This is a genomic window from Candidatus Villigracilis affinis (assembly GCF_016705895.1).
GTDB lineage: Bacteria > Chloroflexota > Anaerolineae > Anaerolineales > Villigracilaceae > Villigracilis > Villigracilis affinis.
Genome location: NZ_JADJKT010000005.1, coordinates 115,344 through 172,226, shown reverse-complemented (window position 1 = coordinate 172,226; position 56,883 = coordinate 115,344). Strand labels below are relative to the sequence as shown.

The window sequence follows — 56,883 nt, the reverse complement described above, 5'->3', positions numbered from 1 at the left end:
TCAGGTGGAAGCGGAAGGCGGCGCGAGCAAGAACCAGTTGTACATCGCCGTCGGCGTTGTCGTTTTGCTGGTGCTGTTCGCAGCGTTCATGCTCCGCAATATTTTGGGCGGATAACTATTCGCAATGACATTCAAAAGAGACCGGGCGAAAGGCTCGGTCTCTTTTTGTTTTAGGGATTCACGGAAGGTTTGTTGGCAGTGGTGTTGCCCAAAGAACAATCGACGGCAGTCTCTCCAGATACGATAATCTCTGATTTAGATGTGCTGCCAATTCTTTGCGAATTAATTTCGTTGCTTCGCTGTAAATTATCTTTTGCACTTCTGCTGGGAATAAACGCTGGATATTTACATCACGCATTGAGTCGTATTGGACAATCTCCACGTTTTGGATGGATTTATTTTCGTCCAGATGCATCACCGCTGGTGCCGTTGCATACACACTAGAATTGCCGCACACTGCCATTACATATAAATCCTGTCCGTCTCCCCCTAAAATAACCCATTCGCACAAAACAAATTCCTGTGGCAATTCTGGCAGAAGGCTCTGCGCCAGGGCAATTTCATACTCTTTCCATCTCTCCAGTTGAATTGGATCTGGTGTGGTGACGGGAAAACGTATTTGTGTCGGATAGGGCGATGGGGTTGGGTACACAATGGTTGCTGTTGGTGTGTAGGTGACCGTCGGCGTGATGGTTGGTGTGGCAGTAGGCATGGCTTCCATTGTAAGGTAAGTGCGTGTCTGAACTACGGCAGCCGTACTTTGTACTTTTACGATGTGTTCACGCTCAGGCATGCTCAATTTGAGAATGGGGTGTTCGACTGGAAACCCCCGTCTGCTTTCAGGGAAAAAAGCAGGTTCTAAATAAGCGGCTTCTTCTTGAATTATCACCCCGCTTTCATCATAATACCAACCTATGAAATACGAGGTCGAGGTGCGAAGTATCAGCGCATCTGTTCCAGAAAGGTAAATGTTATTGTCATGACCACTGGCAATATACTTACCTGTGGAGATGGGACATCTGGATTTGTGTAAGAACCCGCGAAATCCACAACTTGATAGCTTACCCCCAGATCTTTCATCAGTTGTTCCAGTAATTTGCCGTTGTCGCTCATTGTTGTGGTATCACCAATCGCAAATTCGGAAAGGATTACATTCCCTTCAGGGTGGTGGCGGAAATCAGGGGCCAAAGCAATTGCGCTATATTCATCGTGATCTATAAAAACCTGTTCTGCAGATTGAAAATATGCGTAATATTTCGGGTCAAACTTGCCTTGTTCCAACCGTGGAAACCATGTCAAATCGAGTAACTCGTAACGCTGTCCATCGATCAGATCCAAAACATAGTGAGGTCTGTAATTTGGATCTTCTGGTCCTACCAGACTGCCTTGCATCCAAATCAATTCGGAGCTTAGAAATATTCCGCGATCAAGAATAAGCCGATCAATGGGGATATCTTTCTTTTCTCCAGTGCTTAAATCCAGTAGGTAAATTTTCCCTGTCTTTTCTTCACGCACAAATAATATCTTTCCATCAGACACGCCAATTGCATGGGGACTCGTACAGGCGGAAACAAGAAGTTCGGTGTTGGGCGGCAGGTTGCGGTCAAATTCCTCACATGTTTCCAGAAACAGTGTCTCTTTTTGTTGCTCACATTGACCCCAAAATATCAGTTCTTCCAATGGGCCACGATCTGGCTCATTGCATACCTTCCAAAGAAATGCTTCTTTCGACAAGGCGCAGCACATGAACACAAGGAAAACAGCCGTCAGTAATTTTATGAGCAAGAGTTTTTTGTCTTTGAGAATTTGCATTGGATTGAAATCTCCCTTCGGTTCATTTTCATTATAAGGGGAATCACTTTACGGTGAAGTGACATGTGTCACGCGGCGGCCATTTATCTAAAACGTCGCCCTGAGCGAAGGGTCTCTCCCCCAATATTACAAGACTCTTCGGTCGCAGAGAACGCTCCCTCAGAGTGACATGGGGTTTTGTCGTTTACTCAGCACCAGAATGGGTATAATCCACGCCTATGCATGAGAGACTTTCCTTCCACATCAAAAGGGACAGCGTCATTCACAGTTTGAATCCGCTGACGAAACTGACCTTGATCCTTGCGTTGATCCTGATCTCGTTCACCAGTCCCTGGTATTGGACTCCGCATGTGGTGTTGCTCTTGGCCGTCATTCCGCTAAGCGGATTGGGCAGGGTCTTCCCTGAATTTTTCAAAGCCGCCACGCGCCTGATCCTTCCCGCGGCTGGCTTTCTTTTTTTGATGCAGGCCTTCTTTCAACCCATCGGTGAAGAAGTCATCTTTAAATTCTATTTCCTCGATATCACACAGGAAAGCCTGATGTTTGCGTTTCGGAACGCCATGCGGGTCTTTGTGATGATCTCGGCATTCACCTTGTTTTTGCTGACCACGCATCCGAGCGAGTTGATGTCTGATCTCACGCGGCGCGGATTGCCGGGGCAATTTGCCTACGTCATCATTTCCACGCTGCAAATCCTTCCGCAAATGCAGGCCAAAGCGCAGACCATCATCGCCGCCCAGCGCTCACGCGGGTTGGATACCGAAAGCACCTTCCTCAAACGCGCTGGCTCGGTTCTGCCGCTCGTGGGTCCGCTGGTGTTTGGGTCATTGGTTGAAGTGGAAGAACGCGCCATCGCCATCGAAGCGCGCGGCTTTACCTCCAAAAACAGCAAGACCTCCCTGCACGAAATCCCCGACCCATCGTTCGAGAAAACGATTCGGTGGGCGCTTCTCATGCTCGTCATTCTTTCCATTGCGGCAAACCTATGGCCTTCGTAAACCTTCAAAACGTCACCTATCAATATCCGCTCACGAAAACGCCCGCGCTGCAAAATGTCAACTTGCAGGTGAACGAAGGCGAATTCGTCGCGATCGTCGGGCCGAACGGCGCGGGCAAGTCCACGCTTTGTTATACGCTGGCGGGTTTCGCGCCGCATTTTTTCAAAGGCGAAATGAGCGGCACCGTGGAAGTGGCTGGCAAAGAATCCAGCAAGTCCACGCTTGATGAGTGGGTCTTGAACGTGGGCCTCGCGTTTCAAAATCCCTTCAACCAAATTTCGGGCGCGAAATATACAGTCTTCGAAGAGATCGCATTCGGGCTGGAAAATATCGGCGTGCCGCGCGAAGAAATGAAAAGCCGCGTGGAGGATGCCATGGCCCTGACAGGAATCCGCGATTTGGCAGATCGCTCACCTTATTCACTCTCTGGCGGACAACAACAACGCGTCGCTCTGACCTCGATCCTGGTCATGCGACCCAAGCTGCTCGTCCTCGACGAACCGACCTCGCAAATGGACCCCATCGGCACACGCGAAGTCTTCGGCACGATCCGCAAGATGGCCGAAGAAGGCATGACCGTCGTCCTCGTGGAACACAAAGTGGAATGGATCGCAGAATTCGCAGACCGAGTCATCGCGCTCAAAGACGGCAGTGTGCTGCTCGAAGGCAAACCGAACGAAGTGCTCACCTCTGAATTGCTCGCTGAAAATGGATTCGGGCTTTCGCGCTACACGTCCACGGCGCGTGAGGCAAAGAAACGCGGAATTTGGAAAAAAGAAAATCTGCCCGTCACATTGGATGAGGCTGTGGAAGGGTTTTCGTAAGGGCACAGCGCCGCTGTGCCCCAACGGGATAATCAATGAAAATCGAAATCAAAGACCTTCGTTTTATCTATCCCACAGGCCTCGAAGCCTTGAAAGGGATTTCACTCACCATCGAAGCGGGCGAGCAGGTTGCCATTGTCGGTCAGAATGGCGCGGGGAAGACCACTCTCGTGAGACACTTCAATGGGTTGTTGCAACCAGCTTCCGGGTCCGTTTTGATCGGGGATTGGGATGTGAAAAAATATTCGGTGGCGAAACTCGCGTCGCGAGTCGGGTATGTGTTTCAAAATCCCGATGAGCAATTGTTTTCACGCGATGTCCTCACCGAGGTCACGTTTGGGCCGAAGAATTTGAAATATGCAAAAGAGAAGATCGATGAATTGGTGAAGCGGGCGCTGTCGTTGACCGAGTTGAATGACAAGACCGAAACCAATCCTTATGACCTTTCGCCGACGTGGCGCAAGATGGTGGCGCTGGCTTCGATCATCGCGATGGATACGCCCATTGTCATTTTCGATGAACCGACGACAGGACAGGATGCCGTCAACGTGGCGCGGATCGCGAATGTGATTGCCGAGTTGAAAAAGGAAGGCAAGACCGTCATCACCATTACGCACGATATTGATTTTTGCGCCGAGAATTTTGAGCGTGTCATCGCGCTTTCAAAGGGACAGGTGCTGCTTGATGGCCCCGCGCGTGAGGTATTGGGGCAGGAAGAAATTCTCGCGCAGACTTATGTCGATCCGCCGCAGTTGACGAGGTTGGGGAAACGGCTGGGGTTGAAAGAGACCGTGAGAAATCAGGAAGAGTTTTTGAATTCATTGTAAGCGTTGTAAACCACCAATTCTTCATACCCCGAATCGTTTTGCAATAATTCCCGCTTGTAAATCACATCTTCAAATTCAGCGATGACGATCTCAGCCGTGGTGTAAATTTTGCACCCGCTGACGAGATGCCCGCCGATGGTCACGCCATCGCCATCGGAGATCGCCACGTGGATGTGTGACCCGTGAATCGAAACTGTGCCTGGTCATCGAGACGATCTCGAAATGGCCATCGTACTCGTTGTAATCGCTGCGATTCGCGAGACGCAAGGTGGCATGTGTGAGGCTGCCTACAGAAGAAAGTACACAGCCTGCTTGAATATTCTTTTGTTTGGCGAACTCTTCGATCGAGTCAAATAAATCCTGAGCGGGTTTGAGGCGGAAGGTGTGAGCTTTCATTGGTACTCCTTTTGGCAGGCTTCAAAGGTAAAATCGCGGATATGAAATCTTATCGTTACTTCGACATCATTCTCGGTGTGTTCATCGCTGTGCTGTTGACCAGCAATGTCGCATCTTCGGCCAAGATCGTGGATTTTGGTTTTGGCATCTTCGGCATTCCAATGGCTTTCGACGCTGGCACGATTCTATTCCCGATCGGTTATGTCTTCGGCGATATTCTAACCGAGGTCTATGGCTATCAACGCTCACGGCGTGTGATCTGGACGGGGTTCTTTTCGTTGGCGCTGGCGGCGTTTGTGTTTTGGGTTGTGGGGCGTCTGCCGGGTGAAGTCACCTGGCAGGGATACGCAGGCGATGCGGCGTATCAATCCATTCTCGGTGGGATGAGCAGCGGAGGAATCCTGTTCGCCAGCCTTGCGGGATTTTGGCTGGGTGAATTCAGCAATTCCTTCATCCTCGCAAAGATGAAGGTGTGGACGAATGGCCGCTGGTTATGGATGCGCACCATCGGAAGCACATTGGTGGGCGAGATGATGGACACCGTTATTTTCGTCGTGGTGGCAACCGCTTTTGGCGTTTTCCCGTGGAGTCTTTTCCTCACGCTGACGGTGACAAATTATCTTTTCAAAGTGTTGGTCGAAGTGTTGATGACCCCGCTGACCTATATCGTTGTCCGCGCTTTGAAGCGGGCGGAGAATGAAGATTATTACGACCGCGATACGAACTTCAATCCGTTTGCGGCGTAAAATGTGACTCGTCAAAATTTATTAAAACATTAACGCAAAGGCGCGGAGGCGCAAAGGAGAATAACAAACCTTGGCGCCCTGACGGCTTTGCGTTAAAAAACCTTGGTTAAGTTGCTTCTGTTTTCAATACGAAAAAATTACCAGAGCGGGAAATGCGTAAGCGAGACCAACCAATCCACCATAGGCTGGTAGATCTGCATGCCGATCAATGCAACGATCACACCCAATATTGCGCCTGCGATGACATCGGAGAGATAATGCACGCCCATGGCCACGCGTGCCAAAGCCACCAGCGGCGCCCAAACCCAAAGAACAGCAGCAAGCCAGGGCGGGGCAAGAAACGAGGCGAGGACGGCGATCAAAAACGAACGGGCGGCATGTCCCGATGGGAAGGAATGCGGGTCGGTGTTGCGATAGATCCCGCCCCATTCGCCTTCAGGTCGTTTGCGGCGGACGAGGAATTTAATTCCGAGCACTACGCCAGCCAATCCCAGAATGCCGAAGAATTCAACGACTTCCCATTGTTTCCAAAATGAATTGCTGAAGAACCAAAAGATGAAGAGCGCCGCGAACCAAAACCACGAGTCGCCGGAGTGGGCGAGGAAGGCGGCTACATTCCGCAAAAAACCCGGCTTTTCAGCCACACGCATTTGGCCGGAGAGTCGGGCATCGAGTTCGAGAAGAGACCGAAAACTCATTTGTTGTTGGCCTTTGCCTTTGGTTTGGGTTTTGCAGCGGCAGGCTTGGCGGTGACCTTCTTTGCAGCGGTGGCTGCTTTCTTCTCTGCTTTGGCGGCCTTTTGCAGTTGACTGGCGATATCCTCGCGCATCAGTTCAAGCTGGTGCGGCTTGTCCACATCCATGCATGGTTCGGCCTTGTCCCACACGATGGCGCGGCCTTTGATGCCGATGCGCTGAGAGGCGCGTTCGACGAGACCTTGCAGGGTGAATTGGCGCGTGGCTAATTGAAAGAGTGTATCCCAGCCGATGACGGCTGCCTGACGCAGGGGACTCTTGCGATTGCCGATGAGTTGCTCCCAGGTATCGAGGTGATCGGTGGTCATGCTGACGTGGATCACGTTGATATCCGCGCCGCACAATTCCATTTCTTTTAGTTTGGTATAGGTGCGTTTCGAGGTGGGATAACGTGTTTCCATCACCTCACGCGGACAGACGCCGTAATACAGGTCATCTTTGGTTTCCATGCTGGTATTTATCAGCCAGTCCACCATGTCACCCTTAATGGCGGGGATGTCGGAGGAAACGATCAGCACGTATTCATTCTTTTTGTTCAATTCAAGCGACTTGTTCACGCCTGCGACGATATTGGCGAGCATGCGGCCCTGGTTGGAAATGTAGTGCAGGGGCTTCTTGCAGGTCAGTCCACTTTTGGGCGAAAGGCCGATGACGATGACATTGTCCACTTTTTTGGATTCGCCCAGCGCGTCCAAAACCCACTGGACCATGGGCTTGCCCGAAATATCAATCAGCGCCTTTGAATTGCCGTTGGAATACACATATAAAGGATCACCGGGCAGGGGTACTCCGCCGGCAGTTACGATTGCATCCATAATTTAATTCAACTCCTGCAATTGAGGTTCGAAACCGAGCTTGTCGAGCAGTTCGGTCAGTTCAGGCCATGTGAGCGGACGTCCCTTGCCAGCCACAGCCACGAGCGCAGCTTCCATCATGTTCGTGCCGAAGGAGCGGCCTTCCAGCACTGGGGTGGTTGTAACCAAATATTTTACGCCCGCCTTGCGGAAGGCTTCTACATCTTCCGGGGTGGTGGTGTTGGTGACGATCACTTTGCCAGTCAGGTCATCAGGCATGAAACGCTTGATGTAGTGACAATCACCCGCGATGACGGTGGCCCAGGCGTAATACTTTCCCCATTTGGGTGTGCGTTTTTCCTGCTTTTCGCCTGTGGGATAGATCCAGGAGAAGGGCAGACGGGAGGCGATGGGCATCATCAAGGCCGCCACGATCTTTAGCTGGCTGAGCTTGTGAATAGCCATCGGAATATCCAGGCCGAACATGAGGTCGCCATAAATGGTTTCGTATCCAGCATCGGAAAAGGCCTGGGAGAGGCCCCAGCGGTCCACGCCGAGGGTGACCAGCACTTTGCGGCCTCGGGAATTGATATATTCGCCGATCTTTTTATCCAGAAATGCGGGGGCTTTATTTTCGAGTGTGTTCTTTAATCCGCCGCCATCCACCAGCGGGGTCTTTTTTACATAGCGTACCATGGGGGTCACGGAATGCAGGGTGTACCATTTTCCGTCGACGATGGCTCCCAGATCGGCTCCACCGACACCAAATGCATCCACAGTGCCATCCATCTCTTTGTATTTCAGGGCGGCGGCTTCCATATCCCCATCGGTTCCGATGCGTTCAATGCTGACCTTTTCACCGAGCAACGTCACTTCGACAGCCTTGTTACGCTTTGATGAACCAATACTGATGCTCACGGCTCGTTTCATTTAGTTTTTCTCCTCAATAGATGGGTTGTCGAGAGTATACCCCGAAGTCAGATGCATGAGAATGACATTAATACAGGATCAGGATTCAGGTCCGTTGGGAAGCGTGAAGAAGAAGGTGGCCCCATGTCCTGGTTCGCTTTCCACCCAGATCCTGCCTCTGTGAACTTCAATGATCCTCTTAACCAGCGCCAGCCCAATACCGGTGCCTTCCGAACTGGCATCTAATTTGTTAAACAGCCCAAAGATGCGGTCGTGGTGGATTGGGTCGATGCCGATGCCGTTATCGCGGATATAAATGATCGGCTGTTCATTTTCAAACCCATTTTGGCCGATCTCAATGACTGGGTTGGGCTGGTCTTCCAGGAACTTGGCGGCATTATCGATCAGGTTTTGAAATACCTCGAGCAGGCGTTGACGGTCGCCGTAGATCGTTGGCAGGTCATCATGTATTTCAACTTTGATGTCTTTTTTATGAAGCCGTCCATGCAGAGCTTCAGCTGCCTCATTTACGAGTTCTTCAACCTTGATGAACTGATACGGGCTGGTCAGCCGACCGATGCGGGAAAGCTCGAGCAGTTCACTAAGCAGCAACTGCATTTTGTCGGTGGCGTCGCCGATGCGGCGAATATCCAGTTTCAGCCGTGCCGTGTTCCCGCTGACGGAATCCTGTTCGAGAAAGCCGAGGAAACCCTTGATTGTGATCAGAGGCGATTTCAAGTCGTGTGAAACGGTGTAAGTGAAGCGTTCCAACTCGCTGTTCTTATCTTCCAGTTCGTTGATGAGCTTTTCGCGCTCGACCTGCACATATTTTTGCTGGCTGATATCACGCACCATGATGATCGCGGATTCGGATGTGATGGCGGTGATGCGCGCTTCGAAGAACTGCACTTCTTCGCCGGGCGGCATCCCATATTCGAAGGCGTGCAATTGACCTGTTGCCAGTGTGCGCTCAAGCGCGAACAGGGTTTGCTGGGCGATGACAGGGGGGAACAGTTCCAGCACGGTTCTGCCCAGAAATTGTGAAGGCGGCATAAGGGGGGTGATCTCAGAGGATGCCATGAAATCGAGGAATATCCCGTCCTTCGAGATCTCGAAGATCATATCAGGGATGGATGCCAGAATGGCACGCGTGCGCGCCTCGCTGTTTTGCAGAGATTCCCGCGCATTCTTTTGCTCGGTAATATCATGGAACATGGACAGAATGCAGTCGGCCCCTTCGAGTGTCACCAACTCATAGAAAGCCAACACCGTGTAAAACGCCCCAGATTCATTGGTGAACTGATACTCCGGAACATAAATGGAACGCTCGGTTATTAATCTCTCGACAAAACCCTGCCGCTCTTCTTCATCTTCCCACAATCCGAGTTCAATAGCCATGCGTCCTACAGTTCCATGCGGTTCAAGACCGGACAATTGCCAGTAGGCTTCATTGGCTTCGATGATAATGCCTTTATCCAATGATGTGATGACGATCGCCACCGGACTGGCATGAAAGATCTTGCGGAAGCGTTCCTCACTGGAGCGCAGGGCGGCTTCGGCAAGGGTCCGCTCGGCGATCTCCTTTTGTGTCTGCTCAAAGAGACGGGCATTATCAATGGCGATGGAGGCCAGCGCCGCGAAGCGCTCCATCAAATTGACATGCTCTTGCGTGAAACCCCGTTCCTGTTCGACGAATGAAATGGCCAGCACACCGATGACCTTGTTCCCCACTGTGAGAGGTACACCCATGACCGCATTGAAACCGGCATCGACGAATTCAGGCAGGTTGTTATCCCATTCTGCATAATTTTGAACGACAAGGGTCTTTCCACTGCCCCATACCCCCCCGGTAACACCTTCATCTTTGTACGTCAGGCTTCCATCGTAGCGGGAAAGAACGCCATGCCCCAGTTCCTGTCGCAGTGCGGATTCATCCGGCAAGACAAGGTCAATCAGCCCGTGCTGGGTATTAAGCAGGGCGCAGGCTCGCGAAAGGATCGATTCAAGCAGCGGCCTCAACTCGGAACGATTGAGCAGGCCCAGGGCGGTCTCATTCAACGCGGTGAGATAATCGGCCTGTACCTGTAATTTCCGCTCCGCGCGCAAACGTTCCTGTAATTCCAACCGTGCATCATACAGACTGCGGTTTAAACTGTTGATCAAAAGATAAATGAGTGTGCCCGCAAATAGAAAAATGACCGTGAGGTCGCGGGCAATGTTTAGCGGTGTATCCACATGCTGGATACGGAGTCCCCACTCTTCTTCGAATGCAAAAAACCAAAGCGCAGACAGGCTGATGACCCCGAAGAACAATCCTTCACGCCATCCCAACAGCAGGCCTGCCAAAAGAATGATCACAAGATAGGCAACGATGGCGACGTCGCGAATTCCATCCGCCTCCCATGACTGGAAGGTCATGGCCGCCCATAATGATCCTGCGAGGAACATACTCGCGCCGCGAATGTAACCGCGTCGGATCGTAACCTGAACAATTCCCAGGGCAAGCACGATCCCTGTTAATAACAACAAGGGTACGCTGCCGTTCTCTCTCCCCATGATCAGCCGAATGATGATGATCATTAAAAGGATACTGATTGCACTCCACACAAAACTGTTGAGTATCTGTGCGGTGCGCGTTTTCTCCGCATTTTCGAAAATGGGCGCTGAAAACAAACGGCGAAACCGATTTGGCATTATTGATATTATATATCATGTCCATTACGCGCAAACAAATCTTGATGCGCGAACTTTATAACTTGCGAATCCATCTTCTCTCGGTTATCCTTGCAAACGGGAGTGGTTAGGTCCCGGTGGGCTTCCTGGTCTTCAACACCTGTGGCGGGCCGCGTTGCGGGCCGCGGTGGGTTCGACTCCCATCCACTCCCGCCTATAAATTGGACGATGGGCGACAGACGATCTTGTTGTCCATCGTCCACTGTCCATTGTATGTTGGTTAAAAAGGTATTCAATGTCCATTCCTGAAACTGAAGTTCTTACAAACCTTGTCGCTCGTGTGTTTCGTATCGAAGATGTGACCAGCGAAGACCCACGCAAGGGATTCTTTCTGCGTTATCGCGGCGAATTGTTGAATGAAGATTCCGCTTCGCTTTATGACACACTGGCTGAATCGCTTTCTCCGCACGGCATCACCCCGCTTTTTCGAATGGAGGAAACGCGCCAGATTATTTACCTCGCGCCGAAATTACCGGAGCCCAAACAGGATAACATTTCCACGAACATCATCCTTTTTGTGTTGACCGTGTTAAGCGTAATGCTGGCCGGAGCGCAGCCCGAAGGCCCGGTGCCAGATGACTTTATGGGGCAATTGCTCTTGCTTGCCAAAAGCATCTTCACAGGCTGGCCTTTTGCGCTGAGCCTGCTCGGAATTTTGTTGACGCATGAACTGGGGCATTACTTCATGAGCCGTTATCACAAGACTCCCGCCACCCTGCCGTATTTCATTCCGCTTCCGCTCAGCCTTTTGGGGACGATGGGCGCGGCCATTATCATGCGCGGTATTCCGAAAAACAAACGCGTGCTTTTCGACATTGGCGTGGCAGGCCCGATCGCAGGCTTGATCGTGGCGCTTCCCGTTCTATTTTACGGCTTGTCGCTTTCCACGCTCAGCACCATTGATCCCAATCCGAACGGGTTCATCGAAGGTAACTCCCTGATGTACCTGCTGGCAAAATACATCACCTTCGGCCAATTGCTCCCATCCCCAGTAGCGCCGCAGGGAATTTTGTATTGGCTGCAGTATTTCTTTACAGGCCGTCCCGTCCCCTTTGGCGGGTTGGATGTCTTCATTCATCCCGTTGCATTTGCAGGCTGGGCGGGTTTGCTGGTGACTGGTTTGAATCTCATCCCTGCGGGCACGCTGGACGGCGGGCATGTGATCTATGGTCTTTTTGGTGAAAAGGCGCGCAAGGGATTCCCTTTTATCATTGGTATTCTTGCGGTGCTTGGCATCTTCTGGAGCGGATGGTGGATTTGGGCCATGTTGCTTTTCTGGCTCGGAAGGGTCAACGCGGAACCGTTGGACCAGATCACCACGCTCGACCCGCCCCGACGCCTGCTCGGCTTTGCAATGATCATTGTTTTCCTTTTAGTGTTTATGCCCGTTCCATTTATGACCCTGGCTCAATAATCCATCCATGAAAAAGATCATCCTGCCACTTATTATTTTCGTAATCATTCTCTCTGCATGCGGCGCACAGGAGGTCACTCCGACTAAGGAGGTATCTGTCACGCAGGCCGCTACAAAAACGCCGCAGCCTGCACCCACTGTCGAAGCACCGAGCAGCCTTGGGGTCAAGAAAGAAGCGCTGAACGGGTTGGAGATCAAAGTCTGGCATCCGTGGTACGGGGTTGAGTCAGGCCGATTCGATACCTTCGTCGAAGATTTCAATCAAAGCAATGAATGGGGCATCAAGGTCGTTGCCGAGAGTCAGGTCAATTTTACGAACCTGTATGAAAACGTGTCTGCATCGCAGCCGACAGCGGACCGCCCCGATCTGGTGATCGCGCTGCCCGAGCACGCGCTGGAGTGGGATACCAATGGCATGGTGACAGACCTGACGCAATATGTGAATGACCCCGCTTATGGAATCGATGCGAGCAACATCCCTGTGGTGTTTTGGAATCAGGATCGCTACGGTGAAGAACGAGTCGGACTCCCCGCGCAGCGCACTGCGCGCTTTTTGCTGTGGAATGAAACCTGGGCCGATGAGATCGGGTTTGCCTCTCCGCCCGATGCGCCCGATGATTTTCGCCAGCAGGCCTGCCGCGCCCAGCAATTTATGTTGAAGGATGAATCGCCTCAGAATGATTTCATGGGCGGCTGGTATGCAGACACAGATTACATGACGGCGTATGCATGGCTGCTTGCATTCGAAGGCGGCGTTTTGGAAGGTAGTGATTATCGCTTTCTCACACCGAACAATATCGAAGCCTTTAAATTCCTGCGCGAACTTTCTGAATCGACCTGTGCCTGGCAAACCGCGGACTCCGATCCGATCACTGCATTTGCCAATCGTGAAGCGCTATTCATTGCCGCCAGCCTTGAAGACCTGCCCGATGTAGCCCGTGCATTCGCGGGCGCCAGCAACACGGATGCATGGAAGGTCATTTCCTTCCCCGGTGAAAATGAAGATGCGCTGGTGGTTTATGGCTCTTCCTACGTTGTATTGAAATCGACCAGGGAGGAACAGCTTGCATCATGGTTGTTCGCGCGTTGGTTGTTGGATGACGAACAGGATGCACGCTGGGTGGAGGCGACTCATCTCTTTCCGCTTCGCACCACGACCCTGGACCTGCTCGGCGACTACATGAAAACTCATCCACAATGGGAGCAGGCGGTTAAATTACTGCCGCAGGGTGAGGTCCAACCGCAGCTGGCTTCATGGCGAAAAGTGAAGATCATGCTCGGCGATGGGTTTACTCACATGTATCGCGTCAACGTCCCCAGCGGACAAGTGGCCGCCATTCTCGCGCAAATGGAAGCCCTTTCGCGTGAGTTGAGCAAATAAATTAATTCAGTACGGAGTGCGTCGTGCAGACGGGTGAGAGAAACCCATTTACTGGCAGAAATCTATTCGATGAGCTTCTCATCGAATCTGGTGCGATGCACCCTTTTTATAAAGGAGACTCACATGCCTGAATCAGAATATCGCGCAAGACAAGTACGGGCAAAGACCCACGAAGTTTTTGAATATGACCATGATGATGAAAAGCCTGGCAAGCCGCTGCACATCCTGATCCCCGGCGGGTTGATCGCTCTCGCAACTCTGGCATTGATCATTTTTGTCGCGTATCAAACCTGGTTTGAGGGAAATCTCGCAGAGAATATCGGCACGATTTTGGTCATCATCCTGTCGCCATTCTATGTCGGTGGGGTGTTCCTTTTTAGTTATGGGTATGAGCTTTACAACATTCCGCGTGCGTTGCGGCTGACGGCGATCATTGTGTTCGTAACCCTGGCGGCGGTTGTGATCGTGGCGGTGCTGTTCTTCCTGATGGGGAATATGAAGGGCGGAAAGAGTTCGTCCTCCAAAAGCGGAAAATCTTCCTCGAAATCCTCGTCGTCCTCCAAACCATCTGCTTCACCAAAACCTTCTGCAAAGAGCGGAAGTAATCTTGGCGGCATTATCGGAGCGGCAGGCGCAGCGGCGAATAAATCATCTTCTTCCAATTCATCTTCTGGCGATGGCTTTTCTCGTAGCGGTGGTCATGTTTTCATCGGCGGTGGCGGAACCCGTGTCGAAACCCGTGAGGTGACAAAGGAAGTGGTGAAGGAAGTGCCCAAAGAGCCGATGCCGATCACCTGTCCGTTTTGCTCGCGGTCTTACATTCCGGTGGAACATAAATTTATCTGTCCAAGCTGTGGCGCGGCTACGCCGAGGGAATTGATCGAAGAGTCTCAGGAACCGAAAGAATAATCAAGTGACAGTCGCCTTTAAGGTGACTGTCACTTTTTAACTTTACATTATGGAGGCAATCATGCGCCAGATGCTCATCAACGGAAAATTCACGAACGGAAATGCAAAAGAGGAAATCGAAGTCCAAAACCCTGCGACGGAAGAGATCATCGATTCTGTGCCGCGCGGAACAGTGGAAGATATCGAAGCGGCAGTGCAGGCGGCCCAATCCGCATTTGACCCGTGGCGCAAGTTGGGCTCGAACGAACGCGCCAGCCTGCTTCATGAAGTGGCGAACAAGGTCCACGAGCATCGTGAGAAGATTGTCCACCTGCTTACATTGGAAGAAGGCAAGCCGCTATCTGAGAATGAAGAGGAGGTGGAATGGGTCATCAACACATTTCACTATTACGCCGAACTGGGACGCCACCATCGCGGCAGCGTATTGGCTTCGGGCGAGTCGTCGCAATTCAATTTCATCATCAAGGAGCCCTATGGCGTGGTCGGCTGTATCGTTCCGTGGAATTATCCGTTGCTCTTGCTGGCATGGAAGGTTGCGCCTGCGCTTGCGGCTGGCAACACCATCGTCATCAAGCCGTCAGAGATGACTCCGCTTACTGCGTTGTATTTAGCTGAACATTGTTTTGACGGTCTGCCTGCGGGCGTGATCAATGTAGTGACAGGCTACGGACTCGAAACAGGCGAACCGCTCGTCAAACACCCCGATGTGCCGGTCATCGCGTTTACGGGCAGTCTTGCAACGGGTCAACGAATCGCTTCACTCGCTGCACCGATGATGAAGAAACTCCATCTCGAATTGGGCGGCAAGGATGCCACTGTCATCGCCGAGGATGCCGACCCGGAGATCGCCGCCAAAGCAGTGGCATACGCGGCTCTCATCAACGCCGGGCAGGTTTGCACGTCAACGGAAAGAGTCTACCTGCCGAAGAATCGCGCCGCGAAATTCACCGAAGCCATTGTCGAGCAGGTCAAGTCGCTCAGGCTGGGTTCGGGGCTTGAATCCACAACCGATATGGGGCCGATGATCGGCGATACCTTCCGCACCAAATTTGAAAAACAGATCGCGGATGCGCGTGCCAGCGGCGCGAAGATCCTCACCGGCGGCGGGCGGCCAAAACATTTGGAAAAGGGATTCTTCCACGAACCCACCGTGTTGACCGGCGTTGACCATACCATGGTCATCATGCGAGAAGAAACCTTTGGCCCCGCCGTGCCGATCATGGAATACACCTCCTTCGATGAAGCCATTCAATTGACCAATGATTGTCAATATGGTCTGGGTGCGGTCTTGATTTCCAACGATACCAAAAAGATCAAGCAATTCTTCGATGATGTCAAAGCAGGCACGATCTGGATCAACGACCCATTGACCGATAATTACGCCGGTCCGTTCGGCGGCATGAAATACTCTGGCGGTGCGCGTGAACTCGGCGAAGAAGGTCTCGAAGAATTCCGCGAGACCAAGCATGTGCATTGGGATTTCAATATGGAAGATAAAGGGTATTGGTTTCCATACGGTAGGTAGCGTTTGAAGAAGGCTGTAATATATAGCAACAAACATAGTCAGTAGTCAGTCCAGTTTATAATCTGAGCCATGAGAAAACAATCATGGCTCTTTCCTTTTGTGCTGCTTGCGGCGGTGATCCTTTATTTTCAATTCTCGCGTGTGCAGTTGCCCGGTGACGGATTTACCACCTTCGGCTCGGATACGGTTCGGGCGGAGGTGCTTCAAATTATCGAAGAAGGCCAGGTTGACCTCGGTGGTCACACCCAGAAATATCAAATTGCGCGGGTGAATATTCTGGAAGGGGAGTATGCGGGTATCCCCATGGAAATTGACTATGGCAAGCGCCAGCTTCGCTCAGACGATTATGACCTCACGGTGGGCAGCAGGGTGATGGTCTCCATCAGCAAGACGCCTGATAATGTGATCAATGCCTATTTTGTAGACTTTGTCCGCACCACGCCGCTGTTTTGGCTGACTATTATCTTTGCAGTGGCGATCATCGTCATCAGCCGCTGGAAGGGGGTGCGCGCATTATTGAGCATGGCTTTCAGCCTGTATCTCATCATCGACCAGATCATTCCGCACATTCTCAATGGCGACGACCCGCTTTGGGTGAGTATCATCGGCTCGATCATCTTGTTGGGTGTAACGCTTTACTTAACATACGGGTGGAATTTGAAAACGCATTCCTCGGTCATCAGCATGGTGCTTGTTTTGCTGCTTACAGGTGCGCTTTCGGGATTGTTCGTCATTTTTACAAAATTGAACGGCACGGGGGATGAAAACGTCATGTTCCTGATGCAGATGATGGAAAAGCCGCTCAACTTGCGCGGGCTGCTGCTCGGCGGTATGATCATTGGCGCACTCGGCGTGCTGGATGATCTCGTGACCACTCAATCGGCGGCGGTCTTCGAGCTTCATCATGCCAACCCGAATTTCGGTTTCCGCGCTTTGTACAACTCTGCCATGCGCATCGGGCAGGATCATGTGGCGGCGACTGTCAATACGCTGGTGTTGGCTTACGCGGGTGCTTCCCTGCCCATGCTGTTGATGTTCTCGCTGGGGCATGGAAATTACGGATACATTATCAATTTTTCATTCATCGCCGAGGAAGTGGTACGGACGTTGGTCGGCTCGCTGGGGCTGATTGCGGCTGTGCCTCTCACCACGGCCATCGCCATCCTGTTTGCCCAAAGGGCTGAGTCGCTTGGGAGGTGGGAGCAGTTTCTCGGTCCAGAAGGAGACGGGCATTCTCATTGAGTGCGTCATTCCAGGTGAAAGGATTTGTCTGGTCAAATAGGCGGGTTAGTTGGCAAATCCAGCGCACTCTCAGGTGCAACTTTCTGCCATCCTCTGCGTAAGATAGGTAGAAAGTCTACAAGGAGCACGCGTGAACGAAGAACTGGCCTGGGTACTCCAGGCTCAACAAGGCAGTGACGAGGCTTTCACGCATCTCGTCGAAACCTATCAAACCCCTGTTTTCAACTTGTGCTATCGCATGTTGGGCGAGCCCGATCTGGCAGAGGATGCCGCGCAAGAGACCTTTTTGCGCGCCTTCCAGCACCTGCATCGTTATGATCAGAAACGGTCGTTCGCAACATGGTTGCTTTCCATTGCGGCTCATTACTGTATCGATAGACTACGCCGCCGGAAATTCTCCATTTTTTCGATGGATACAGAGGACGAGGACGGCAACACCTTTGAATTGCCCGACCTCGATTCACCCAACCCGGAATCTGAATCCATCAAAGGGCAGACTCGCGACCGAATCCATGCCATGCTCAAAGACCTGGATGCCACCGATCGCGCTGCCATTGTCATGCGTTATTGGTACGACTATTCCGAAGTTGAGATCGCAGAATCTTTACGATTGACGGTGAGCGCGGTGAAGAGCCGTTTACACCGCGCACGCAAGGAACTTGCTGGTCTATGGCAGGAAGAAGAAACTCGTGCCGAGACCGAAAGGAGACCCTATGAATCACCAGCCTTTTGAAGAATGGCTATTGAACGATAAAAATCTAACATCCTCCGAGAAGCGGGAACTCGATCTTCACCTGCGCACGTGCACGCACTGCACGGCGTTATCTGCCACCGGTTTGGCTCTGCGCTCTGCCAATGTGGTGGCGCCTGCCCCGGGTTTTGCCTTGCGCTTCCAACAGCGCCTTGCTGCTCAGAAGATCGCAGAACGCCGCCGCAAGTTGTGGGGCACACTCGTGCTGGTGGTGAGCGGGACGGCCCTGCTGGCATGGATTGCGGCTCCCTTCATCTACGCCTTCATCACCTCCCCAGTGGAATGGATCACGGCTGCGGTCGGTTATTTTCTATTCTTTGCAAGCTCAGTTCAGGCCCTGACCGAAGCCGCCGCCGTGTTATTCCGTATTCTGCCCGACTTCATCCCGCCTTATATGTGGATGGTATTCGTTTCTGCGTTGGCCGGCCTTGGTCTTTTGTGGACAATTTCAATCTGGCAATTTAGCCGCGCCCCGCAAGGAGTTTCAGCATGAGAACAAAAATTACGACCCTTTTTCTATTACTAGCTTTACTGTTTTTACCCACCAGTGGAGTCCACGCGCAAAGCCCAAACGGCGGCGACGTGTTCCTGCTTGGGCAAAACTACACACTTGAAAGTGACGAAACGCTGGATGGCAGCCTGGCCGTGATCGGTGGGAATGTGGACATCGAGAAGGATGCCGTCATTAACGGCGATAGTGTGCTGATCGGAGGGAACCTTCAAATTGACGGGACTGCCAATGGCAGTGTGGTTTTAATTGGCGGCAATCTCGAGATCACAGGTGAGATCAATGGCGATGTCGTTCTGATCGGTGGTCAGGCTTTGTTGACCGAAACCGCCGTCGTGGACGGTGATATCGTCACAATGGGCGGCCAGGTGGATAAGGAACCCGGCGCCGAGGTGACTGGCCAGATCGTGAACAATGCTCCTCCGCTTGATGTGCCGAACGTTCCCAATGTCCCCAACGTTCCCAATGTGCCTAATGTCCCTGATGTACCCGGTGTGCCTCAAGTCAATGTAGATTTCAACCCGTTATGGGGAGTGGTCAATGTTTTCACCCGTGCACTGGCGATCGCTGCGATCGGTATGCTGCTCACCCTGTTCCTCCAACCGCAATTGGATCGTGTCGCGGATACCATCATACGCCAGCCGGTCATGGCGGGCAGTTTCGGTTTGCTGACGGTTATCGTCGCCCCGGTGACCCTGCTTATCATGGTCGTTACCATTCTGCTTATTCCAGTCGCCGCCATTGTGGCCTTCATTCTGCTTCCAATGGCTTGGTTATTCGGTATGGTGTCCATCGGTCAGGAGATCGGTGACCGCTTTACAAAAGCCATTAACCAGAGTTGGGCTCCCGTCCTTTCAACAGGCTTTGGTACATTCCTGCTTCTGCTCATCGGCGGTTTTGTTGAATTAATCCCTTGTATCGGGTGGCTGATCTCCATCGTCGTCTCGCTCATAGCCCTCGGCGGCGTGGTGATGACGTGGTTTGGTACACGGGCAGCTCCCGGCTCGACACCCCCGGTCGTGGAGCAGATCCCGCCTGCTTCGTAAACGAGTGTTTTCAAAGTTGTATGGAAGGGTAAAATCGAAAATACAACCTGCATGATATAATGCGCCCGCCCCGGGGAAATTCCCTCCGGGGCGGTTTTCATTATGGAGGAAAACATGTTTACAAAGAACGATATTCCAAACACACCCGCCCACAACACCCCGCCGCCTCTGATCGAGGTTTCAGGCACACATCGCGAAATGGGCCGCCAGATCGGCGAGGCCGCCCGCGAACAGGTCCAGCATAGCGTTGCCAATGCACGCGTTTTGATCGATGCCGCTTATGATAATCTTGAGCTTACCTGGCAGGGCGCGCAGATTCAGTCTCGCAAATATCTGCCTTTTGCCGAAGAACGTTACCCTCAATATGTGGATGAAATGCGCGGCATCGCCGAGGGCGCAAACGTCGCTTTCGATGACATCGTCACACTCAATGCGATGGAAGCCGTCACAATGGATGCGCTTCATCTCACTCGCTGTACCAGCATGGCGGTCAACGATGACCGTACGGCGGATGGTCACGTGCTCGCCGCCCACAATGAGGATTGGATTCCCGAAGACGAGAACGATGTATTTGTCATCTCAGCCAGGCCTGATAAGGAACCCCCGTTTCTCGCCATGACCTACGGCGGGCTGCTGCCCAATGTGGGATTCAACGCCTTTGGCATTGCCCAACTTATCGATTCCGTTTATCCGAGTGACTCGCGTATCGGCATTCCGCGACTTGTTGTGGCTCGCGCCGTTTTATCGTCTCACCGTATTTCAGGCGCCATTGGCCGTACGCTTGTTCAACATCGCGCGGCGGGGTACAACCATCTGCTCGTCCACGAAAGCGGAGAAATGTATTCCATCGAGGTCTCTGCGCGCAAGTTCGAGATCCTGTATGCGCATGACGGTTACATGGTCCACACCAATCATTACCTCGATCCGCAAATGAAACTGGTGGAAAAAGACCCTGAAGAATTGCTTTCTTCACGCGTGCGTTATTTCCGTGCTTCGCGCCTGTTGAAGCAAAACAGCCAGCACTCGATCAAGTCTTTGCAGTCTATTCAAAAAGACCATGTCAATATCCCGAACTCGATCTGCAATCACAACATCGCGGGCCTCGACCCGCTTGACCGCGAAAAGACCATCTCCGCTCTCGTTATTGATCTGACTGCGCGTGAGATGCACATCACCTGGGGGAATCCCTGCCAGAATGCGTATCACACCTATCATTTGAATGCGTAGGTGAAAGAAAGAGAAAAGAAGAAAGAGTCCATGCTCTGTGCGTGGACTCTGAATTTTTAAATGGCAATTTCATGCCTTCGGGATTATCATAGGCACTTCTATTGGAGGCCCCATGCGAGATTTGACAAATGAAATCCTTGAATTGATTCGCCGCACATCATCCAGCCTGCCGCCGGATGTGGAGAAGCGCCTGCGCGAATCCATTGAAAAAGAAGAGCCCGGCTCCGCTGCACGCGGGGCATTGGAGACCATTCTCAAGAATATTGACCTCTCCCGCGCAAATTCCACGCCGATTTGCCAGGATACAGGTACGCCCATTTTTTATGTGCATTACCCGTTGGGCTGGTCCACGATCAAGCTCAAGGCGCAGATTCGTGCCGCGATGGCCGAAGCCACTAAACGGTCCTATATGCGACCGAATGCTGTTGATGCCATCTATGACAAGAACACCGGAAACAACCTCGGCGGCGATGACTTCCCCTATGTCCATTTTGAAGAGACGGAAAGCGACGACCTCACCATCGAGTTGATGCTCAAAGGCGGCGGATGCGAAAACGTCGGCCGTCAATATTCCCTGCCCGATAATTCCGTCGGCGCAGGGCGTGATCTGGCCGGTGTGCGTAAGGTCGTTTTGGATGCGGTGCAAAAAGCGCAGGGGCAGGGATGTGCGCCTGGCATTCTGGGCGTCGCCATTGGCGGTGACCGCGGCTCGTCGTATATCAAATCAAAGGAAGTATTGTTCAGCGAAATGGGCACGCGCAACGAAGACCCGAAATTGGCTGAGTTGGAAGAACGCCTGACCAGTGAAGCCAATCAAATGGGCATCGGCCCGATGGGCTTCGGCGGTAAGACCACGGTGCTGGACACAAAAATTACAGGGTTGAGCCGTTTGCCTGCTTCTTATTTTGTGTCCGTTTCGTACATGTGCTGGGCCTATCGCCGCCGCAAGATGACGGTGAAGGGCGGAGAAGTCACTTACGATTAACGATTTACGATTGTGCGATTCGTAAAAGGAGAATGGGATGAAACAAATAACTACTCCAATCACCGATGAGATCATCCGCGATTTAAAGGTCGGTGATGCGGTCAGCCTGTCTGGCATGATGGTGACCGGGCGCGATGCAGCCCACAAATGGATGATCGAGACCTTCATCAAAAAGACTCGTCCGCCTCAAGGTGATGACCTGCAAGTGTATGAGGAATTGAAGAAATTGCTGGCTGGCTCGGTCATTTATCACTGCGGCCCCGTGGTGACCGGGCTGGATACTAAAGAATACAAGATCATCGCGGCAGGCCCCACCACGTCCATCCGCGAAGAGCCGTATCAGGCGGATGTGATGAAGCACTTCAATGTCAAAGGTGTGATCGGCAAGGGCGGCATGGGCGCGAAAACGTTGAAGGGATGTGAGGAAACGCCTGGCGTGTATTTCCATGCCATCGGCGGCGCGGCATCCTTCCTTGCGCAGACCGTGAAAAAAGTACATGGCGTTTTCAAACTTGATTTTGGCGTGCCCGAGGCCATGTGGGTGATCGAGGTCAAGGATTTCCCGGTGGTCGTCACAATGGATTCGCATGGCGGAAGTCAGCACTTAGTGATCGATGACTCATCCAAAAAGGTGCTCGACGATCTCCTGGCACAACCTTACTAATTGTTTCGCGCTGGCGCAGCTTCATTAAAATAAAAGAACCCGCCTAAGAAATACCAGGGCGGGTTTTGTGTTTATATTTGTGGGTCTTGTATAAAGGACGGTAGGGGAATTATATCTGGCGAATAAATGAAGATCGAGATGATTGCGATCAACATGCACAGCACACAGACAAAAACAAAACCACCGATAATGATTCCCGTCCATGCCATGGGATGTCCTGATTCGTTTCGCTGGCGGATCTGCCTTAATGAAACTGTCCCATAGGTCAGTGCGAGGATGCCAAGCAAAAAGCTCGATGGGAAACAAATGACCCCGGTCAACGGGATGGGAAGCCAGCCTGTGCAAAACGTCAGCAGGGTCAATACTGCAAAGACAAGGCTGAGAATGGATTTTGGATTGAGAGGGGATGTGGGAAGTGCTTCGTTTGAGTCCATTGGATAAGAAGGTAACAGTACAGTTAAAATAAAACCGCCCCATAAGGGCGGTTCATCTTGTGCTGTCGGGGCGAGAGGATTTGAACCTCCGACCTCTTGCACCCCATGCAAGCGCGCTAGCCGGGCTGCGCCACGCCCCGATTGAGCGAAGCGGATTATAGCCGTATTTGTATGATCTGGCAAATCGAATTTTCGAATTTCCAGAAATCGCTCCCTTTTGCTCATTCGCCCGGAATCACAGGTTTGTACACCGCCTTTATGCTAAAATAAGCGCATTGGAGTTGCCTTATGTCAGATATGATAGAAGTTGTAATTGATAGCATCCGCGTGCATTTAATGACGCCGCAGCGCGTTGTTGTTCTCAAGCAAACAAGCGCCGAACGTTACCTTACCATTTGGGTGGGACCCTATGAAGCCGAAGCTATTACCGTGGCCTTGCAGGAAGTTGAAATGTCCCGCCCGCTTACCCACGACCTGCTTAAAAATATTTTCACCGCCTTCAATGCGCGCATCCTGCGAATCGAGATCACCGAGCTTCAAGGTGAGGTCTTCTTCGGGAACATCATCGCCGAAGTGGATGGACGGGAAATGCGTATCGATTCGCGCCCATCCGATGCGATCGCCATTGCTGTCCGTGCACATGTTCCGATCCTTGTGCATGCAAGTGTCATGGAATCTGCAGGCAGAGCGCCCGATCAGGAAATGCCCGATACAACTCCGCTCTCACGCAAAGAAGCGCCCGCGCCTCTTTCGGATGATGCCATCAACCGCCTGTCTGTTTTCAAGGATTTCATTGACAAACTCGATATCGATAACCCTGACAAAGACAAACCCGATTCATCCTCACCCTTGGATTGAACCTCCTCAATGACAGAAACTCTCCCCGAATCATTCCCCTACGGGGATGATTCATCATCCGCCGCCCCCGCCAGTTCGACACCTTCGTCAATCCCGCACAGCCGCGAAGCCGAAGAAGCCGTTGTAGGGGCGGTGCTGATTAACCCCGAAGCCTATTATGACGTGGCTCAGTTCCTGAGCCCGGATGATTTCTATATCCACCGCAATAAATTTGTGTGGGAGGCTTTCACACGCCTGCACGAACAACGCATCCCCGTGGACCTGCTCACCCTTTCCGAGGAACTGGACCGCGTAGGCCAGCTTGCTGAGATCGGCGGCTCGGCCTATCTCACATCGCTCATCAATCAAGTTCCATCTTCATTAAACGCGGAATCGTATGGCCGTATCGTGGAAGGACATTCCATCCGCCGCAAGATGATCACCGCTGCGAACAAGATCGCTTCCATTGCTTACAACGAATCGTCGACGGTGGATGATGTGATGAACGAAGCGGAGAAGGCTGTCTTCAACGTCAGCGAACGCCGCCTCAAACATGACCTGCAGCCGATCTCCGCAGTATTAAGCGATTACTACGACCGCATCGATGATCTCGCCAAACGCCCTGAGGAAATTCACGGCGTGCCGACAGGGTTCATTGACCTCGACAGAATGCTGACAGGTTTGCAGCCTTCAGATTTGCTGATCATTGCGGGTCGTCCTGGCCAGGGTAAGACGGGCTTTCTGCTTTCGATCGCAAAGAATGCCGCGTTGACCCACAAAAAGCACGTTGCCATCTTTTCGTTGGAAATGTCCAATGAGCAGGTGGTACAGCGTTTGATCGCGCAGGAGACAGGTATTGATTCACAGCGCCTGCGAAACGGAAAGCTTCAGGAAAACGAGTGGCCGCTTTTCACGCACGCCATTGAAGTTTTTTCAGACACGCATATTTACCTCGACGATACGCCCGCCATCACCCCTCTGCAACTGCGGACGAAATGCCGCCGTCTGCACATGGAATATGGAATCGACCTTGTCATCATTGACTACCTCCAGCTCATGGGCGGTGACTCGCGCAACGATAACCGTGTGCAGGAAGTTTCGCACATCTCGCGCAGTTTGAAAGTGCTCGCGCGTGAGTTGAATGTCCCTGTGTTGACTGCGGCACAGTTGAGCCGTGCGGTGGAACAGCGTACTGACAAAAAGCCAGTGCTTTCAGATCTCCGCGAATCAGGCTCACTGGAACAGGATGCCGATATCGTCATGTTCATCTACCGCCCCGATCAATATGAAAAGGATAGCGAGAAGCAAAACGTGGCTGAGATCATCGTTGCCAAGCATCGCAATGGCCCTGTGGGCAGCGTGGAAATGATCTTCCGCGGCGCACTGGCAAAATTTGAGAATGCGGCCACGCGGGTGTTTAGACCGAACGAGTAAAAGAAAGGGATGAAAGCAGCCTTCGTCCTTTTTGATGAAATTCAAAATCATGTCCGCTTTTTCTGGTTTTACCTCCTCTGAAACATTTACCCAGATTCCTGATTCGTTCTTGCGATTGATCGGCGAGATCGAAGATGCCGCGGAGTTGAAGGTGGCGCTTCATGCCATCTGGCGGATCGAGCACATCGAGGGGAATTTTCGAGCGTTGCGTGAAGCGGATTTTGAGGCTGAGTCGCTTGGGTTGGGGATTAAGGAGATCAAGCGCGGGCTGAAGAAATGCCTGGAGCGTGGAATCCTGCTCAAGGCGGAGAATGAAGCGGATGTTCTTTATTTCCTCAATTCCCCGCGCGGACGTCTCGCTGTTGATTCTTTTATAAAGGGAAAATTATCCAGGGTTGGCTCTGCAACGCGTGAGAGATCGAATGTGTTCAAACGATATGAAGAAAACATTGGTCCGCTGACACCGTTGATCGCCGACATGTTGAAGGATGCGGAAGATGTTTATACGGCCGAGTGGATCTCGGATGCGATTGGTTTGGCGGTTGAAAACAATAAACGAAACTGGAAATATATTGAAGCGATTTTAAAACGCTGGAAGGAAGAAGGCCGTGCCGAAAAGCAGAATAGACGAAACGATAAAAAAGATGGCCAGCAGGGCGTCAGCCGAAAGATCGAGCAGCTCCGCAAACGTTCCAATCAAAAATGATCTGCCCGGCGATCTGAATTGCCCGCACTGTCACGGTGTGGGGTATTTGCGTTCGGATGTTCCTGTGGGACATGCAGAGTTCGGCAAGCTTGAAATTTGCACCTGCCGTCATTCGAAAGTGGCGGGGAATATCCGCGATCGTTTGTTTGCGATGAGTCATCTCGATGAATTGAAGGAGTTGACCTTTGAATCATTCAAGCCGCGCGGCCGCAAGGGACTCGGCGAAATGCAGGCGCGTTCCATTGAAATGGCTTTCAATCATGCGCAGCATTACGCCAAAAGCTTAAATGGCTGGCTTCTCCTGCAGGGCGGATACGGCAGCGGAAAGACACACCTTGCCGCCGCCGTTGCAAATTTTGTCGTTGGTATGGGTGTGCCCACATTATTTCTCACTGTGCCCGATCTGCTTGATGCACTTCGGTTTGCCTATGGCTCGGAAGATACAACTTTCGAGGAACGCTTTGAACAGATCCGCTCTGCGAAATTGCTGGTATTGGACGATTTTGGAACGCAAAATGCCACAGGCTGGGCGCAGGAAAAACTATTCCAGATCATCAATTATCGCTACATCAATAAACTCTCCACAGTGGTGACGACGAACCTTTCACTGGATGAGATCGAACCGCGCATTCGCTCGCGTCTTTCGGACCCGGAACTGGTCAGCTCAGTGAAAATGTCGGCCCCGGATTTTCGCCGCCCGATGGAAGATACGAGCCACCCCGAACTTTCGTCGCTTGATCTGCTTTCGAGCCGAACATTTGGTTCATTCGAAGATCGCGCCGCTGAAAAATTGACGCCCGAGGAACATAAATCTTTACAGAAGGCGTTGAAGATCGCCCATTCCTTTTCTGAAAAACCAAAAGGCTGGCTTGTCTTCGAAGGCACGTACGGATGCGGCAAGACGCACATCGCCGCCGCCATTGCAAATTACCGTGCCGGGCTTGGTGACCCGCCATTATTCGTGATGGTTCCTGACCTGCTTGATCATCTCCGCGCGGCCTTCAGCCCCAATTCAGGCACAAGCTATGACCGTCGCTTCGACGAAGTGCGCACGGCAGGTTTGCTCGTTTTGGATGATCTCGGTGCACAATCGGCCACACCTTGGGCGCGTGAGAAACTGCATCAACTTTTGAATTATCGCTACAATGCCGAATTGCCGACCGTTATTACGGTGGCAAAGGAAAACCTTGACCACGGGCAGATTGATGAGCGCATCATCACCCGTATGCTGGATGAGCGCCTGTGCGAATATATCGAGATCAAAGCCCCCGCCTATCAGGGGAAGGGGAAGCGCAAGATCGGCAGGAAATAGCCTTACCCGCAGAATAATAGAATTTGAAAAAGGACAGCCTATTTTCAGGCTGTCCTTTTATTTTCAATCCGATCCCGCTGTCCCATCAAAATTTTCAACATGGTTGAAGATTCGGTTCAAGTGCCCACCTAGATTCTCACCATGGTCTCGTTTATAAATAAGGCAAATAAGACCAAAAAACACACAAAGGAAACGAAACAAATGCTCCCTTCCTATTTGCTCTCCCTGCGCGAAGGCCTTGAAGCCGCCCTCATTATTGGAATTGTGCTTGGCGCACTCCAGAAGATACGCCGTACTGACCTGGCCCCCATGCTTTGGTATGGAACACTGGCCGCTGTCGGTGTCAGCATCTTTACCGCCATTTTGCTCACCGTCTTTGGTTTGAGCCTCGAAGGCAGTGCCGAACAGATCTACGAAGGCATCACCATGTTCATCGCCGCAGGCTTGCTTACCTGGATGATCTTCTGGATGAGTCAGCAGGCGCGCACGCTCAAGACCGAACTCGAGGCCGATGTGAACAAAGCCGCTGCGTCACGCAACGGCCGCGCCCTGTTCTGGATGGCTTTCATCGCTGTTGTGCGCGAAGGCGTGGAATTGGCTTTCTTTATCACCGCCGCATTCTTTGCGGGAAGCACTGAAAACGTAGGCGCGAACACGATCCAGACTCTGGCGGGTGTAGTGCTTGGTTTGAGTACATCCATTTTGCTGGGCTGGTCACTTTTTGCAACCGCTGTCCGCCTCGACCTGCGCCGCTTCTTTCAAGTCACTGGTTTCATTCTCATCCTGTTCGCAGGTGGGTTGGTGGCGCATGGCATTCATGAATTCAACGAAGTCGGCTGGATTCCCAACATCATCGAACACGTTTGGGATGTGAACGCGATCGTCGACGAAAAATCCGTTTTGGGCGAGTTGCTCAAGACTCTCTTTGGTTACAATGGCAACCCATCCCTCACGGAAATGATTGGCTACTTTGTTTATCTCGCTGTTGTGGCTGTTTTCTTCCAGCGCAGCAATACCAAAAAGATTGTGACAGTGGCCCAGCCCTCGGCTTAGTGGCAGTACAAGAAAGAGAAGCGGGTTTCGTGTCCATCGCGGCGCGATATCCGCTTTTTTTGTTAATAAAGCTCTTGACAAAGACAAAAAAACAAATATACTAAGTGTACAATGAACACTAAGTATGAGGCTTATGAACAACCCGGTGTGACAGTTGACCTCGCCATATTCACCGTCAACGATAATAAACTCAAGGTGATGCTGGCAAAGAGAGCCGATGACCCTTTTAAAGATTTCTGGTCACTACCCGGCGGATTCATCAAGCAGGGTGAATCGCTCGAAGAAGCGGCGAACAGGGTCTTGAATGAAAAGACCGGCGTAAAGAATGTTTACATGGAACAGCTTTACACTTTCGGTGATCCCGCGCGCGACCCGCGATCTAGGGTGATCACTGTGGCATACTTTGCCCTCATTCCCTGGGCAAACCTTTCGCAGCCCGAATCAGAAAAAGTTGTTGACCTGGTCTGGTCTCATGTGGATAAATTCCCCAAGCTGGCTTTCGACCACAAGGTGATCCTGAATTATGCCGTCAAACGATTGCGCGCAAAAGCGAGCTACAGCAACATCGTCTACGGGTTGATGCCTGCGCAATTCAGGCTCTCAGAACTTCAAACCATGTATGAGATCATTATCAATGATAAGCTCGATAAAAGAAATTTCAGAAAGCGAATGCTCTCCACTGACCTCCTGCAGGAGACTGGCGAAAAAGACCTCACTGGCGCACATCGACCCGCCATGTTGTATCAATTCAAAAAAAAGGAAATAGCCTTCCTCGATTAGGTGAAATCATGAGCAAACAAACCCTGCCTCTTCCCGACTTTTTCGAATCAGCCCGCGTTGGCCAGATCTGGAAAGTGGACTATGCCAGCCGTGCCGAACAAGCCCGCCAGTACGCGCTTCAACACGACCTGAAGCCTGCCTCTGTTTCGAATGACAGAATCTCCCTTTTGGTGATCGACGCGCAAAACACTTTCTGCATGCCCGACTTTGAATTGTTCGTCGGCGGCCGCAGCGGACATGGCGCAGTGGACGATACCACCCGCCTGTGCGAATTCATCTACCGCAACCTCGGCAGCATCACCCACATCATCGCCACGATGGATACGCATATGGCCCAGCAGATCTTCCATCCCATCTTCTTTGTGGATGCGGATGGCAATCACCCCGCGCCGTACAGCGACATTCATCTCGCCGACCTGACATCGGGCAGGTGGAAATTCAACGCCGCGCTTGCACCGCGCTTTAATATTGCCCCCGAATACGGCCAGCAAATGATGATCCATTATGCCGAATCGCTGGAAAAGAAAGGCAAGTATGCACTCACCATCTGGCCCTATCATGCCATGCTCGGCGGCATTGGCCACGCGCTTGTGCCTGCGTTGGAAGAAGCCATCTTCTTCCATTCGATCGCAAGACTCGACCAGCCCAGTTTCGAGATCAAAGGCGACAAGCCGTTTACAGAGCATTATTCCGTCATCGGCCCCGAAGTGTTGACAGGCCCCATGGGCGAAGACCTCGGCTCGCACGATACAAAATTCATCCAGCATTTGCAGGAAGTGGATCGTCTGTATATTGCAGGGCAGGCCAAGAGTCACTGTGTGGCATGGACGGTCTCCGACCTGCTTGATGATATCAATGCCACAGACCCAGACCTTGCGAAGAAGGTATATCTGCTTGAAGACTGTTCCTCCCCTGTGGTCGTGCCCGGGGTGGTGGACCATACCGAAGCGGCGAATGAAGCGTACATCCGCTTTGCGCAGGCTGGGATGAAGGTTGTCAAATCCACGGATGGGATCGGCTCAATATAAATATCTGGGTGTATAAACAGGAAAATGTGGAGCATTATGCCAAACCTGACCCGCCTCTCAAAGTTCGTATCTGTCATTTTGCGTCATCGTGCGAATGATTTTGACATTCATCTGGATGCGCAGGGGTTTACCGATTTTGCAGAATTGAAGCGTATTGTCGTTGAAAAATCCACCGATGTTTACAGCGAGGAAGACTGGCAAAAAGTTTTGAATGGCGAACTCGATGGAAAGAAGCGTTTCGAAATAAAAGATGGACGCATCCGCGCGCTGTACGGCCACAGCAAGGTGGACCCGGTCAGCTATCCCAAGGTTGAACCGCCTGAAATTTTGTATCACGGTACAACTCCGCAGGCTGAAAAGAGCATTCGCAGGGAAGGCTTGCGTTCCATGAAACGTCAGTATGTTCACCTGTCCTCAGATCTGGAACGCGCCAATTCGGTTGGCAGCCGCCGTACCGAGCATGTAACACTTTTGATCGTGCGCGCCAGAGAGGCGGCCCTTGCGGGTGTGGAGTTTTATGCGCCCGAGCCCGAACATTTTTTGGCAAAATCCATTCCGCCGAATTTTATTGATTTTCCACAGAATTGAGAACCCCCATGTCCATTTTTGACGGTAAAAGACTGACGAACGAAACATTCAAACTCGATATCGAACGCATGCGCCGCGGCTGGTACTCGGATAAGTATTTCGAGAATATCAATCGCATGTTGACCGCGCTCTCGAGGGAGAATTACAACTATTCGGGGAATTTTCCCATTCTGCCGCATGGTATTTCGCCCGAGCAGATCGCCGTGGGTGATATCGAAGTAGAGATGCAGTGGTTCACGCGGCGCATGGGGAAGACCACCGTGGTGGGTGTGGACAAGTCTCTTGAAATGCTCAGGCATTGCACGGGATATTTTGACGGCGATAAATTCGTAGATACATCCAAGAGCCTCGAAGTGTGGGCTGTGCAGGATGGCAGTATCGTTAAATATGAAGGTGACCCAACGAAGATCCAGCCTGTCATCAAGGTTCGCGGACGATACCGCGACTTTGCCCTGCTCGAAACGCCCACGCTGGGAATCCTCACGCGCTCCAGTCGTGTGGCGACGAACGTATATGAAACGCTGGTGGCTTCACGCGGCAAACCTGTGCTGTTCTTCCCTGCAAGGTTCGACGTTCACGAAGTGCAGGCCGCGGATGGATATGCCTACAACATCGCTCTGCTGCGATTTAACAAAGACCACGCCCAGGAATTGGGCGCGTTCGTCTCAACCGATGCACAGGGTGACTGGTGGGGCGGCGCTGGCGGCGGGACAGTGGCCCATGCCGCGATCGCATCCTTCCTTGGGGATACGGCTGAGGCAATGATGCAGTTCTCACATATTTTGCCAGCCAGAATTCCGCGCATTGCGCTGGTGGATTTTAACAATGACTCTGTCCGCGATTCGCTGCGGGTATTGGATGCGATGTTCGCGAAATACCGCGAGTTGATGGATGCGGGCTATCACGAAGAAGCGGAGAAGTACAAACTTTATGGTGTGCGGCTGGATACAAGCGGAAGTTTGCGCGATGTGTCGGTACAGCCTTTGGGTGATCCCGCTCTTGACTTGGGAGTTAATCCGCGATTGGTGTTCAACGTCCGCCAGGGGTTGGATAATGCCTGGGAAAGCTGGAACGTCCCCACGTCGTGGAAAGATGCGGCGCGGGAGTATTGTCACAGTGTGAAGATCGTTGTGTCGGGTGGTTTCAATCCTGATAAGATCCGAAAATTCGAAAGGCTTGAAGTGCCCGTGGATATTTACGCGGTCGGTTCATATCTTTTTAACAACAGCAACGGCACATCCACCGATTACACAGCGGACGTGGTGCGTGTGAAGATCCATGGGGAATGGATCGAAATGGCGAAGATGGGACGCAAGGTGGGAGATAACGAGAATCTCGAACGGGTTTGGTAGTTTGTGATTGGAATCAATAATTTGTAAATGTAAGATAGAATGAATGCAGCTTACTCGGTCTTTGCCGACAGTTTAAGTCAGACCCCTGTTTTTGCCTCGCCGCTGGACAGGGGTCGCTTTTTTAATAAAGACCATCCCTGTATGCAGGGACTTTCGAGTGGTTTCGGATATATAATAAGACAGGATTTGTCTTATACCCACATTGAAAGGAAACGATCATGGAAATCTTCATTTCACAACAGCAGTCCGCAGCTTCTCCCGTCAGTATTATGCAATTAAAGGGTTCTTTGGATGGCAGCAGTTATGAGTATTTCATCACGGAAGCCCAGAAGCTTTACGATTCTGGTGCACGCAATTTGTTGGTGGATATGACCGACCTGGTCTTTTTGAGCAGTGCAGGGCTTGGCGCCTTGCATCGCGTCGCGCGCGTGTTTCGAGGTGAAGACCGCGCCAACATGGAGGAAGGCTGGGCGGCACTACGAGCCATGGGCAGGGAGGGCAATGTCATTCAGGAACATATCAAATTGCTCAATCCCAGTGCCAGCATTCAAAATGTGCTGGATACGGTTGGCTTCAAGAGTTTCTTCGCGATCTTTTTAGATACATCCGAAGCCATTGCTTCATTTGGCTAGTCTCTTATCGATCCTTTAAGCGGATGAACCCTTGTGGTTTGTCCGCTTCTTTTTTTATTGTTGCTCAACCTTCCCTTCACCTTCTATAGTTATTGACGTCTTCTTTCTTAGGCGTAGTGGCACTCTTCTGTTTTTAACGATATTCACCGCTGGTTCCCTGCCAAGGCGGGTAATTAAAAAAGGCTCATAAAAACCGTCGCATCATCGTGCAGTGGACGTAGGGGATGCGCCCAGCATATTTTTGCGGCAGGTGATACAGTTGAGTTCTCTTCTCCTCCTTAGATAGAGCCGGGCTCACACCCCGGCTCTATCGATTTAAAGGGGAACTGGTAATTTATTTTGCCCCATCACCCTTTAAACTTCATAATTCCCCAATATTTCACGCTAACCAATCTCTAGTAAAATTCTACATAAATCTACATTGCGTATTTTCCCCCAAAAAGTACAATTCGAACGTCAGAGGCGAGGGCGTTCCCAAAAACGCCCTTGCTCGTTTTTATTAAACGATCAAAGGAAATCATGCTCATCAAACGCCTTCAACTCGCTCTCATTCATACAGCCGTCGCCATTACGCTTGTGCCTTTCAACAGCACACTCAATCGGGTCATGATCTTTGATCTCGGCATCTCCAAAACCATTTTCACGCTTCTCGCCATTTTCCCTTATGTGCTTTCCCCCATTCAAGTTGCCATCGGCTCATTCTCAGACCGTCATCCCATTTTCGGGTATCGACGCGTTCCATACATCCTCGCAGGATTAATTCTTTGTGTGCTTGGCGTGGCGATCGCACCCCAAATCGCCGTGTTGATCAGCAAAAACTTCACGCTTGGGATCATCGTAGGTGTCATTGCCTTCGGCATGTGGGGCATGGGGTACAACCTCTCCGCCGTTTCCTATCTCTCTCTCGCCTCGGAGCTCTCCGGCGAAAAGGGACGCGGCAAAACAATCGCAACCATGTTCATCGCCATGGTGTTCGGTTTGATCGTGACGGGAATCAGCCTGAGTAACATGGTAACGACATACGACCCCGAAACGCTTTCGCGCGCATTTCTCATTGTCGCCGTTTCAGCCCTGACCTTGGGCCTGCTCGGCCTCATCAAACTGGAACCGCCCTTCAAGAGTGAAGACTCAATTCCGCGCTCCGAAGCATACACTGTCAAAGAGATGACCGCAGCCATCACCGCCAACCCGGTCGCGCGGATCTTCTTCGCCTATCTTTTATTGCTCCTCGCTGCCATTCTCGGCCAGGATGTACTGCTCGAACCCTTTGGCGCGCAAGCCTTCGGCATGACTCTGGAGCAAACCTCGCGCATCGTGTCCATCAGTAGTTTCTTCACGCTGATCGCTTTTGTTGTGGCGGCTATTCTTGAGGGGCGTGTGAAAAAGAAATACATTGCCCAATCTGGCAACCTCGGCGCGTTGATCGGTTTTCTGATCATTGTTCTCAGCGGCTTAACGGCAAGCCTGACCACTTTTTACATTGGCATCACCCTGCTCGGATTCGGCACGGGCATTTCCACAGTTGCCAATCTTTCCCTGATGTTTGATCTGACAGTTCCGGAAAAAGTCGGTTTGTATATAGGTGCATGGGGCTTCTCGAACGGACTCTCACGTTTGTTGGGCTTGTTAATGGCTGGGCTTGTCGCTGACCTCGCCACACAACTGACAGGCAATGCCCTGAGCGGATATCTCGTTGTGTTCGGCCTTGAAGCCTTTATGCTGTTCCTTGCCGCGATCATGCTCTATCGCATTGATGTCGGCGCATTTCAAAAACAGGCGCATGAGCCTTCCTTTGTAGAGAAAGTGGCTCTGGCCGCGGAGTAAAACATGACTGACGAATGGCTTTCCCTCAGTGATGCGGCAAAAATACTGGGCGTACATCCCAGCACGGTGAGGCTGTGGTCTGATAAAGGCGTGTTGCCCACGCACAAGACGCAGGGCGGTCATCGCCGCTATAAGCGCAGCGAAATTTCCCTTTGGGCAGAATCAACTCACAAGTCCAGCATGATCGAACCTGAAGGCATGATGAATGAAGTCGTCAGGAATGTCCGCATGCAGATCTCGGAGGGACGGTTACAGGCCGAATCCTGGTATCAAAAATTGGATGAAGATGCGCGGACGCAATACCGCATGAGCGCGCGGTCGTTGTTCCACGGCTTGATGAATTATGTTGCCACCGGCGGCGCGGAAGCCGAGAGCGAATCGTATGCACTCGGTTACGAATATGCCTCACGGGCGCATCGATACAGTCTGGATTATGTGGATGCGGCAAAAGCTTTTTTGTTTTTCAGAAATACATTGATCGAATCGGTGATAAAAGTTTACGGTGAAGCCAATGTGCCGTCGGGACAAACCGCAGAAATGTTCCAAAAGATGCATACTTTTACAGATGAAATTTTGATCAGTCTTCTGCAAACCTATCAGTTATTGAATGCCAATCGTTGATCGATTGGCATTTTTATTTTATCCATCTGTCATTACATGACGGCGCTTGCTCTCGCCATGACATAAAATCAAAAGGAGTTTCAAATGCAAAACATCACTCACTACATTCCCATCGTCACCACCATCATTTCATTTTCGTTCACGCTTGCTCTGTACAAACACTGGCAGCGCAAGCCTGAGGCAAAATATCTCATGTGGTGGACCATCGGCGCGTTCTGCTTCGGCATCGGCACATTGACCGAATCCATTAATACCCTCGTTGGCTGGAGCGTATGGAACATGAAAGCCTGGTACATCAGCGGCGCATTGCTCGGCGCGTTCCCGCTTGCTCAGGGGACAGTTTATCTTTTATTGAAGAAAAAGGCTGCGGATTTCCTCGCCTGGTTCTTTATTGTTTACATTGCGATTGCCGCTGTAGCCATCATCCTTGCGCCCGTGGATATGTCTCTTGTTGACCCAGCCCGCCTGACCGGTAAGGTCATGACCTGGACCTGGGCACGTATGTTCTCGATCCTGCCCAATACGTATGCCATGATCTTTCTTGTGGGTGGTGCGGCGTGGTCTGCGATCCAATATGCCCGCAAGCTGGATTCAGGCAGCCGTGTGCTTGGCAATTGGCTTATCGCGATCGGTGCGCTTTTGCCGGGCATCGGTGGTTCCTTCACCCGCTTTGGGTACGTGGAAGTACTCTTCGTGACCGAATTCATCGGCATCTCTTTGATCTGGGCGGGATACCGCGCCATGACCCAGACGCAGACCGTGTCGATTCACACCGCGCAGGCCGCAGCGGATTAATGAATCGCAGAATCATCCGCAGATTCCACTGATCGGGGAAAATCGGTGTCGTCTGCGGATGGATTTGCTAAAAACCACATCTTTGCTTGCATCATCATATTGATGTGGTTATACTTGGGCTCATGCCTATCCCCTCAAAAATCGGACGCTATGAAGTTAAATCAGAACTGGGACGCGGCGGTATGGCTACTGTATACCGTGCATACGACCCCAGCTTTGACCGCGAAGTCGCCATCAAGGTCCTGCCCCGGGAGATGCTGCATGATCCGCAATTCCGCGGGCGTTTTGATCGGGAGTTGAAGATCGTTGCCGGGTTGGAGCATCCTGCCATTGTGCCGGTATACGATGTCGGTGAAGAGGATGGCCAGCCATATTTCGTCATGCGTTTCATGACGGGCGGCTCTCTTTCAGACCTCATCGCGCAGGGGAAGGTCACTGTTCAGGATACGGCCCGCATCATCGAAAGGATCGCGCAGGGGCTCAACTATGCCCACAAAAAAGGCATTGTTCATCGCGACCTGAAACCCGATAATATTCTCTTTGATAATAATGGCGACCCGTTCATTTCAGATTTCGGCATCGCCAAATTGACAGAATCCTCCAGCGGCAGCCTGACCGGCAGCGGGGTGATCGGCACGCCTGCCTACATGAGCCCGGAGCAGGCTCAGGGGAATCCCATTGACGGCCGTAGTGACATCTACGGGCTGGGCGTGATCGTTTATCAAATGTTGAGCGGTCAGCAGCCCTATAATGCCGATACTCCCATGGGAGTCGTCGTCAAACACATCACCGAACCTGTTCCCGAAATTCTCAGCATGATCCCCAGCCTGCCCATTGAAGTGGACGACATTATCAAAATGTCGATGGCCAAGAATAAAGATAAGCGTTATGCCACTGCGTTGGAAATGGCAAAGGCGTTGAATCTGGTTGCATTTGGACATGAGGGAAACCTTGGTCTATCCCATACAGGTTTTAACACTGTCGTTCGAAGCAATACCACCCTGCAATCGCCCCGCGCAAAAGCGGGACTTGCCGTGGCTGGAGTTGTTCTGCTAGTTGCGGTCGTTGGTGTGTTCCTGTTGCGCAATCAATTGTTTGTCCAGCCAGAAGCTACGTCAACGCCCACGTTGACCGCTGTTGTTTTTACTTCCACACCAAAAGAAATCCCCACAGAAAAACCGACATTGACCTCAGTGCCGCCGACAGAATCGATCGCGTCACCGTTGCCCTTTGCAGCGGCTTGCGCCGAAGGGATTTCTATTCCCGTTCCCGATGTCCGTGAGACGAACAAAGCCTGCGTTACGAAGATTCCATACACTTCTGTTTCCATCCCCGAAGGCGCGAAATTCGAATCGCTCAGCTCCGATATGACCTGCGCAATCGAGACCACCTCCGATGGAAAGAGCATTATCGCATGCACAGGCAGGCAGCTTTATTCATACGAGCTCAAAGTCTGTGTGCCACCTGTGGTCGCAAATGATGACCTCAATAAATGCGAATCAGGTTCGATCTTTGAATCAACCAATCAATGCTGCGCGCCTGTCCCTGCGGATGGCGCGGGCTGTACCATTTTCAAGATAGACCTGCGTTCCTGCCAGTAACCGAATCGGGCGCGATGAGCGCCCGATTTTTTCTTAAAGCGGGATGATAAAATAAACAAATGGGCACCCTTTTTCTTATAGCAACCCCGATCGGCAACCTCGAAGATATTTCACCGCGCGCCCTGCGCATTCTCAAGGAAGTCCAACTCATCGCGGCGGAAGATACCCGTCACAGCGGCGTGCTGCTCAAACACTTTGGGGTCGAGACCAAACTCACCAGCTATTTCGAACACAACAAAATCCATAAACTGGATCAGATCCTCGCCGCCCTTGCGGAAGGGGATGTGGCCTTGATCTCCGATGCTGGGACTCCCGCGATTAACGACCCCGGCTATGAACTGGTCAAGGCCGCTCTCGCTTCAAACTTCGACGTTGTGCCTGTTCCCGGACCTTCAGCACCCATCGCCGCCTTGACAGTCTCCGGCCTGCCCACGGATTCATTTCTCTACCTCGGCTACCTTCCGCACAAGGGCTCCGAACGCCGCAAAGCTGTGGAGCAAGTTTCCAACTTGCCTTACACCCTGATCTTTCTTGAATCACCCCACCGCATCGTGGACTCGCTTGAAGACCTCCTCTTCACACTTGGCGACCGCCGCATCTGCGTTGCCCGCGAAATGACCAAACTCTATGAAGAATACTGGCGCGGATCGATCAGCGGCGCGTTGGAATATTTCAAATCCAAAGACCCGCGGGGCGAGTTTACTTTGGTGGTTGAAGGAAAGGGGAAAGAAGAAAATGGAAAGTGGGAAGAATCTGAGTTGATGGATGCCATTCGGAAAGAATTGCAAAAGGGGAAGTCTGCAAAGGAAATTTCCGTTGACTTGGCCGCGCAAAGCGGCTGGAATAAAAAAGACGTGTACGCGCTGATCAATTCAGTGAAATAGTGAGACGCTTTTCTTGTAGACTTTAGCCTGCGCATTAATTGGACAGAGACAATCTCCACATCCGTAGATTTAGCTGATTATGCAGAAATAGAAAAACCTGCGCCATCTGTGGATGAATCCACTATAAACGAGAGAACCCAGATTTCTTTACAGGATAAAAAATGGAATACCTTACCGCCATCTTCTCCAGCATTCTCCCGCAACTCCCATCCCTGTTCCTCCACGCCGTCGGGCTTGGATTCTCCATCTCGCGACGGAAGGAATATCCACGGACAGCGCTTGCCGCAGGCATTTACTTTGGGCTGTCCCTGCTGATCGGGCTTGCCACTCAGGTGTACGTTGTTTTGCCCATGTACATGGTGGAACAGGGTGGGTCCACTCAGGATATCGGCAGCATCTTCACTACGTTGACCTTCATCTGCGTTCCATTCCGAGTTGCAATGGATGTTGCTCTTCTTTATGCTATATTTGCCCCACGCAGCAGTAACACCAACGACCCCAACCAACCTATTTTTGTAGGAGATAAAAATGGCTGAAAAGAAACCCGAAGAAAAGAAAGATGAAAAAAAGGAAGAAAAGCCTTCCCCAAAAGATAACCTGGTTGAAACCAAACACTCGGTAAAAATCGGCGGGAAGACGATCAAATACACCGTCACCACAGGTACGATGGTCGTTAAAGAGGAAGTATGGGACAAGGAAAAAGACGCCGAGGTGGATAAACCCCGTGCCCAGATGTTCTTCGTGGCTTATACACTCGATGGCGTAAAAGACAGAGCCAAACGTCCGATCACCTTCTCCTTCAACGGCGGCCCCGGCTCCTCGTCTGTGTGGCTGCACATGGGCGTATTGGGACCGCGTCGCGTCGTCCTCACCGACGAAGGCGAAATGCCCCCACCGCCGTTCAAACTCATCGATAATGCCTTTTCCATTCTCGATGAAACCGACCTTGTTTTTATCGACCCGATGAGTACAGGCTACAGCCGCCCCGTCGAAGGCGAGAAATCGCGCGAGTGGCATACCTTTTCGAGAGATATTGCATCGGTCGGCGATTTCATCCGCCTGTATTCCACGCGCTATCACCGCTGGCTTTCGCCGAAATTCCTCGCGGGCGAATCCTATGGCACTACCCGCGCCTCGGGTCTTTCAGGTTATTTACAGGAACGTCACGGCATGTTCCTCAACGGATTGATCCTCATTTCCGCCGTGCTTGATTTCACCACTATTGATTTCAACCTCAACAACGACCTGCCGTACATTCTCTTCCTGCCTGCTTACGCAGCCACCGCTTGGTATCATGGCAAGTTGAGCTTCAAAGCGCCGTTGAAGGAAGTTGTCAGGGAAGCCGAAGAATTTGCAAAAGGCGAATATGCGACCGCTCTGCTCAAAGGTGCGGCGCTCACGCCCGAGGAACGCGCCAGCGTCGTCGAAAAACTTTCACGTTACACGGGTATTTCGAAGGATTTCATCGAACGCACCAACCTGCGCATCTACGACCAGCACTTCTTCAAGGAACTCCTGCGCGAGCGTGGAAAAACTGTCGGTCGTTTGGACAGCCGCTTCACAGGCATTGACCGCAACGGCGTCACCGCCATGCCCGATTACGACCCGTTGTTTGCTCAGGTCAATGGTCCGTACACTGCCACGCTCAACGATTATCTGCGCGCCGAGCTCAAATTCGAAACCGACCTGCCCTACGAGATCCTCAGCGACAAAGTCTTCCTGAATTGGTCGTATGAGTATTTCCAAAATCAATATGTCAATGTTGCCGAAACCCTGCGTGCCTCGATGACCTTCAATAAATACCTCAAGGTCTTTGTTGCCAACGGCTATTACGACCTCGGCACGCCTTACTTCGCCACCGAATACACCTTCGACCACCTCGGCCTTGACGAATCCCTGCGCAAGAATATCAGCATGGGCTATTACGAAGCAGGTCATATGATGTATATCCACATTCCTTCGCTCAAGCAGTTGAAGAAAGATATTGCCAAATTTATCAAGGACGCAAGTTAATACCCTGAACACAAAGGACACAACGGTCACGAAGGAAATCAAAATTAAACCCTTTGTGTACTTTGTGTCCTTCGTGTTTAACAAAAATGGAAAACCATGAATCTAGATGATCTCGACCTTTTCAAAAAAATAGATACCCGCAACATGCTTGCCCAAATTGATGGCCTGCCGAATCAATTGCAAACCGCATGGGAACTTGGACAAACGCAGCCGTTGCCTGCCTTCAAGGATATTCAATCTATTGTCATTTCTGCGATGGGCGACTCAGCGGTCGCTGCCGAACTGGTAACTGCTTCTGTTTCCTCGAGCATTCGCCTCCCCGTGACATTGCACCGCGGCTATAGCCTCCCCGCCTTTGCCAGCGGACCTCAGACTCTCGTCGTCTGCATTTCACATTCAGGAAATTCCGAAGAAGTGCTTGATGTTTTCGACGCTGCACAAAAAAACAACTGCACTGTGATGGTCATCTCCACAGGTGGAGAGATCGCCAAACGCGCCACTGATAAAAATATTCCCGCCTGGAAGTTCGATTCCAACGGCGTGGTGGATACAGCCGCTGTTGCCTATCCTTTTGGCCTATTGCTCGCCTTGTTCTCCCGCCTGGGATTTATCCCTGACCCTGCCAATGATGTTGCCGAAGCCATTGCCATGATGAAACGTTCTCAGCAGCACATCACCGCCGATGTGATCGCCGCGAAGAACCCAGCCAAGCGTTACGCGGGTCAACTGGTGGGGCGCTGGGTCACTTTTGTTGGCACGGAAAATCTCGCGCCCGTTGCCCGCCGCTGGAAGATGCAGATCAATCAACTTGCCAAGGCAGGCGCGAATTTCGAGATTATTCCCGAAGCCACACACAACACCCTCATCGCTACCATCAATCCAACACCCACGCTCAACGCTCACACGATGACCCTATTCCTGCGCGCGCCCAGTGACCATCCACGCAACCGCCTGCGCTCCGACCTGATGCGTCAGACTTTCATGCTCGAAGCCTTGAACACCGACGTGATTGATGCCCGCGGTGAATCGGTCATTGCTCATTTGTGGACTCTGATGATCTTTGGCGATTACATGGCCTATTATCTCGCCATGGCCTACGGCGCTGACCCCTCTGAAGAAGATGCTTTTGTGAATTTCAAACGTTCGTTAGGGTAAAGGGCACGCCGCCGCCGTGCCCCTACAGTTACGCAAACTGTTCCAAATTGACCGCCACAAGCGGAAACGCTTCGTCCACGAATTTTTCGAGGGCGGGGCGTTTTTTCATGTGGCTATAGTGAGAGGCCAATCCGTAGATTGCCCAAGTGGCAACAGTGGCAGGGATTTCGGTGGGGGCTTTGGACTTTCGCAGCCAATACGAAAGCAGATCGAATATTTCCTTTTTGATCGTCCCTTCAATGAGAGACTCGAATTGCTGATGTGATTGGGCGCAGCCTGTATGTATGTGTGAAATGAATTCCACCACGGCAAGGATCAAGTTTCGCAGGTTATCGGGGGAATAACTGCACACGTTCAATGTCCGTTTTTCGATTTCAGACATGAACATCTTTTGAATGGAATAATCGAGCAGGGCGTATTTATCGGGGAAGTGGGCATAGAAGGTGGCGCGATTGATCTGCGCCTTATCGGTCACATCCTGCACGGAGATGGTTTCGAATCCTTTTTCGGCGAGGAGAATCTCAAAGGATTGCAGGATCAGGCCTCGGGTCCGCCTGACGCGGGGGTCCAGTTTTTCATCGGGGTTGGGCAACATTTTCTCTCCTTTGTCGCTTAGTCAACAGAACCAAGTCTTTGTTGGTTGACTTTCATTGGGGGAGTTGGTAAAGTAGGCAACATCTGTTGTTTACACAACGGATGTATATTATCAAACAACTCAAGGAGAGTCAAGATGAACATAACAATTATCGGATCAGGAAACATGGGACGCGGTATCGGAACCCGCGCAGTTGCTGGCGGTCACTCGGTCACTTTTGTGGATGCGAATCCCGAAGTGGCAGAAAAGACAGCCGCTGATGTAAAAGCCTCTGCCAAAAACGGCGCGAAGGTCTCCACTGCCAGCCTGGGCGATGCAGAACTTGGTGATGTGGTTGTGCTTGCGGTTTGGTACGGCACCAACATCGAGATCGCAAAGCAGCTTGGTACAAAACTTGCTGGCAAGGTCGTCGTGGATATTGCCAACCCGCTGAACTCCACGTACGATGGTCTCGCTACCGCCGCCGATTCCTCCTCTGCGGAAGACCTTGCCAAAGCGATTGCCTCTGGCGCGAAAGTGGTCAAGGCCTTCAATACCACCTACGCAGGCACACTGATTGCCGGTGAAGTGGCTGGCCAAAAATTGGATGTCTTCATCGCTGGCGATGATGCCGATGCCAAAGCAAAGGTTGCCCAGCTTGTGACCGATGGCGGCCTGCGCGCCGTGGATGCAGGTCCGCTGAGCCGTGCCCGCCAGATCGAAGGCATGCAATTGTTGCACATCGTTCTGCAGGGTACACTTGGTACCAATTGGGGCAGCGCACTGAAAATTTTGGGATAATGTAAAATGGAGTGCGGGGCACAAAACCCCGCACTCCATTTATTGTTTGTCTCGTCGGCTGGTAATGAATTTTGGAATGATGAGACATTTATAGAGGTAAAGAATGAACGCACAAACAAATGCTGCCAAAACGGAATTCTCGATTCATCCCGCCACGAAACTTGGTCTGGTCTCGTTGACAGTGGCCAACCTTGAGAATCAGATCCAGTTCTACACCCAGGCGCTCGGATTCAAACTCCACTGGCGCGAAGGCAACAGGGCGGGGCTCGGCGCAGGTGGTGCAGACTTACTGCTTCTGACCGAAGAAGCCAACCTGAAGCGTTATCGCGGCGTGACGGGGTTGTATCACTTTGCGGTGTTGTTCCCCAACCGCCGTGAATTGGCGCGGGCTGTGGCGCGTTTGTCTGTGTTGAAATACCGCAACTATCCCACCGACCACATTATGACGAAGACCACCTACCTCGATGACCCCGAAGGCAACGGCATTGAACTGTATTGTGAATCGCCCGAAGATGGCACATTCATCATCGAAAACGATGACTTCGTCACCCGCCGCGCGGATGGTTCCTGGAGCGATGGCCGCGAGCCCCTGGATGTGGAAGCCTTGTTCTCCCATCTGAAGGAAGAAGACCGCCTCGATGACCCATTGCCCGCTGAAACACGCGTAGGACATGTCCATTTGCATGTGCGCAACGTGCAGGAGGCCGTGGATTTCTATCATGGCATCATCGGCTTCGATGTGATGGGGAATTCATCCAGTTTCAAAGCCGCATTCATTTCCGCAGGTGGGTATCACCACCACCTTGGTTTGAATGCCTGGAAAGGCGAAGGCGCTCCCCCTCCCCCCGCTGATGCAGTCGGGCTGCGTCACTTCACCGTGGAATTGCCGAATCAACAAGCGTTGGATGAAGTTGTAAAACGCATTGACGATGCAGGAATCCCGTCTAATAAAACAGATAACGGGTTGTTGTTATACGATCCGTCGCAAAACGGCGTTGTGCTGAAAGTTGGATAAACCAAGGACACAGAGATGCAGGGACATATATGTAGGGACACAGCGCCGCTGTGTCCCTACTGTGTTTTTATTTCCTAAGGCAGATTAAATGTTTTTACCAAAAAGACCGCCATTTGCGCGCGTGTAACACTTTGGTCGGGGCAGTAAGCGCCGCTGCCGCATCCGCTTGTGATGCCTTCGGCGGCCAGTTGTTCGATCCATGCGGCGGCCCAGTAATCAGCAGGGACATCGGTAAAGACCCCGCTTGCAGCGGGCGGGATATAGGTTGAGCCATGTTTGGCGCGTAGCAGGAATACGGACATTTGTGCGCGTGTGACGGGCGACTCCGGACAGTAGACTCCCGTTCCGCATCCACTGGTGATGCCTTCACTTGCCAACTGCTCGATCCAGTTTGCGGCCCAATATGTGGATGGAACATCGCTGAAAACAGTTCCGCTGGCATTGGGCGGAGTATAGGTTGAGCCATGTTCGCCCCGCAACAGAAAGACCGCCATCTGCGCGCGCGTGACTGTGTTTTCCGGGCAATAAGTCAGCGGCGATGAACCGCATCCGCCAGTAATGCCAGCGTTGTACAGCCGCTCAATGTAATTCCATGCCCAATATGTAGCGGGGACGTCGGCAAAAATGGTGGAGGGCCCGTTTTGAGTTGAGTACAGATCCACACCATCGTACCAGTAACTATCTGAAAAAGTTTTTCCATCCATGGTGAATGGTTTGGTGGCCATTAAGACATGCAAATGCATACCCGATGATGCGATACCGCAGGAATCCGCTCCGCTGAATGCACCAGCCATGACGCCGAGTTTCTGCCCTTGCGCTACATAATCACCCAACTGCAGCCCTTCCGCACGGACAGATTCCCCTGTTAGGTGCGTATAGCCTAGATATTCGCTGGTGTTTTCTGTCGTGATGTTTAGGATGTAATGATCCGATGGGCTGCATTGAGCAAGGGCGGTAATGTAGCCTGGTGCCGCGGCTAAAACATCTGCGTTGGTATTGTCGGCTGGCCTGAAATCCAATGCGCGGTTGTTGGAGCCATGCCATGTTCCGCGGACGATCCATGCTTTTCCCGATGCCCATGGAAATTTATAATTGTTATAGGCTTGATTACTGGATATGGAAGGATCAAAAAATAAGGCGCTCTTTGCTTCGGCGCTCAATTCACTTTCGGGAATCAAATTCAATAAAGTTTGTATATCCCTGTCCCCTTTTACGGCAGCCTTCCATTTGCCATTGTCAAAAACAAGTACAAGAGGAACGAGCCTGCCGTTAGACACGGATGCCTCCTGGTCGACAGGCTTGTGAGTTATTAAATCTGCGGAGGCGATGGTTGCCAGCGCCCAGTTTGTTCCCTGCCGCAGGGACAGCACCGAGAACCTGCCATTTTGGGGAGCCTCATATTGCCAGTTGGTGAGCGATAATGCAATGGCATCCTTTGCTTCCAATGACAACAGGTCAGCTTCAGGGATCAAATAATCCACACCATCCGATGAACCCTCTTGAGCCTGAGCGGTCGATAAATTCCCAACGCCGAGAATGGAGATGAACAAGCTGAACAACATAATTCCGTAGGCGATCTTGCGAAACACAGTTGAATTATTTCTTTTCATTTTGTCATCCTATTTTCTAATGAGAATCATCAATTGATTTCATTTTACAGGTAAAACAAGAGACGCAAATATTAATTGTCTCCCCTAACAGAATTGTAGATAACGCTGACTGCCATGGCAAGTATGAATGTTGATTTTTACTGATACTTGCATCAAATGCAAACGCGATGTAAGAGCAAATAATCAGCGTTTATCAGCGTCCTAAAATACATGCAGGGCTATTACGGTGCCAGACAGGCAGGGATGGAATCGCTTGCGCCGTCGGGAATCTGTGTAGACCCGTTCTCGTCGTAGATCTTCACGAATTGGATTCGGCTGTTGAATTGCTTCAAATTCACCATCAGAATATCGGCGAGGTTGTATTCCCTGCCAGCGGAATTGCAGGTGCCTTTGAGGTAGATATGCGCCACACCATCTTTGACCTCGAATTTGGAATAACCCGTGAATCCGCTGAAGACGGCGATCCAGCCGTAGTCGTTTTTTTCGGTCAGGCCGGGACCTTTGAAATATTCATCCAGAACGAACTTTGCAAAGTCGGCGGATGAACTGACGTAGCGTTTTCCCTCCACTTCGAAGGGCGGAGTGTTGGCGTTGTATTTGGCCTTGTTCACAAAGTAAACGGTCACTTTGGTGTAGGCTGGCGTTGCCGATGGGAGCTTTGTATTCGTCGGCGTGGGTGTGCGTGACGGGGTGCGGGTGTTGGTGGGTGTCTTTGTAATGGTCGGCGTGCGTGTGACCGTGGGAGTCTTTGTCGGTGTGGGGGTGCGCGATGCAGTGGGGGTAATGCTGGCAGTCGCCGTGGCCGTGAAGGATGGGTCGATGCAGATCGGCTCCGAATCCCCCGTGCCTGATGGATTCTGAGTTTGATCGAACTGGTCGTAGATCTTCACGGATTGAATGGTGCCGAACTGTTTCAAATTCAATGTGATCAGGTCGGCGATGTTGAAATCTTTCCCGCTTGAAACACAGGCACCCTTGAGGTGGACATGTGCCACATCGCCGATGATCTCCAATTTGGTGAACCCTGTAAAACCGTTATAGATGGCGGTATATCCCCAGCCGTATTCCGTTGCGCCGGGGCCCTTGAAATATTCTTTCAAAACGCCTTCGGGTAAGTTGGATGAGGAAGAAAGATAGCGCGTGCCAAATACTTCGTAGGGCGGCGTGTTGGCTTTGAGCCTGAAACGATCCACGAAATATAGTTTCAACTTTGTGTAAAGCGGAGTGGCCGTGGCGGGTTTGGTGTTTGTTGCTGTGGGAGTCTTCGAGGGTGTACGAGTGATCGTTGGCGTCCGTGTGATGGTGGGAGTGCGCGTGATCGTTGCCGTGCGAGTAGCAGTCGGTGTGCGCGTGATCGTGGGGGTGAAGGTCTTGGTCGGAGTCCCTGTCAGCGTACGAGTCGGTGTGGGGGTATCAGTAACAATTGACGGCGGAGTCGGAGTCGCGTCGCCTTGATAGATGAATTGAACGGAATCAGCACCCAATTCCATATCCCCGATCGCAGCGGACTCATCCTGAGTCTGGTTCGTGAGTCGGATGAATTCACTCCCCGTGCCGGTGAAATTATATTTGCCCATGTAGATCCAGCCGTCGGCGGCATAGAAGCGGTTTGGATACACAGCCTGATTGATGAGCACACGCGCCGTTTTTCCTGCGTGTTGAATATCGTAGAATGCGCCTTCGACCGTGGCGTGATTCGATGGTACGCGGATGTACACCGCATACACGCCCGCCGTGGTGCCTTGCGGAAAAGCCCATTGTGCCGAGCAGGATGGCGCCGATGTGCGCGGTTTGACATAACGCATCGCGCCGTTGGTTGCGTTGGTGGAGGTGCCTGTCTTCCAGCAGGCCGCGGGTGATTCGCTGAAGCCTGCGCCGCCATCATCTACAACGATGCCGTTGACAGGAGCAGGTGGATAGCCCAACGCACTTCCCGAAGGGAAGATGGCCGCGCCGTAATAAATGAGCGATGGATATTGAACCCATAGCGATTCTTTTTGATTATTGGGCCACGGGTCTGCGCCGGAACCTGTCCAGCCGTAGGGGTCCACGGCTTTGCCGCTGGGGTTGACCACGCGCAAATGCAAATGCGGACCCGATGAGTTGCCCGTGCTGCCGCTGAAACCGATCCATTCACCGTGCGGAATGAAAACACAACCCGGCGTGGAGCAGGCTGAGACCGCCACCGCGCTCATGTGACCGTAGGAAGTTGAATATCCATTTGGATGATGCAGGCGGACATACAAGCCAAGGCTGACTTTGTGATTCTGTGGGTCCCACCAGCCAGAATAGATGACCTGATCGGCGTCGGCGGCGGCATACAACGGACGATAGCTCATGCCATAGTCAATGCCATCGTGACCATCGTAGAAAAGCCAGTCGCCGAGTTTATAAGACCAGTAACCGCCGTAGCCAATATCACATACGCCTGCTTCAGGCGGGGGCGTGCCCGCAGGCGGCGGGTTGGGACAAGCCTTTCTGCCTTCGGCGCCGTTGAAGGTGACGACGCGGTTATCAGCGACATAATTCGGGGAAGTGTGATCAAAAACCGATTCCTGCGAAGCTGTGCCAGGATACGGCGGATATAAAAATGCAGTCACCGCTTGGGCGGGCGCGGCCTGTGCGCGCTGGGCCAGAGATCCGCGCAAGCCGAATAAAAACAGGACGAGAAGAATTGCGATGAGAATATTTTTTGTGCGATGATGAGTCACAATGATTTCCCCAAATGGATTATGGAACCGGTGTGGCTTGAGTCACTTTGACCGATGTGAACGTGGCAAAAACCACTTCGGCTTCCTGCAAACACAGGTCGGCGTTTTCGGCGAAGGTCACTTCGAAGCCTGTGTAAATATTCGTGTCGCCGCCAAGGTAGGTGACGGATTGCCGAACGCCGCCGCGAAAGACGGTGTTGACCTCAAATTCGACGACACCGAATTTGCGAATGTCATGTTCCACGGTCGTGTTCGAAGGCAGTCCGCGGCCGAAGGCGGGAGCGATGACGCAATACTCGATGCCGCGGTGAGCGATGGCGGGGTAGCCGTAGCTATCGGTGGTGAGCGCCCAAATTTCGGGGTCGTATCTCACGCGGAATAAATAATCGGGTTTCGAATCGCCGAGATAGGTCGGAGTGCCGTCCCAGGCGAGCAGGGCGGGCGGGTTTGCCACAGGCGAGGGCAATTCGAGCGGCGGCAGTGGCGTTTCGGTTGGGGTCATTGCGGGGGGAACGAACGTGGCGGTGGCTGTTTCGGTCTCCAGTAAAACCGTCGCGGTGGGCGAGGCGATTTCCTGTTTTATGGGCACAGCCAGTTCACGCCGCGTGGATGTGCTCTGCGCCGCGCAGGCTGCGATGAAAAGGATAGAGAGGATTGTGGTGAGTTTTCGCATCGGATTTATTTTCGCATCCAACTTAAACAGCAGGCTGGTTCTGCGAGAAGGGCTTTGATCTCGTCTGTGAGCAGATCTCTCACTTGCAATTCCATTTTACCATTCAGGACTCGCAGAAAAAAAAGTGCCTCTCCATCAGGTGACCAGTGCGCGGTTTCGACTCGGCCTTCATTAAAGCTTGTGATTTGCGCCAAATCGCCTGTCGCAACATCCACAACGTAAAGATTGCTGACCAATGCCTCGGCAGAGACATTGGCAGACTCATCCCCCCCATTCTCGCGGACAATGAACGCGATGCGTTTTCCATCGGGTGACCAGTTTGCCGCGTAGCCGTGACCTGCATCTGCATCGGCGAGTTTGCGCGGATTGCTTCCATCGGCATCCATCACCCATAATTCGCCGACCGTAAATGGGATTTGCGAATCGGGAATTTTGATGAAGGCGATTTGTTTTCCATCGGGTGACCAGCGCGCAAAGGAGATGTAATGGAGCGGGTCAGCATACAGAAGCTGGATGATGCGTCCATCATCTTTGGCGAGTTGAATCTCACTGCCGAATCCGAATCCGCGTGAGAAGGTGAAGGTGAAATCAAAACCCTCGGGTTTGGGTGCGAGGTCGTAGGTGAATTCGTTGATGGGGATGATCTCAGCGGCGAGCGTTTCCATATTCACGCGCATGATGGTCGGGTTGGAGGCATTGTCCACGCGCAGAAAAACGGACTTGCTGTTGGATGCCCACGCAAGGAAGTGACTGTCACCCTGAGGGAATGCCTGGGTGACCGCACCAGTTTCCGTGTCCAGAAAAAGAACCGATTGCCCAAACGAGCAGGAGATTTCCACAGCGAGGGTGGATCCACGTGACGGGGAGAAAATGTCATAGACGCCGCAATCCGCTGGAAGAGAAAGTGGAAGTTCGCTGAGGGGCGCGAGGTCTTCGGAAAATTGGATCAGTGCGGGCGGGTTGAGCCGAATGGCGGCGAGGATGTTTTTTGCGGGAGGTTGGGGAGTGGGGGAGCAGGAAATTAAGGATGAAAGATAAAGGATCAAGGATGAAAGATGGGAAAGGCGATACTTGTTGGATTTTTTCATGTGGGGATTATAATCATCAGGAAATCTAAAATCATAAATCGGAAATCGACTCATGCACATACTTGTAACCAACGATGACGGCGTGCAGGCGCCCGGACTCCTCGCTCTGGCGAAGGAAATGCGTAAACTTGGCAAAGTGACTGTCTTTGCGCCCGATAAGAACTGGTCGGCTTCGGGGCATGTGAAAACGATGGAACGTCCGCTGCGTGTGCGTGAAGTGCTGCTTGCGGATGGAACCTCTGCTTTCGCTTCGGACGGCGCGCCTTCAGATTGTGTGGCTTTGCCGCTGCTTGGCTTGATCGAAAAGCAGGTGGACCTGGTCGTTTCGGGCATTAACCCGAATGCCAATCTTGGCCATGATGTGACCTATTCTGGAACCGTCACCGCGGCAATGGAAGGCGTGATCGCGGGCGTGAAAGGCATTGCGGTTTCGCTTGATTCGCCCGAGGGCTTCAAAGGTGCATTGGATTATTCCACCGCGGCCATTGTTGCCCGCCGCGTCGCAAAAAAGGTGATGGCCGATGGTCTGCCCGAAGGCGTGGTGATGAATGTCAATGTGCCGTATTTGAAGAAGGAAAAACTCAAAGGCTACATGATCACCCGTCAGGGCTTGCGCGTGTATCGCGATGCATTGGATGAGCGCGTTGATCCGCGCGGCAAGCCGTATTACTGGATCGGCGGCGAAGCCCCCACCGGCGTGGACGAGCCCGGCACCGATTTCGGCGCCCTGCGCGCAGGCTATGTGTCCATCACGCCGCTGCAATTGGATCTGACCCATTACAAGGCGATGGATGTGTTGAAGAAGTGGAAGTTTTAGGAATGGATGGTGGATGATAGACGGTGGACCACGGTCAATTGTCTATCGTCCACTGTCTTTTATTGAGAGGCTTTTATGGATTTCCTGAAAAAATTATTTAGTGGCACCCCCGCGAAAGCGGAAAAACGCTATCATACCTTCTCCGTCAAATGCATGCGCTGCGGAGAGGTGGTCGAAGGCCGTATTGACCTGGACAACGAACTGAGCGTGGAATACGAGTCGAATCGCGATGTATATTATGGCCGCAAAGTATTAATGGGCAGCGGCCGATGCTTTCAGCGCATGGAAGTGGAATTGAAATTCAGCTACGATCGTCGCTTATTGGATCAACATGTTACTGGTGGAGAATTTGTGTGATGGACGAGTCAACTTTAGATCATTATTGGTATGCGTTTTTGCACAGCCTGCCGCCCAATTCGCGGTATTTTGGCAAGACCTATGTTGCCGAAGGTTTTGGGGATAGTCCCAATCTCGCGCAGGAACTCGGTCAACTTGTAGTGGATGGGATCAAGACGGGCACATGCTCCGCACTTTGGGAGTGGGAAGCCGAAGGGAAAAACATTCCGCAGCCCGGGCTGATCACCATTGTTTTGAACGGGAACGGGGATCCCATGTGCATCATCGAGACCATGGAAGTCTTCGTTTGCCGCTATCGCGATGTGGATGAGGAATTCGCCGAATCCGAAGGCGAAGGAGATCATTCGCTCGAATACTGGCGCAGGGCTCATAAAAATTTCTTTTCGCGCGTGCTTCCGAAAATTGGCAGGGAATTCAGCGAAGACATGCCGCTGGTCTGTGAACGCTTCAAGGTCATCTATAAATAGAAAGAGGTTGTTGTGAAACGCTTTCTGCCTTTGGTGTTGATGCTTGTTCTTTTTACCACGGCCTGCATTCCAGATATTGCCAGGGAAATTGCGCCCGCCGCCGCGGAATCAGCTTCCACGCCTGTGCCTGTTGAAAAATCCCTTTCCTCCTTCAATCCCATTCAAGGGACAAGTTATCTCATGGCGGGAATCATTCCCAAGCCAGCCACACGTGAGACGAGTCTCAATCCATTTCAGTGGATCAACAGTAGTTTATCCTCCGGGTACTCGCCATATTTCACCTACAATTACGTGTTCTTCAATGTGAATACGGAAGCCTATCACCGACTCCTGCCGACCAACGAGTATGTCATTAATCAAACTACTGGTTTTCCGCAATTGGTCTATGATCCCGCCAACCCCGATCAGCCCGCGCCGGTAGTTGAGTTTTGGGTCTATGGCGTTGTCAAAGCCGACAGCAATGCCGATGGCTTTCTTGATTATCGCGATAAATTCACAGCCGCCATTTCAGATGTCGGCGGAAACGGCTATACCGAATTGATCGAAAATGTGGATGCCGTCCTCTCGCAGTATTACAAGGACAATCTCAACCTGTTCATTATTTACACGGCCAGCGAAAAGAACTTCATCGCCAAAATTAATCCATCCACGCGCGAACTCGTCTCCACTACCGAAATGGATCTGGGAGAAGACGTCAAATAAAATGCGGCGCATCACAACGCTCGTTCTCATTTTGCTTGCCGTTCTTCTCATCGCGCAAGCAGCATTTTCCCTGCAATGGCCCATCGCCCACGACGAAGCGCCCCTTCTTTATGAAGCCTTCCTCATGCACAGCGAGGGCCGCGTTCCCTACCGCGACCTCTTCGATTTTCAAATGCCTGGCAGTTTCGCCGCCTATTATCTGCTTGGCAGGTTGAGCGGCTTCAGCGGATTCTTCCGTCTGCGCCTGCTTGATCTTGGCATTCTTGCCGCGCTGCTCACTATCACATTTTTATTCATGCGCCGTTTTGGCAAACCAGTCGCGTTCGCCGCCGCGATTCTCTTTGGGCTGAAATACATGCAGGGCGGCGCGTTCATGTCGTTGCAGCGCGAATATCTCTTGCTTGGCTTTGTCGCACTCGCCGTCTGGTTATCCATGCGGGATGTCTTGACCTATAAGCATCGTCTGCTCATTGGGATTCTCTTCGGCCTATCGGCAGTGATCAAACCCCATGCCGCGCTCGGACTCCTCCCGATCCTGCTCTTTGACATCATAGACCTGATCCAACGCCGAAAGTTGACTCTACTAAAATCTGCCACTACCAGCACCCTCCCTATTGGAATCGGATTTGCCCTTCCTGTCCTCGCTGTGATCGCATGGCTCGCCCTCACCGACGCGCTGACTCCCTTCATTGACATTGCCCTCCACTATTGGCCGCTCTATGCCCAAGTCAACGGGCAGATGGAGATCACTGAATCGGGGACGAGAATTCCATTTTTGCTGAATCAGTCCCTTCGTCTGGGTGGACATGCGCTTTGGTTCATCCCTGCTTTATTGGGTGTGTATCTCGTCCCGCAGGAAAATAAAAGACAAGCGTATCTGCTTGCTGGCCTTGCTGTTTGTTATGCTATTTACCCCGCATTCTCGGGTCAATTTTTCGAATATCACTACATTCCATTTGTCTATTTCATCGTCATCCTCGCCTCCCTCGCCCTCACCGAACAACATCCACTTTCCATTTTTCAATTACCACCCTCTTTCCTCTTTCTTCTTTCTTCACTGATTTTTTTATTTACCATTGCCGTCACTATCCGTCCCTCCAATACCTTCCTGCGCCAAATCCAAAACCGCCCCATCGCCAAGACCACAGACCGTGCCGAAGAGATCGCCAGTTACCTCGAAGAAAATATGCAGGTGGGTGATACCGTCCAGCCATTGGATTGGACAGGCGGCACCCTGCTCGCCATGCTTGAAACACGCGCGCCTCTCGCCACGAAATATGTTTTCGATTTTTATTTCTATCATCATGTTTCAACGCCCTACATTCAAAACCTGCGCGCTGATTTCATGGACGAATTGCAGGCGGCGAATCCGCGCTTCATCGTTGAAGTCATCGCCGTGGATAAGCCCTGGCTCACCGGCCCAGATACCAGCCGCGAATTTCCTGAATTGCGCGCATTTCTGAAAGAGAATTATTCCGTTACAATCCTTGAAGATGATTATATAATTTACGAAAAGCGCTAGATTGGCTGGGTGCGTCGCACTCTCGCTGTTCATGGTCAAGCATCTTTCCCGCATCACCTACCTTTATCTCACCATCCCATTCATCATCTTTTGCATGGGCTGGCTGCGCTTATCTGTTGCGATTCCAGTTGTGGCTGTCATCGTGTGGGCGCTGTGGCAGATATTCAAACAGGAGCAATTCGAACAATCTTCCCCTGTCCCTGTGCGCTGGTTACTGATTACTGCTCTCATCATTGGCCTTTGGGTCTTCCTCTCTGGCGTGGGTGGATATGCCTTTCAAAATTGGGACCATCACTGGCGCAATGCGGTCTTCCGCGATCTTGTGACGAATGGCTGGCCTGTGACTTATTCCTCCCCCGAGCGCGGACCGATCACCATGCTGGTGTATTATGTGGGCTACTGGCTTCCTGCCGCGCTTGCCGGGCGCATTCTCGGATGGGGCGTTGCCAACTTCATCCTCTTCCTGTGGACGTGGTTTGGTGTTTTGCTCACGGTTTTGCATTTAAATCTAAAACTCAAGACATCGTTGGTCAAATCCGCATTGTTGCTGATCTTCTTCAGTGGATTGGATGTCATCGGCACATTGCTTTTCGCAAAGGACTATCCGACACTCTGGCCGCCAGTGCAGCATCTTGAAATTTGGTCGGGCGGCGATTTGCAATACTCATCGTTCACTACGCAGTTGTTTTGGGTGTTCAATCAAGCTGTCCCTGCGTGGCTGTGTATTGCGCTGATCCTGTCAACGGTCCGCAATGATGCGCAGACTCTTTCGCAGAAGGGATTTGTTTGGGCGTTGTCCTTTTTCTTTGCGCCGCTGGCTTCCATCGGGTTGATCCCCTATCTCATGATTGATTTCTTCACTTTGACCGATTGGAGATCGTTTTTCAAATCCATTCGCGTTGGTCTTTTGCTTGCCACAGGAATTATCTTTCTTCTTTCTTATTTCTTTTTTTCCTCTAATACTGCCGCACAGGAACGCGGATTTCAACTGATCGCGCTGAAGGATTTACTGGTTTTCTTTTTGCTCGATGGCGGTATCTTTTGGTTGATGCTGGCTCCATCCAAATGGCGTGACCCGCGCTGGGCAGTGACGGGGATTCTGCTTTTGCTCATGCCGTTCATTCAACTCGGCAATGGCCGCGATTTTGTGATGCGCGCTTCGATCGCGCCGCTGTTTTATTTGATGACGATGGTCGGTGAAACTATTTTGAATAAAGTCACATCACGCGGTTTAATTATCACTTTTTACGTTTTACTTGTTCTCGGTGCGTTGACTCCGCTTTACGAGATCAATCGCTCTGTCTCGCGGACCTACGAGTATTATGTTGTGCTGGATGAAATACAGCGCGCCCAACCGAACGTTGAAGCTGCCACACATCTTGAGAAGGGTGGCGCGCCCGAGCTTGAGCATCCCAATGCCATCCTCGCCGATGATATTTACACGCTCGCGTATATGCAGGATAAACTCTCGAAGAATTTCATTGCCAATGTCAGGCAGTCGTTGTATTACCGTTATCTATCGGCCCGCTAATTTGAATTATAAAAAAGGAAAACTCACATGGCACAACTTTCGTCTCCTCCAAACCCTGATGCTTTCAATACCCTGGTCTGGGACATCGTCCGCATGATTCCGCGCGGAAAAGTCGCTTCGTATGGACAGATCGCAAAAATGATCCCGCCGCCCGCTGGTGTGGATGCTGACACGTACCTGGAATTTGGCGGGCTTTGGGTCAGCGGCGCGGTGGCAAGCTGCCCCGATGACGTGCCGTGGCAGAGAGTGATCAACTCAAAAGGCGAGATCAGCGAACGTAACGGACTGGAAGCCAGAAGGCATAAACTTTTACTTGATGACGAAGGCGTTCTTTTTAATGTAAGAGGCCGTATTGATATGAAGAAATATGGCTGGAATGGAAAGATAAAATAGACGACGGACCATTGTTCATTGTCAAAGAAAGGACAACCCCATGCCATCCTTCTCTTCCCCCCCTAACCCGCAAGCTTTCTACGAACAAGTTTGGGCGATTACCCGCTTAATTCCGCGCGGAAAAGTCGCCACCTACGGACAGATCGCCAAAATGATCCCTCCGCCCAACGGCGTGGAACTCGAAGCCTATGTCGCGTTCGCTCCGCGTTGGGTGGGTGGTGCAATGGCAAACTGCCCCGATGACGTGCCCTGGCAGCGCGTCATCAACTCGCAAGGCAAGATCAGCGAACGTCCTGGCGCCGAACGGCAACGTCCGCTGCTCGAAGCCGAAGGCGTGATCTTCGACGCCAAAGGCAAAGTAGATTTGAAAAAGTTCGGCTGGAGTGGAAAAGACGAAAGCGACATCCCGCAACAGCCGTCATTGTTTTAGCGGTTTCTCAAATCATCTTTTCAGGGAATCTATCCATGCAATCTCAGGAAAAACCGACAAAGTTCGGCATCATTTCATCCATCCTCGCCATTCTCCTTAGTGTGATTTGGTGTGTTTATATCGTTATCTTAATGATCTACACTCAACGCGAAGTGACGAGCATTGACGTGATTAGCGCATTGGCGTCCGTCGTCTTTTTTTATGGCGGCCTATTGGTCATGGCTGTGCTGAACTTTTTGATGACCATTACAGGCATGGTTCTTAGCGTCCTTTCCTTACGAAAAGGCGAACCCAAACGTTTTTTTGCCATTGTAGGCTTTGTGATCAATTTCCTGTGGCTCCTGCCGTACTGTATTGGTTGTTTCACTTTCTTCCTGCCTCTCGATTCATGAGTTATTGCCGCAATGGCTCATGTTCATTCCCACGGTCTTCTTCTTTTTCGTTCTGGCTCTCCCCTTTCCAATCATTGCAACGGGAACAATTTTCGCCTGTTTTACGTATAAGCTCCAACCACCTCACGGAAAGTCATAGGGCATATGTATGAAACAGAAGATCAATGATGTTCTCAAATCGTGCGCTGCATGGTTCTTTGCAGTGATTTGGATCACTTCCATCATTTACTTGTTAATAACCGGAAATGGAGTGATCGGCTCAAGTGCCTTTGCTTTGGGCGTGCTGGTCTTCTCTGCCATCACCG

General features: G+C 51.8%; 60 protein-coding genes and 2 tRNA genes (2 of these 62 running past the window's edge). 47 read left to right on the top strand and 15 right to left on the bottom strand.

Going from position 1 to position 56,883, the window contains the following annotated elements:
• On the top strand, window positions 1-115 hold the end of the coding sequence (locus IPI86_RS03495) for an ECF transporter S component (RefSeq protein ID WP_345296599.1). The gene continues 575 nt to the left of window position 1, outside the view; 115 of the gene's 690 nt are visible here — the last part of the coding sequence; the start codon falls outside the window, past its left edge; the stop codon is at window positions 113-115.
• 63 nt (window positions 116-178) lie between these two features.
• On the opposite strand, the gene IPI86_RS03490 is transcribed toward IPI86_RS03495, so the two are convergent.
• Both IPI86_RS03490 and IPI86_RS03485 read right to left on the bottom strand, forming a co-directional pair.
• A complete protein-coding gene (locus IPI86_RS03490) occupies window positions 179-889 on the bottom strand; it encodes a hypothetical protein (RefSeq protein ID WP_345296598.1) in 711 nt (236 codons plus the stop codon).
• Between the two features lie 53 nt (window positions 890-942).
• Entirely contained in the window at window positions 943-1,812 is an 870-nt protein-coding gene (locus tag IPI86_RS03485; protein ID WP_345296597.1) for a hypothetical protein, read from the bottom strand.
• A 218-nt stretch (window positions 1,813-2,030) separates the two neighbouring features.
• Between IPI86_RS03485 and IPI86_RS03480 the strand changes: the two genes are divergently transcribed.
• The 3 genes from IPI86_RS03480 to IPI86_RS03470 are packed head-to-tail and all read left to right on the top strand — an operon-like array spanning window position 2,031 to window position 4,461.
• Window positions 2,031-2,810: an energy-coupling factor transporter transmembrane component T gene (locus IPI86_RS03480; RefSeq protein WP_345296596.1), complete on the top strand. Its 780-nt coding sequence runs from the start codon at window positions 2,031-2,033 to the stop codon at window positions 2,808-2,810.
• Window positions 2,798-3,634 (top strand): ABC transporter ATP-binding protein, encoded by an 837-nt coding sequence (locus IPI86_RS03475; protein ID WP_345296595.1) that lies wholly within the window; start codon window positions 2,798-2,800, stop codon window positions 3,632-3,634. The genes IPI86_RS03480 and IPI86_RS03475 overlap by 13 nt, the downstream gene beginning before the upstream one ends.
• 35 nt (window positions 3,635-3,669) lie before the next feature.
• Window positions 3,670-4,461, top strand: a complete 792-nt coding sequence (locus IPI86_RS03470; RefSeq protein ID WP_345296594.1) for an ABC transporter ATP-binding protein — start codon at window positions 3,670-3,672, stop codon at window positions 4,459-4,461.
• On the opposite strand, the gene IPI86_RS03465 is transcribed toward IPI86_RS03470, so the two are convergent.
• The gene (locus IPI86_RS03465) at window positions 4,434-4,604 is read right to left on the bottom strand and encodes a hypothetical protein (protein ID WP_345296593.1); all 171 of its coding nucleotides are present in this window, start codon (window positions 4,602-4,604) and stop codon (window positions 4,434-4,436) included. The genes IPI86_RS03470 and IPI86_RS03465 overlap by 28 nt on opposite strands.
• The gene (locus IPI86_RS03460) at window positions 4,552-4,857 is read right to left on the bottom strand and encodes a PPC domain-containing DNA-binding protein (protein WP_345296592.1); all 306 of its coding nucleotides are present in this window, start codon (window positions 4,855-4,857) and stop codon (window positions 4,552-4,554) included. Before IPI86_RS03460 ends, IPI86_RS03465 begins: the two co-directional genes overlap by 53 nt.
• Window positions 4,858-4,898: 41 nt before the next feature.
• On the opposite strand from IPI86_RS03460, the gene IPI86_RS03455 reads away from it, so the two are divergent.
• On the top strand, window positions 4,899-5,603 hold the full coding sequence (locus IPI86_RS03455) for a queuosine precursor transporter (RefSeq protein ID WP_345296591.1): 705 nt from the start codon (window positions 4,899-4,901) through the stop codon (window positions 5,601-5,603).
• A gap of 137 nt (window positions 5,604-5,740) precedes the next feature.
• Here the strand turns inward: IPI86_RS03455 and IPI86_RS03450 are convergent, their stop codons facing one another.
• The 4 genes from IPI86_RS03450 to IPI86_RS03435 form a co-directional block, all read right to left on the bottom strand.
• Window positions 5,741-6,301 carry a phosphatase PAP2 family protein gene (locus IPI86_RS03450; protein ID WP_345296590.1) on the bottom strand — a complete coding sequence of 187 codons (561 nt, stop codon included), beginning with the start codon at window positions 6,299-6,301 and terminating at the stop codon, window positions 5,741-5,743.
• Window positions 6,298-7,173 carry a nucleotidyltransferase family protein gene (locus IPI86_RS03445; RefSeq protein ID WP_345296589.1) on the bottom strand — a complete coding sequence of 292 codons (876 nt, stop codon included), beginning with the start codon at window positions 7,171-7,173 and terminating at the stop codon, window positions 6,298-6,300. The genes IPI86_RS03450 and IPI86_RS03445 overlap by 4 nt, the downstream gene beginning before the upstream one ends.
• 3 nt (window positions 7,174-7,176) lie before the next feature.
• Complete coding sequence (locus IPI86_RS03440) at window positions 7,177-8,082, bottom strand: quinate 5-dehydrogenase (RefSeq protein ID WP_345296588.1); 906 nt, start codon at window positions 8,080-8,082, stop codon at window positions 7,177-7,179.
• Window positions 8,083-8,160: 78 nt separating this feature from the next.
• Window positions 8,161-10,641, bottom strand: coding sequence for an ATP-binding protein (locus IPI86_RS03435; RefSeq protein ID WP_345296587.1), 2,481 nt, complete (start codon window positions 10,639-10,641; stop codon window positions 8,161-8,163).
• 212 nt (window positions 10,642-10,853) lie between these two features.
• Here IPI86_RS03435 and IPI86_RS03430 point away from each other — a divergent pair.
• The 12 genes from IPI86_RS03430 (at window position 10,854) to IPI86_RS03375 (ending at window position 22,446) form a co-directional block, all read left to right on the top strand.
• Window positions 10,854-10,947, top strand: a tRNA-Sec gene (locus IPI86_RS03430).
• An 82-nt stretch (window positions 10,948-11,029) separates the two neighbouring features.
• Window positions 11,030-12,208: a site-2 protease family protein gene (locus tag IPI86_RS03425; RefSeq protein WP_345296586.1), complete on the top strand. Its 1,179-nt coding sequence runs from the start codon at window positions 11,030-11,032 to the stop codon at window positions 12,206-12,208.
• A 7-nt stretch (window positions 12,209-12,215) separates the two neighbouring features.
• Window positions 12,216-13,589, top strand: coding sequence for an extracellular solute-binding protein (locus IPI86_RS03420; protein WP_345296585.1), 1,374 nt, complete (start codon window positions 12,216-12,218; stop codon window positions 13,587-13,589).
• A 123-nt stretch (window positions 13,590-13,712) separates the two neighbouring features.
• The gene (locus IPI86_RS03415) at window positions 13,713-14,498 is read left to right on the top strand and encodes a hypothetical protein (protein WP_345296584.1); all 786 of its coding nucleotides are present in this window, start codon (window positions 13,713-13,715) and stop codon (window positions 14,496-14,498) included.
• Between the two features lie 61 nt (window positions 14,499-14,559).
• The gene (locus IPI86_RS03410) at window positions 14,560-16,023 is read left to right on the top strand and encodes an aldehyde dehydrogenase family protein (protein WP_345296583.1); all 1,464 of its coding nucleotides are present in this window, start codon (window positions 14,560-14,562) and stop codon (window positions 16,021-16,023) included.
• 69 nt (window positions 16,024-16,092) lie between these two features.
• Entirely contained in the window at window positions 16,093-17,265 is a 1,173-nt protein-coding gene (locus IPI86_RS03405) for a YibE/F family protein (protein WP_345296582.1), read from the top strand.
• Between the two features lie 130 nt (window positions 17,266-17,395).
• Complete coding sequence (locus IPI86_RS03400; protein WP_345296581.1) at window positions 17,396-17,998, top strand: sigma-70 family RNA polymerase sigma factor; 603 nt, start codon at window positions 17,396-17,398, stop codon at window positions 17,996-17,998.
• Window positions 17,979-18,509, top strand: coding sequence for a hypothetical protein (locus tag IPI86_RS03395; RefSeq protein ID WP_345296580.1), 531 nt, complete (start codon window positions 17,979-17,981; stop codon window positions 18,507-18,509). The genes IPI86_RS03400 and IPI86_RS03395 overlap by 20 nt, the downstream gene beginning before the upstream one ends.
• The gene (locus IPI86_RS03390; RefSeq protein WP_345296579.1) at window positions 18,506-19,570 is read left to right on the top strand and encodes a polymer-forming cytoskeletal protein; all 1,065 of its coding nucleotides are present in this window, start codon (window positions 18,506-18,508) and stop codon (window positions 19,568-19,570) included. Before IPI86_RS03395 ends, IPI86_RS03390 begins: the two co-directional genes overlap by 4 nt.
• A gap of 114 nt (window positions 19,571-19,684) precedes the next feature.
• Entirely contained in the window at window positions 19,685-20,797 is a 1,113-nt protein-coding gene (locus IPI86_RS03385) for a C45 family peptidase (RefSeq protein ID WP_345296578.1), read from the top strand.
• 112 nt (window positions 20,798-20,909) lie between these two features.
• On the top strand, window positions 20,910-21,782 hold the full coding sequence (locus IPI86_RS03380; RefSeq protein ID WP_345296577.1) for a fumarate hydratase: 873 nt from the start codon (window positions 20,910-20,912) through the stop codon (window positions 21,780-21,782).
• Between the two features lie 37 nt (window positions 21,783-21,819).
• A complete protein-coding gene (locus IPI86_RS03375; RefSeq protein ID WP_345296576.1) occupies window positions 21,820-22,446 on the top strand; it encodes a FumA C-terminus/TtdB family hydratase beta subunit in 627 nt (208 codons plus the stop codon).
• A 71-nt stretch (window positions 22,447-22,517) separates the two neighbouring features.
• Here the strand turns inward: IPI86_RS03375 and IPI86_RS03370 are convergent, their stop codons facing one another.
• Both IPI86_RS03370 and IPI86_RS03365 read right to left on the bottom strand, forming a co-directional pair.
• Complete coding sequence (locus tag IPI86_RS03370; protein ID WP_345296575.1) at window positions 22,518-22,880, bottom strand: DUF4190 domain-containing protein; 363 nt, start codon at window positions 22,878-22,880, stop codon at window positions 22,518-22,520.
• Window positions 22,881-22,945: 65 nt separating this feature from the next.
• Window positions 22,946-23,020, bottom strand: a tRNA-Pro gene (locus IPI86_RS03365).
• Between the two features lie 148 nt (window positions 23,021-23,168).
• On the opposite strand from IPI86_RS03365, the gene IPI86_RS03360 reads away from it, so the two are divergent.
• The 18 genes from IPI86_RS03360 to IPI86_RS03275 all read left to right on the top strand — a co-directional run bounded on the left by IPI86_RS03360 (window position 23,169) and on the right by IPI86_RS03275 (window position 41,495).
• The gene (locus IPI86_RS03360; protein ID WP_345296574.1) at window positions 23,169-23,738 is read left to right on the top strand and encodes a bifunctional nuclease family protein; all 570 of its coding nucleotides are present in this window, start codon (window positions 23,169-23,171) and stop codon (window positions 23,736-23,738) included.
• Window positions 23,739-23,747: 9 nt separating this feature from the next.
• Window positions 23,748-25,151: a replicative DNA helicase gene (gene dnaB / locus IPI86_RS03355; protein ID WP_345296573.1), complete on the top strand. Its 1,404-nt coding sequence runs from the start codon at window positions 23,748-23,750 to the stop codon at window positions 25,149-25,151.
• Between the two features lie 34 nt (window positions 25,152-25,185).
• The gene (locus IPI86_RS03350; protein WP_345296572.1) at window positions 25,186-25,857 is read left to right on the top strand and encodes a DnaD domain protein; all 672 of its coding nucleotides are present in this window, start codon (window positions 25,186-25,188) and stop codon (window positions 25,855-25,857) included.
• Window positions 25,760-27,169, top strand: a complete 1,410-nt coding sequence (locus IPI86_RS03345) for an ATP-binding protein (protein ID WP_345296571.1) — start codon at window positions 25,760-25,762, stop codon at window positions 27,167-27,169. Before IPI86_RS03350 ends, IPI86_RS03345 begins: the two co-directional genes overlap by 98 nt.
• A 201-nt stretch (window positions 27,170-27,370) precedes the next feature.
• Window positions 27,371-28,222: an iron uptake transporter permease EfeU gene (gene efeU, locus IPI86_RS03340; RefSeq protein WP_345296570.1), complete on the top strand. Its 852-nt coding sequence runs from the start codon at window positions 27,371-27,373 to the stop codon at window positions 28,220-28,222.
• 111 nt (window positions 28,223-28,333) lie between these two features.
• Entirely contained in the window at window positions 28,334-29,002 is a 669-nt protein-coding gene (locus IPI86_RS03335; protein ID WP_345296569.1) for an NUDIX domain-containing protein, read from the top strand.
• Between the two features lie 8 nt (window positions 29,003-29,010).
• Entirely contained in the window at window positions 29,011-30,030 is a 1,020-nt protein-coding gene (locus IPI86_RS03330) for an isochorismatase (RefSeq protein ID WP_345296568.1), read from the top strand.
• Window positions 30,031-30,066: 36 nt separating this feature from the next.
• Entirely contained in the window at window positions 30,067-30,618 is a 552-nt protein-coding gene (locus tag IPI86_RS03325) for an RNA 2'-phosphotransferase (protein WP_345296567.1), read from the top strand.
• Window positions 30,619-30,626: 8 nt separating this feature from the next.
• Window positions 30,627-31,970: a nicotinate phosphoribosyltransferase gene (locus IPI86_RS03320; RefSeq protein ID WP_345296566.1), complete on the top strand. Its 1,344-nt coding sequence runs from the start codon at window positions 30,627-30,629 to the stop codon at window positions 31,968-31,970.
• A gap of 218 nt (window positions 31,971-32,188) precedes the next feature.
• The gene (locus IPI86_RS03315) at window positions 32,189-32,602 is read left to right on the top strand and encodes an STAS domain-containing protein (RefSeq protein WP_345296565.1); all 414 of its coding nucleotides are present in this window, start codon (window positions 32,189-32,191) and stop codon (window positions 32,600-32,602) included.
• A 519-nt stretch (window positions 32,603-33,121) separates the two neighbouring features.
• Window positions 33,122-34,426, top strand: a complete 1,305-nt coding sequence (locus IPI86_RS03310) for a BCD family MFS transporter (protein ID WP_345296564.1) — start codon at window positions 33,122-33,124, stop codon at window positions 34,424-34,426.
• Window positions 34,427-34,429: 3 nt separating this feature from the next.
• Window positions 34,430-35,047 carry a helix-turn-helix domain-containing protein gene (locus IPI86_RS03305; protein ID WP_345296563.1) on the top strand — a complete coding sequence of 206 codons (618 nt, stop codon included), beginning with the start codon at window positions 34,430-34,432 and terminating at the stop codon, window positions 35,045-35,047.
• Window positions 35,048-35,131: 84 nt separating this feature from the next.
• Window positions 35,132-35,842, top strand: a complete 711-nt coding sequence (locus IPI86_RS03300) for a hypothetical protein (RefSeq protein ID WP_345296562.1) — start codon at window positions 35,132-35,134, stop codon at window positions 35,840-35,842.
• Window positions 35,843-35,964: 122 nt separating this feature from the next.
• Entirely contained in the window at window positions 35,965-37,443 is a 1,479-nt protein-coding gene (locus IPI86_RS03295) for a serine/threonine-protein kinase (protein WP_345296561.1), read from the top strand.
• 59 nt (window positions 37,444-37,502) lie between these two features.
• Complete coding sequence (rsmI, locus tag IPI86_RS03290; RefSeq protein ID WP_345296560.1) at window positions 37,503-38,327, top strand: 16S rRNA (cytidine(1402)-2'-O)-methyltransferase; 825 nt, start codon at window positions 37,503-37,505, stop codon at window positions 38,325-38,327.
• 161 nt (window positions 38,328-38,488) lie between these two features.
• Window positions 38,489-38,863 (top strand): hypothetical protein, encoded by a 375-nt coding sequence (locus tag IPI86_RS03285; RefSeq protein WP_345296559.1) that lies wholly within the window; start codon window positions 38,489-38,491, stop codon window positions 38,861-38,863.
• On the top strand, window positions 38,856-40,340 hold the full coding sequence (locus IPI86_RS03280) for a peptidase S10 (RefSeq protein WP_345296558.1): 1,485 nt from the start codon (window positions 38,856-38,858) through the stop codon (window positions 40,338-40,340). The genes IPI86_RS03285 and IPI86_RS03280 overlap by 8 nt, the downstream gene beginning before the upstream one ends.
• Window positions 40,341-40,436: 96 nt before the next feature.
• Entirely contained in the window at window positions 40,437-41,495 is a 1,059-nt protein-coding gene (locus IPI86_RS03275) for an SIS domain-containing protein (RefSeq protein ID WP_345296557.1), read from the top strand.
• A 28-nt stretch (window positions 41,496-41,523) separates the two neighbouring features.
• Here IPI86_RS03275 and IPI86_RS03270 read toward each other — a convergent pair whose 3' ends face one another.
• The gene (locus tag IPI86_RS03270; protein ID WP_345296556.1) at window positions 41,524-42,090 is read right to left on the bottom strand and encodes a TetR/AcrR family transcriptional regulator; all 567 of its coding nucleotides are present in this window, start codon (window positions 42,088-42,090) and stop codon (window positions 41,524-41,526) included.
• 135 nt (window positions 42,091-42,225) lie between these two features.
• Between IPI86_RS03270 and IPI86_RS03265 the strand changes: the two genes are divergently transcribed.
• The gene (locus IPI86_RS03265) at window positions 42,226-42,870 is read left to right on the top strand and encodes an NAD(P)-binding domain-containing protein (protein WP_345296555.1); all 645 of its coding nucleotides are present in this window, start codon (window positions 42,226-42,228) and stop codon (window positions 42,868-42,870) included.
• A gap of 103 nt (window positions 42,871-42,973) precedes the next feature.
• A complete protein-coding gene (locus IPI86_RS03260; protein WP_345296554.1) occupies window positions 42,974-43,885 on the top strand; it encodes a VOC family protein in 912 nt (303 codons plus the stop codon).
• Between the two features lie 74 nt (window positions 43,886-43,959).
• Here the strand turns inward: IPI86_RS03260 and IPI86_RS03255 are convergent, their stop codons facing one another.
• From IPI86_RS03255 to IPI86_RS03240, 4 genes are all read right to left on the bottom strand, one after another.
• A complete protein-coding gene (locus IPI86_RS03255) occupies window positions 43,960-45,495 on the bottom strand; it encodes an S-layer homology domain-containing protein (RefSeq protein WP_345296553.1) in 1,536 nt (511 codons plus the stop codon).
• 221 nt (window positions 45,496-45,716) lie between these two features.
• On the bottom strand, window positions 45,717-48,206 hold the full coding sequence (locus IPI86_RS03250) for a peptidoglycan DD-metalloendopeptidase family protein (protein WP_345296552.1): 2,490 nt from the start codon (window positions 48,204-48,206) through the stop codon (window positions 45,717-45,719).
• 19 nt (window positions 48,207-48,225) lie between these two features.
• Window positions 48,226-48,879, bottom strand: coding sequence for a hypothetical protein (locus IPI86_RS03245; RefSeq protein WP_345296551.1), 654 nt, complete (start codon window positions 48,877-48,879; stop codon window positions 48,226-48,228).
• A 5-nt stretch (window positions 48,880-48,884) separates the two neighbouring features.
• Window positions 48,885-49,967 (bottom strand): hypothetical protein, encoded by a 1,083-nt coding sequence (locus tag IPI86_RS03240; protein WP_345296550.1) that lies wholly within the window; start codon window positions 49,965-49,967, stop codon window positions 48,885-48,887.
• 52 nt (window positions 49,968-50,019) lie between these two features.
• Between IPI86_RS03240 and surE the strand changes: the two genes are divergently transcribed.
• From surE to IPI86_RS03190, 10 genes are all read left to right on the top strand, one after another.
• Window positions 50,020-50,784 (top strand): 5'/3'-nucleotidase SurE, encoded by a 765-nt coding sequence (gene surE / locus IPI86_RS03235; protein WP_345296549.1) that lies wholly within the window; start codon window positions 50,020-50,022, stop codon window positions 50,782-50,784.
• A 75-nt stretch (window positions 50,785-50,859) separates the two neighbouring features.
• Window positions 50,860-51,141 carry a hypothetical protein gene (locus tag IPI86_RS03230; RefSeq protein ID WP_345296548.1) on the top strand — a complete coding sequence of 94 codons (282 nt, stop codon included), beginning with the start codon at window positions 50,860-50,862 and terminating at the stop codon, window positions 51,139-51,141.
• Window positions 51,141-51,608, top strand: coding sequence for an ASCH domain-containing protein (locus tag IPI86_RS03225; protein ID WP_345296547.1), 468 nt, complete (start codon window positions 51,141-51,143; stop codon window positions 51,606-51,608). Before IPI86_RS03230 ends, IPI86_RS03225 begins: the two co-directional genes overlap by 1 nt.
• Window positions 51,609-51,620: 12 nt before the next feature.
• Window positions 51,621-52,310, top strand: a complete 690-nt coding sequence (locus IPI86_RS03220) for a hypothetical protein (protein WP_345296546.1) — start codon at window positions 51,621-51,623, stop codon at window positions 52,308-52,310.
• A gap of 1 nt (window position 52,311) precedes the next feature.
• The gene (locus tag IPI86_RS03215) at window positions 52,312-53,832 is read left to right on the top strand and encodes a hypothetical protein (RefSeq protein WP_345296545.1); all 1,521 of its coding nucleotides are present in this window, start codon (window positions 52,312-52,314) and stop codon (window positions 53,830-53,832) included.
• A 1-nt stretch (window position 53,833) separates the two neighbouring features.
• Window positions 53,834-55,363 carry a hypothetical protein gene (locus IPI86_RS03210; RefSeq protein WP_345296544.1) on the top strand — a complete coding sequence of 510 codons (1,530 nt, stop codon included), beginning with the start codon at window positions 53,834-53,836 and terminating at the stop codon, window positions 55,361-55,363.
• Window positions 55,364-55,390: 27 nt separating this feature from the next.
• Window positions 55,391-55,756, top strand: a complete 366-nt coding sequence (locus IPI86_RS03205) for an MGMT family protein (protein WP_345296543.1) — start codon at window positions 55,391-55,393, stop codon at window positions 55,754-55,756.
• 40 nt (window positions 55,757-55,796) lie between these two features.
• On the top strand, window positions 55,797-56,186 hold the full coding sequence (locus tag IPI86_RS03200; RefSeq protein WP_345296542.1) for an MGMT family protein: 390 nt from the start codon (window positions 55,797-55,799) through the stop codon (window positions 56,184-56,186).
• A 35-nt stretch (window positions 56,187-56,221) separates the two neighbouring features.
• On the top strand, window positions 56,222-56,578 hold the full coding sequence (locus IPI86_RS03195; RefSeq protein ID WP_345296541.1) for a hypothetical protein: 357 nt from the start codon (window positions 56,222-56,224) through the stop codon (window positions 56,576-56,578).
• A gap of 148 nt (window positions 56,579-56,726) precedes the next feature.
• A protein-coding gene (locus tag IPI86_RS03190) for a CPBP family intramembrane glutamic endopeptidase (RefSeq protein WP_345296540.1) crosses the window boundary here: on the top strand, window positions 56,727-56,883 show its start. The gene runs 740 nt beyond the window's last position; the window shows 157 of its 897 coding nt (coding positions 1-157); the start codon lies at window positions 56,727-56,729; the stop codon falls past the right edge of the window.

Excerpts from the sequence above, each read along its gene's own strand:
- IPI86_RS03385 (WP_345296578.1), top strand. The coding sequence starts at position 19,685 with ATGTTTACAAAGAACGATATTCCAAACACACCCGCCCACAACACCCCG.
- IPI86_RS03395 (WP_345296580.1), top strand. The coding sequence starts at position 17,979 with ATGAATCACCAGCCTTTTGAAGAATGGCTATTGAACGATAAAAATCTA.
- IPI86_RS03390 (WP_345296579.1), top strand. The coding sequence starts at position 18,506 with ATGAGAACAAAAATTACGACCCTTTTTCTATTACTAGCTTTACTGTTT.
- IPI86_RS03485 (WP_345296597.1), bottom strand. The coding sequence starts at position 1,812 with ATGCAAATTCTCAAAGACAAAAAACTCTTGCTCATAAAATTACTGACG.
- IPI86_RS03255 (WP_345296553.1), bottom strand. The coding sequence starts at position 45,495 with ATGAAAAGAAATAATTCAACTGTGTTTCGCAAGATCGCCTACGGAATT.
- IPI86_RS03455 (WP_345296591.1), top strand. The coding sequence starts at position 4,899 with ATGAAATCTTATCGTTACTTCGACATCATTCTCGGTGTGTTCATCGCT.
- IPI86_RS03310 (WP_345296564.1), top strand. The coding sequence starts at position 33,122 with ATGCTCATCAAACGCCTTCAACTCGCTCTCATTCATACAGCCGTCGCC.
- IPI86_RS03410 (WP_345296583.1), top strand. The coding sequence starts at position 14,560 with ATGCGCCAGATGCTCATCAACGGAAAATTCACGAACGGAAATGCAAAA.
- IPI86_RS03265 (WP_345296555.1), top strand. The coding sequence starts at position 42,226 with ATGAACATAACAATTATCGGATCAGGAAACATGGGACGCGGTATCGGA.
- IPI86_RS03460 (WP_345296592.1), bottom strand. The coding sequence starts at position 4,857 with ATGAAAGCTCACACCTTCCGCCTCAAACCCGCTCAGGATTTATTTGAC.
- IPI86_RS03320 (WP_345296566.1), top strand. The coding sequence starts at position 30,627 with ATGTCCATTTTTGACGGTAAAAGACTGACGAACGAAACATTCAAACTC.
- IPI86_RS03300 (WP_345296562.1), top strand. The coding sequence starts at position 35,132 with ATGCAAAACATCACTCACTACATTCCCATCGTCACCACCATCATTTCA.
- IPI86_RS03415 (WP_345296584.1), top strand. The coding sequence starts at position 13,713 with ATGCCTGAATCAGAATATCGCGCAAGACAAGTACGGGCAAAGACCCAC.
- IPI86_RS03380 (WP_345296577.1), top strand. The coding sequence starts at position 20,910 with ATGCGAGATTTGACAAATGAAATCCTTGAATTGATTCGCCGCACATCA.
- IPI86_RS03295 (WP_345296561.1), top strand. The coding sequence starts at position 35,965 with ATGCCTATCCCCTCAAAAATCGGACGCTATGAAGTTAAATCAGAACTG.
- dnaB (WP_345296573.1), top strand. The coding sequence starts at position 23,748 with ATGACAGAAACTCTCCCCGAATCATTCCCCTACGGGGATGATTCATCA.
- IPI86_RS03245 (WP_345296551.1), bottom strand. The coding sequence starts at position 48,879 with ATGCGAAAACTCACCACAATCCTCTCTATCCTTTTCATCGCAGCCTGC.
- IPI86_RS03325 (WP_345296567.1), top strand. The coding sequence starts at position 30,067 with ATGCCAAACCTGACCCGCCTCTCAAAGTTCGTATCTGTCATTTTGCGT.
- rsmI (WP_345296560.1), top strand. The coding sequence starts at position 37,503 with ATGGGCACCCTTTTTCTTATAGCAACCCCGATCGGCAACCTCGAAGAT.
- IPI86_RS03360 (WP_345296574.1), top strand. The coding sequence starts at position 23,169 with ATGTCAGATATGATAGAAGTTGTAATTGATAGCATCCGCGTGCATTTA.
- IPI86_RS03435 (WP_345296587.1), bottom strand. The coding sequence starts at position 10,641 with ATGATCATCATCATTCGGCTGATCATGGGGAGAGAGAACGGCAGCGTA.
- IPI86_RS03260 (WP_345296554.1), top strand. The coding sequence starts at position 42,974 with ATGAACGCACAAACAAATGCTGCCAAAACGGAATTCTCGATTCATCCC.
- IPI86_RS03270 (WP_345296556.1), bottom strand. The coding sequence starts at position 42,090 with ATGTTGCCCAACCCCGATGAAAAACTGGACCCCCGCGTCAGGCGGACC.
- IPI86_RS03305 (WP_345296563.1), top strand. The coding sequence starts at position 34,430 with ATGACTGACGAATGGCTTTCCCTCAGTGATGCGGCAAAAATACTGGGC.
- IPI86_RS03440 (WP_345296588.1), bottom strand. The coding sequence starts at position 8,082 with ATGAAACGAGCCGTGAGCATCAGTATTGGTTCATCAAAGCGTAACAAG.
- IPI86_RS03475 (WP_345296595.1), top strand. The coding sequence starts at position 2,798 with ATGGCCTTCGTAAACCTTCAAAACGTCACCTATCAATATCCGCTCACG.
- efeU (WP_345296570.1), top strand. The coding sequence starts at position 27,371 with ATGCTCCCTTCCTATTTGCTCTCCCTGCGCGAAGGCCTTGAAGCCGCC.
- surE (WP_345296549.1), top strand. The coding sequence starts at position 50,020 with ATGCACATACTTGTAACCAACGATGACGGCGTGCAGGCGCCCGGACTC.
- IPI86_RS03315 (WP_345296565.1), top strand. The coding sequence starts at position 32,189 with ATGGAAATCTTCATTTCACAACAGCAGTCCGCAGCTTCTCCCGTCAGT.
- IPI86_RS03330 (WP_345296568.1), top strand. The coding sequence starts at position 29,011 with ATGAGCAAACAAACCCTGCCTCTTCCCGACTTTTTCGAATCAGCCCGC.
- IPI86_RS03405 (WP_345296582.1), top strand. The coding sequence starts at position 16,093 with ATGAGAAAACAATCATGGCTCTTTCCTTTTGTGCTGCTTGCGGCGGTG.
- IPI86_RS03480 (WP_345296596.1), top strand. The coding sequence starts at position 2,031 with ATGCATGAGAGACTTTCCTTCCACATCAAAAGGGACAGCGTCATTCAC.
- IPI86_RS03445 (WP_345296589.1), bottom strand. The coding sequence starts at position 7,173 with ATGGATGCAATCGTAACTGCCGGCGGAGTACCCCTGCCCGGTGATCCT.
- IPI86_RS03285 (WP_345296559.1), top strand. The coding sequence starts at position 38,489 with ATGGAATACCTTACCGCCATCTTCTCCAGCATTCTCCCGCAACTCCCA.
- IPI86_RS03240 (WP_345296550.1), bottom strand. The coding sequence starts at position 49,967 with ATGAAAAAATCCAACAAGTATCGCCTTTCCCATCTTTCATCCTTGATC.
- IPI86_RS03195 (WP_345296541.1), top strand. The coding sequence starts at position 56,222 with ATGCAATCTCAGGAAAAACCGACAAAGTTCGGCATCATTTCATCCATC.
- IPI86_RS03205 (WP_345296543.1), top strand. The coding sequence starts at position 55,391 with ATGGCACAACTTTCGTCTCCTCCAAACCCTGATGCTTTCAATACCCTG.
- IPI86_RS03420 (WP_345296585.1), top strand. The coding sequence starts at position 12,216 with ATGAAAAAGATCATCCTGCCACTTATTATTTTCGTAATCATTCTCTCT.
- IPI86_RS03370 (WP_345296575.1), bottom strand. The coding sequence starts at position 22,880 with ATGGACTCAAACGAAGCACTTCCCACATCCCCTCTCAATCCAAAATCC.
- IPI86_RS03225 (WP_345296547.1), top strand. The coding sequence starts at position 51,141 with ATGGACGAGTCAACTTTAGATCATTATTGGTATGCGTTTTTGCACAGC.
- IPI86_RS03280 (WP_345296558.1), top strand. The coding sequence starts at position 38,856 with ATGGCTGAAAAGAAACCCGAAGAAAAGAAAGATGAAAAAAAGGAAGAA.
- IPI86_RS03275 (WP_345296557.1), top strand. The coding sequence starts at position 40,437 with ATGAATCTAGATGATCTCGACCTTTTCAAAAAAATAGATACCCGCAAC.
- IPI86_RS03375 (WP_345296576.1), top strand. The coding sequence starts at position 21,820 with ATGAAACAAATAACTACTCCAATCACCGATGAGATCATCCGCGATTTA.
- IPI86_RS03335 (WP_345296569.1), top strand. The coding sequence starts at position 28,334 with ATGAACACTAAGTATGAGGCTTATGAACAACCCGGTGTGACAGTTGAC.
- IPI86_RS03425 (WP_345296586.1), top strand. The coding sequence starts at position 11,030 with ATGTCCATTCCTGAAACTGAAGTTCTTACAAACCTTGTCGCTCGTGTG.
- IPI86_RS03450 (WP_345296590.1), bottom strand. The coding sequence starts at position 6,301 with ATGAGTTTTCGGTCTCTTCTCGAACTCGATGCCCGACTCTCCGGCCAA.
- IPI86_RS03215 (WP_345296545.1), top strand. The coding sequence starts at position 52,312 with ATGCGGCGCATCACAACGCTCGTTCTCATTTTGCTTGCCGTTCTTCTC.
- IPI86_RS03350 (WP_345296572.1), top strand. The coding sequence starts at position 25,186 with ATGAAATTCAAAATCATGTCCGCTTTTTCTGGTTTTACCTCCTCTGAA.
- IPI86_RS03200 (WP_345296542.1), top strand. The coding sequence starts at position 55,797 with ATGCCATCCTTCTCTTCCCCCCCTAACCCGCAAGCTTTCTACGAACAA.
- IPI86_RS03230 (WP_345296548.1), top strand. The coding sequence starts at position 50,860 with ATGGATTTCCTGAAAAAATTATTTAGTGGCACCCCCGCGAAAGCGGAA.
- IPI86_RS03470 (WP_345296594.1), top strand. The coding sequence starts at position 3,670 with ATGAAAATCGAAATCAAAGACCTTCGTTTTATCTATCCCACAGGCCTC.